The organism is Actinokineospora iranica (genome assembly GCF_900101685.1).
GTDB lineage: Bacteria > Actinomycetota > Actinomycetes > Mycobacteriales > Pseudonocardiaceae > Actinokineospora > Actinokineospora iranica.
Genome location: NZ_FMZZ01000016.1, coordinates 1 through 56,748, shown reverse-complemented (window position 1 = coordinate 56,748; position 56,748 = coordinate 1). Strand labels below are relative to the sequence as shown.

General features: G+C 70.7%; 51 protein-coding genes and 2 pseudogenes (1 of these 53 only partly in view). 23 read left to right on the top strand and 30 right to left on the bottom strand.

Annotation, left to right across the window (positions count from 1 at the left end; all coding sequences use genetic code 11):
- On the top strand, window positions 1-64 hold the 3' portion of the coding sequence (locus tag BLS56_RS25650; RefSeq protein WP_091455878.1) for a cold-shock protein. Its footprint begins 140 nt before the window's first position; 64 of the gene's 204 nt are visible here — the last part of the coding sequence; its start codon lies off the left edge, out of view; it ends in the stop codon at window positions 62-64.
- Between the two features lie 585 nt (window positions 65-649).
- On the opposite strand, the gene BLS56_RS25645 is transcribed toward BLS56_RS25650, so the two are convergent.
- The 3 genes from BLS56_RS25645 to BLS56_RS25635 form a co-directional block, all read right to left on the bottom strand.
- Window positions 650-1,264 carry a LutC/YkgG family protein gene (locus BLS56_RS25645; protein ID WP_091455875.1) on the bottom strand — a complete coding sequence of 205 codons (615 nt, stop codon included), beginning with the start codon at window positions 1,262-1,264 and terminating at the stop codon, window positions 650-652.
- Entirely contained in the window at window positions 1,261-2,682 is a 1,422-nt protein-coding gene (locus BLS56_RS25640) for a LutB/LldF family L-lactate oxidation iron-sulfur protein (RefSeq protein ID WP_091456049.1), read from the bottom strand. Before BLS56_RS25640 ends, BLS56_RS25645 begins: the two co-directional genes overlap by 4 nt.
- Window positions 2,683-2,767: 85 nt before the next feature.
- Complete coding sequence (locus tag BLS56_RS25635) at window positions 2,768-3,502, bottom strand: (Fe-S)-binding protein (protein ID WP_091455872.1); 735 nt, start codon at window positions 3,500-3,502, stop codon at window positions 2,768-2,770.
- Window positions 3,503-3,695: 193 nt separating this feature from the next.
- On the opposite strand from BLS56_RS25635, the gene BLS56_RS25630 reads away from it, so the two are divergent.
- Window positions 3,696-6,101: a Tex family protein gene (locus BLS56_RS25630; protein WP_091455869.1), complete on the top strand. Its 2,406-nt coding sequence runs from the start codon at window positions 3,696-3,698 to the stop codon at window positions 6,099-6,101.
- Between the two features lie 463 nt (window positions 6,102-6,564).
- On the opposite strand, the gene BLS56_RS25625 is transcribed toward BLS56_RS25630, so the two are convergent.
- On the bottom strand, window positions 6,565-8,004 hold the full coding sequence (locus BLS56_RS25625; protein WP_091455867.1) for an ankyrin repeat domain-containing protein: 1,440 nt from the start codon (window positions 8,002-8,004) through the stop codon (window positions 6,565-6,567).
- Window positions 8,005-8,065: 61 nt separating this feature from the next.
- Between BLS56_RS25625 and BLS56_RS25620 the strand changes: the two genes are divergently transcribed.
- Both BLS56_RS25620 and BLS56_RS25615 read left to right on the top strand, forming a co-directional pair.
- The gene (locus BLS56_RS25620; protein WP_228771930.1) at window positions 8,066-8,800 is read left to right on the top strand and encodes an arginase family protein; all 735 of its coding nucleotides are present in this window, start codon (window positions 8,066-8,068) and stop codon (window positions 8,798-8,800) included.
- Between the two features lie 184 nt (window positions 8,801-8,984).
- Complete coding sequence (locus tag BLS56_RS25615) at window positions 8,985-9,482, top strand: tetratricopeptide repeat protein (RefSeq protein ID WP_091456044.1); 498 nt, start codon at window positions 8,985-8,987, stop codon at window positions 9,480-9,482.
- A gap of 79 nt (window positions 9,483-9,561) precedes the next feature.
- On the opposite strand, the gene BLS56_RS25610 is transcribed toward BLS56_RS25615, so the two are convergent.
- From BLS56_RS25610 to BLS56_RS25595, 4 genes are all read right to left on the bottom strand, one after another.
- Entirely contained in the window at window positions 9,562-9,897 is a 336-nt protein-coding gene (locus BLS56_RS25610; RefSeq protein ID WP_091455864.1) for an STAS domain-containing protein, read from the bottom strand.
- A 449-nt stretch (window positions 9,898-10,346) separates the two neighbouring features.
- A complete protein-coding gene (locus BLS56_RS25605) occupies window positions 10,347-10,835 on the bottom strand; it encodes a helix-turn-helix domain-containing protein (RefSeq protein ID WP_091455861.1) in 489 nt (162 codons plus the stop codon).
- 221 nt (window positions 10,836-11,056) lie between these two features.
- Window positions 11,057-11,353, bottom strand: a complete 297-nt coding sequence (locus tag BLS56_RS25600) for a DUF202 domain-containing protein (RefSeq protein ID WP_175483045.1) — start codon at window positions 11,351-11,353, stop codon at window positions 11,057-11,059.
- 25 nt (window positions 11,354-11,378) lie between these two features.
- Complete coding sequence (locus tag BLS56_RS25595; RefSeq protein WP_091455855.1) at window positions 11,379-11,735, bottom strand: YidH family protein; 357 nt, start codon at window positions 11,733-11,735, stop codon at window positions 11,379-11,381.
- A gap of 310 nt (window positions 11,736-12,045) precedes the next feature.
- Between BLS56_RS25595 and BLS56_RS25590 the strand changes: the two genes are divergently transcribed.
- The 3 genes from BLS56_RS25590 to eda all read left to right on the top strand — a co-directional run bounded on the left by BLS56_RS25590 (window position 12,046) and on the right by eda (window position 15,864).
- Complete coding sequence (locus BLS56_RS25590) at window positions 12,046-13,146, top strand: S1 family peptidase (protein WP_091455852.1); 1,101 nt, start codon at window positions 12,046-12,048, stop codon at window positions 13,144-13,146.
- 188 nt (window positions 13,147-13,334) lie between these two features.
- On the top strand, window positions 13,335-15,203 hold the full coding sequence (gene edd / locus BLS56_RS25585; RefSeq protein WP_407640551.1) for a phosphogluconate dehydratase: 1,869 nt from the start codon (window positions 13,335-13,337) through the stop codon (window positions 15,201-15,203).
- Between the two features lie 52 nt (window positions 15,204-15,255).
- Window positions 15,256-15,864, top strand: a complete 609-nt coding sequence (gene eda, locus BLS56_RS25580; RefSeq protein ID WP_091455851.1) for a bifunctional 4-hydroxy-2-oxoglutarate aldolase/2-dehydro-3-deoxy-phosphogluconate aldolase — start codon at window positions 15,256-15,258, stop codon at window positions 15,862-15,864.
- A gap of 113 nt (window positions 15,865-15,977) precedes the next feature.
- Here the strand turns inward: eda and BLS56_RS31790 are convergent, their stop codons facing one another.
- Window positions 15,978-17,516, bottom strand: a complete 1,539-nt coding sequence (locus BLS56_RS31790) for a DUF6923 family protein (protein ID WP_175483043.1) — start codon at window positions 17,514-17,516, stop codon at window positions 15,978-15,980.
- Window positions 17,513-18,277, bottom strand: coding sequence for a bestrophin-like domain (locus tag BLS56_RS25570; RefSeq protein WP_091455848.1), 765 nt, complete (start codon window positions 18,275-18,277; stop codon window positions 17,513-17,515). The genes BLS56_RS31790 and BLS56_RS25570 overlap by 4 nt, the downstream gene beginning before the upstream one ends.
- Before the next feature lie 379 nt (window positions 18,278-18,656).
- Here BLS56_RS25570 and BLS56_RS30945 point away from each other — a divergent pair.
- The 3 genes and pseudogenes from BLS56_RS30945 to BLS56_RS25560 all read left to right on the top strand — a co-directional run.
- Window positions 18,657-18,799: pseudogene (locus BLS56_RS30945) on the top strand (DUF2252 family protein); the annotation flags it as partial.
- Window positions 18,800-18,974: 175 nt separating this feature from the next.
- The gene (locus BLS56_RS25565) at window positions 18,975-20,021 is read left to right on the top strand and encodes a hypothetical protein (protein WP_091455845.1); all 1,047 of its coding nucleotides are present in this window, start codon (window positions 18,975-18,977) and stop codon (window positions 20,019-20,021) included.
- 144 nt (window positions 20,022-20,165) lie between these two features.
- A complete protein-coding gene (locus tag BLS56_RS25560) occupies window positions 20,166-20,660 on the top strand; it encodes a winged helix-turn-helix domain-containing protein (protein WP_091455842.1) in 495 nt (164 codons plus the stop codon).
- Here BLS56_RS25560 and BLS56_RS25555 read toward each other — a convergent pair whose 3' ends face one another.
- Window positions 20,661-21,608: a helix-turn-helix domain-containing protein gene (locus BLS56_RS25555; protein ID WP_407640552.1), complete on the bottom strand. Its 948-nt coding sequence runs from the start codon at window positions 21,606-21,608 to the stop codon at window positions 20,661-20,663.
- A 71-nt stretch (window positions 21,609-21,679) separates the two neighbouring features.
- On the opposite strand from BLS56_RS25555, the gene BLS56_RS25550 reads away from it, so the two are divergent.
- The 4 genes from BLS56_RS25550 to BLS56_RS25535 all read left to right on the top strand — a co-directional run bounded on the left by BLS56_RS25550 (window position 21,680) and on the right by BLS56_RS25535 (window position 23,754).
- A complete protein-coding gene (locus tag BLS56_RS25550; RefSeq protein WP_091455840.1) occupies window positions 21,680-22,096 on the top strand; it encodes a rhodanese-like domain-containing protein in 417 nt (138 codons plus the stop codon).
- Between the two features lie 108 nt (window positions 22,097-22,204).
- Window positions 22,205-22,756, top strand: a complete 552-nt coding sequence (locus tag BLS56_RS25545) for a hypothetical protein (protein WP_091455837.1) — start codon at window positions 22,205-22,207, stop codon at window positions 22,754-22,756.
- A 13-nt stretch (window positions 22,757-22,769) separates the two neighbouring features.
- Complete coding sequence (locus BLS56_RS25540; protein WP_228771929.1) at window positions 22,770-23,159, top strand: hypothetical protein; 390 nt, start codon at window positions 22,770-22,772, stop codon at window positions 23,157-23,159.
- 55 nt (window positions 23,160-23,214) lie between these two features.
- Window positions 23,215-23,754, top strand: a complete 540-nt coding sequence (locus tag BLS56_RS25535; protein WP_091455834.1) for a methylated-DNA--[protein]-cysteine S-methyltransferase — start codon at window positions 23,215-23,217, stop codon at window positions 23,752-23,754.
- Window positions 23,755-24,069: 315 nt separating this feature from the next.
- Here BLS56_RS25535 and BLS56_RS25530 read toward each other — a convergent pair whose 3' ends face one another.
- Window positions 24,070-25,107 (bottom strand): MBL fold metallo-hydrolase, encoded by a 1,038-nt coding sequence (locus BLS56_RS25530; RefSeq protein ID WP_091455831.1) that lies wholly within the window; start codon window positions 25,105-25,107, stop codon window positions 24,070-24,072.
- A gap of 311 nt (window positions 25,108-25,418) precedes the next feature.
- Here BLS56_RS25530 and BLS56_RS25525 point away from each other — a divergent pair.
- Window positions 25,419-25,793 (top strand): annotated as a pseudogene (locus BLS56_RS25525) (class I SAM-dependent methyltransferase); the annotation flags it as partial.
- 93 nt (window positions 25,794-25,886) lie between these two features.
- Here BLS56_RS25525 and BLS56_RS25520 read toward each other — a convergent pair.
- From BLS56_RS25520 to BLS56_RS25475, 9 genes are all read right to left on the bottom strand, one after another.
- On the bottom strand, window positions 25,887-26,540 hold the full coding sequence (locus BLS56_RS25520) for a 4'-phosphopantetheinyl transferase family protein (RefSeq protein WP_091455827.1): 654 nt from the start codon (window positions 26,538-26,540) through the stop codon (window positions 25,887-25,889).
- A 130-nt stretch (window positions 26,541-26,670) separates the two neighbouring features.
- A complete protein-coding gene (locus BLS56_RS25515) occupies window positions 26,671-27,387 on the bottom strand; it encodes a class I SAM-dependent methyltransferase (protein WP_091455825.1) in 717 nt (238 codons plus the stop codon).
- Between the two features lie 195 nt (window positions 27,388-27,582).
- Complete coding sequence (locus BLS56_RS25510; protein ID WP_091455823.1) at window positions 27,583-29,895, bottom strand: ATP-binding protein; 2,313 nt, start codon at window positions 29,893-29,895, stop codon at window positions 27,583-27,585.
- Between the two features lie 64 nt (window positions 29,896-29,959).
- A complete protein-coding gene (locus BLS56_RS32555; RefSeq protein ID WP_228771928.1) occupies window positions 29,960-32,518 on the bottom strand; it encodes a class E sortase in 2,559 nt (852 codons plus the stop codon).
- 117 nt (window positions 32,519-32,635) lie between these two features.
- Complete coding sequence (locus BLS56_RS25495; protein ID WP_091455818.1) at window positions 32,636-33,382, bottom strand: FadR/GntR family transcriptional regulator; 747 nt, start codon at window positions 33,380-33,382, stop codon at window positions 32,636-32,638.
- Window positions 33,366-34,133 carry a 3-oxoacyl-ACP reductase gene (locus BLS56_RS25490; protein ID WP_091455815.1) on the bottom strand — a complete coding sequence of 256 codons (768 nt, stop codon included), beginning with the start codon at window positions 34,131-34,133 and terminating at the stop codon, window positions 33,366-33,368. The genes BLS56_RS25495 and BLS56_RS25490 overlap by 17 nt, the downstream gene beginning before the upstream one ends.
- Before the next feature lie 29 nt (window positions 34,134-34,162).
- On the bottom strand, window positions 34,163-35,524 hold the full coding sequence (locus tag BLS56_RS25485; protein WP_091455812.1) for an aldehyde dehydrogenase family protein: 1,362 nt from the start codon (window positions 35,522-35,524) through the stop codon (window positions 34,163-34,165).
- 546 nt (window positions 35,525-36,070) lie between these two features.
- Window positions 36,071-36,802: a gamma-glutamyl-gamma-aminobutyrate hydrolase family protein gene (locus BLS56_RS25480; protein ID WP_091455809.1), complete on the bottom strand. Its 732-nt coding sequence runs from the start codon at window positions 36,800-36,802 to the stop codon at window positions 36,071-36,073.
- Window positions 36,783-38,162, bottom strand: coding sequence for a glutamine synthetase family protein (locus tag BLS56_RS25475; RefSeq protein ID WP_175483041.1), 1,380 nt, complete (start codon window positions 38,160-38,162; stop codon window positions 36,783-36,785). The genes BLS56_RS25480 and BLS56_RS25475 overlap by 20 nt, the downstream gene beginning before the upstream one ends.
- A 204-nt stretch (window positions 38,163-38,366) precedes the next feature.
- Between BLS56_RS25475 and BLS56_RS25470 the strand changes: the two genes are divergently transcribed.
- Entirely contained in the window at window positions 38,367-39,902 is a 1,536-nt protein-coding gene (locus tag BLS56_RS25470) for an amino acid permease (protein ID WP_091455807.1), read from the top strand.
- A 54-nt stretch (window positions 39,903-39,956) separates the two neighbouring features.
- On the opposite strand, the gene BLS56_RS25465 is transcribed toward BLS56_RS25470, so the two are convergent.
- Complete coding sequence (locus tag BLS56_RS25465) at window positions 39,957-40,628, bottom strand: response regulator (protein ID WP_091455804.1); 672 nt, start codon at window positions 40,626-40,628, stop codon at window positions 39,957-39,959.
- A 41-nt stretch (window positions 40,629-40,669) separates the two neighbouring features.
- Window positions 40,670-41,755: a sensor histidine kinase gene (locus tag BLS56_RS25460; protein ID WP_091455803.1), complete on the bottom strand. Its 1,086-nt coding sequence runs from the start codon at window positions 41,753-41,755 to the stop codon at window positions 40,670-40,672.
- Window positions 41,756-41,984: 229 nt separating this feature from the next.
- Between BLS56_RS25460 and BLS56_RS25455 the strand changes: the two genes are divergently transcribed.
- The 5 genes from BLS56_RS25455 (at window position 41,985) to BLS56_RS25435 (ending at window position 48,109) form a co-directional block, all read left to right on the top strand.
- Window positions 41,985-42,911 carry an alpha/beta hydrolase family esterase gene (locus BLS56_RS25455; RefSeq protein WP_091455800.1) on the top strand — a complete coding sequence of 309 codons (927 nt, stop codon included), beginning with the start codon at window positions 41,985-41,987 and terminating at the stop codon, window positions 42,909-42,911.
- A gap of 112 nt (window positions 42,912-43,023) precedes the next feature.
- Entirely contained in the window at window positions 43,024-44,247 is a 1,224-nt protein-coding gene (locus tag BLS56_RS25450; RefSeq protein ID WP_091455798.1) for a lipase family protein, read from the top strand.
- Between the two features lie 98 nt (window positions 44,248-44,345).
- On the top strand, window positions 44,346-46,082 hold the full coding sequence (gene argS / locus BLS56_RS25445; protein WP_091455795.1) for an arginine--tRNA ligase: 1,737 nt from the start codon (window positions 44,346-44,348) through the stop codon (window positions 46,080-46,082).
- A gap of 87 nt (window positions 46,083-46,169) precedes the next feature.
- Window positions 46,170-46,754, top strand: a complete 585-nt coding sequence (idi, locus tag BLS56_RS25440) for an isopentenyl-diphosphate Delta-isomerase (protein ID WP_091456030.1) — start codon at window positions 46,170-46,172, stop codon at window positions 46,752-46,754.
- A 176-nt stretch (window positions 46,755-46,930) separates the two neighbouring features.
- Entirely contained in the window at window positions 46,931-48,109 is a 1,179-nt protein-coding gene (locus BLS56_RS25435) for a glycosyltransferase (RefSeq protein ID WP_091455794.1), read from the top strand.
- A 129-nt stretch (window positions 48,110-48,238) separates the two neighbouring features.
- Here BLS56_RS25435 and BLS56_RS25430 read toward each other — a convergent pair whose 3' ends face one another.
- Together BLS56_RS25430 and BLS56_RS25425 are read right to left on the bottom strand one after the other, a co-directional pair.
- Window positions 48,239-49,522 carry a DUF6801 domain-containing protein gene (locus BLS56_RS25430; protein WP_091455791.1) on the bottom strand — a complete coding sequence of 428 codons (1,284 nt, stop codon included), beginning with the start codon at window positions 49,520-49,522 and terminating at the stop codon, window positions 48,239-48,241.
- A gap of 736 nt (window positions 49,523-50,258) precedes the next feature.
- Complete coding sequence (locus tag BLS56_RS25425; RefSeq protein ID WP_228771927.1) at window positions 50,259-50,906, bottom strand: DUF6801 domain-containing protein; 648 nt, start codon at window positions 50,904-50,906, stop codon at window positions 50,259-50,261.
- Window positions 50,907-51,502: 596 nt separating this feature from the next.
- Between BLS56_RS25425 and BLS56_RS25420 the strand changes: the two genes are divergently transcribed.
- Together BLS56_RS25420 and BLS56_RS25415 are read left to right on the top strand one after the other, a co-directional pair.
- Window positions 51,503-52,390, top strand: coding sequence for an SDR family NAD(P)-dependent oxidoreductase (locus tag BLS56_RS25420; RefSeq protein ID WP_091455788.1), 888 nt, complete (start codon window positions 51,503-51,505; stop codon window positions 52,388-52,390).
- A gap of 334 nt (window positions 52,391-52,724) precedes the next feature.
- Window positions 52,725-53,417 carry a tectonin domain-containing protein gene (locus BLS56_RS25415; protein ID WP_091455787.1) on the top strand — a complete coding sequence of 231 codons (693 nt, stop codon included), beginning with the start codon at window positions 52,725-52,727 and terminating at the stop codon, window positions 53,415-53,417.
- 97 nt (window positions 53,418-53,514) lie between these two features.
- Here the strand turns inward: BLS56_RS25415 and BLS56_RS25410 are convergent, their stop codons facing one another.
- From BLS56_RS25410 to BLS56_RS31785, 5 genes are all read right to left on the bottom strand, one after another.
- Window positions 53,515-54,354, bottom strand: a complete 840-nt coding sequence (locus tag BLS56_RS25410; RefSeq protein WP_228771943.1) for an ADP-ribosylglycohydrolase family protein — start codon at window positions 54,352-54,354, stop codon at window positions 53,515-53,517.
- Window positions 54,355-54,409: 55 nt separating this feature from the next.
- Window positions 54,410-55,201 (bottom strand): SDR family NAD(P)-dependent oxidoreductase, encoded by a 792-nt coding sequence (locus BLS56_RS25405; protein WP_407640550.1) that lies wholly within the window; start codon window positions 55,199-55,201, stop codon window positions 54,410-54,412.
- 397 nt (window positions 55,202-55,598) lie between these two features.
- On the bottom strand, window positions 55,599-56,201 hold the full coding sequence (locus tag BLS56_RS25400) for a DUF6461 domain-containing protein (protein ID WP_091455782.1): 603 nt from the start codon (window positions 56,199-56,201) through the stop codon (window positions 55,599-55,601).
- The gene (locus tag BLS56_RS30940; protein ID WP_139190996.1) at window positions 56,189-56,494 is read right to left on the bottom strand and encodes a hypothetical protein; all 306 of its coding nucleotides are present in this window, start codon (window positions 56,492-56,494) and stop codon (window positions 56,189-56,191) included. The genes BLS56_RS25400 and BLS56_RS30940 overlap by 13 nt, the downstream gene beginning before the upstream one ends.
- A 14-nt stretch (window positions 56,495-56,508) precedes the next feature.
- Window positions 56,509-56,748: hypothetical protein (locus BLS56_RS31785; RefSeq protein ID WP_228771926.1), on the bottom strand; the 240-nt coding region annotated here is incomplete at its 5' end.

Below are 56,748 nucleotides of genomic sequence, written 5' to 3'. Positions count from 1 at the left end.
GGTGCGCTACGAGGTCGGCCAGGGCACCAAGGGCCCGCAGGCCACCGGTGTGACCGTAATCTGAAGCCTGACCCTGTCTTTGCCGAACGGGCCTCGTTCCACTCGGAGCGGGGCCCGTTCCGCGCACAGCACGAAGCCCCGCAAGGAAAGCGCGACGCCCTCGCCCCCACGGCATGAAGCGCCCCCGTAAGGCAACCACCCTCACCGGGGGTGGCTGGCGTGGCGAACCGCGGCAGGCCCGCGGTGGGACGCGGCAGGGCCGTGGTTCGCGCGCCCCGGGTGTGACGAGGTCACGTTCGTCCGCCTGGCCGCGGCTCTCCGGGGACCGATGAGCCAGGGCAACCTGCGGCAGCGCAGCCGATTCCGAACGCGCGGCTTCCCGTGCTGGCCCGAAACCCCGGCACGCCAACAACATGCGCACTGGGCGGCCACAGCGCGGCGGCGGTCTCGGATGCCACGGGTATGTCGCCACCGGAACAGCGTCGCCGCGACCGTCCCCGCACCCGACATCGCCGATCGGAACGGCTCCGTCGGAAAACCCAAGGGTGCGACGGTGTTTCGCGAGGCTGGTCCTGCCGTTTCCTCTGGCTCTTAGCCTTCTGGTGTGCTGTCCCCTCCTTGCGGTGGCGCGAAGCGCGGCGGAGCGCTGTCATTCGGCGATGAGGATCACGAGGTTTCGTGGACCATGCACCCCCTCCACCCGATGCAGTTCGATGTCGCTGGTGGCCGACGGGCCGCTGATCCAGGTCAGCGGCCGGGCGCCGTCGACGGCTTCGACGGCTTGCGGCACTGTGCCGACGATCTGGGCCGCGCGGACCACGCACAGGTGGACGTCCGGGACGAGGGTGAGCGCCCGCCGTCCCTGTCCCGGACCCGCGTCGAGGATGACGGTGCCCGTCTCCGCGATGGCGACGGCGCATCCGGTGAGCACGGCGTCCACGCTGTCGAGGTCGGCCACCGACAGCGCCGGCTCGTCGCGCCGGGTTTCTCCCTCCACTTCGGACACCCAGGCGGCTGGGAGGTCCGGCGGGACGACGACGGCGCGCGCCTTCGCCGTGCGTAACGCGTCGGATATCGCGGCGGGAAGCTCGACCTCCGCGACCCTGCGCACGACCGCGCGGTAGTCCGCCGCGCGCTCCTGGAACAGGGCCACCACGTCGATGTCGCCCGCGTCACGGTGGTAATCCCGGGGAACGGCAACGGGTTCCCGTGTCTCACCCAGGGCAGTGCGGATGCGGGCGAGGATCTCGGCTCGGGCGCTCATCGGCTTTCCCCTCGGTTCTTCAGCCACCACTCGCGGAAGGTTTCCTCGGCGGGCACGGGAGCGTCGCGGGCGTCGGACCACCCGGCGAGCGGACCCGGAAGCCTGCCTATGCGCCCCTTCCGCGCGAGGACGCGGCCGCCCAGGGCGGCAAGCCGTTGCGCGGCGGCGAATCTGCCCGCGCGGGCGAACACCCACGCGGCCAGCCCCATGCCGAGGCGTTCCGCGGAAGGCTTGCCGCGGTGGGCGTCCACGACCTGGCCACGCAGGTGCGTGAGCGCCTTCGGGATGTCGATCAGCACCGGGCAGACCTCGTAGCACGCGCCGCACAAGGTCGACGCGTACGGCAGGCTCGCGGAAACGGGGTCGGCGTCGACCCCGCGCAACTGCGGCGTCAAGATCGCGCCGATCGGCCCCGGGTACACCGACCCGTACGCGTGCCCGCCCGTGCGCTCGTAGACCGGGCAGACGTTGAGGCAGGCCGAGCAACGGATGCAGCGCAACGCGTCCCGCCCGATGTCGTCGGCGAGCGCGGCGGTGCGCCCGTTGTCCAACAGCACCAGGTGGAACTCGCGGGGACCGTCGCCAGGGGTGACGCCGCGCCAGGTGGAGGTGTAGGGGTTCATCCGCTCGCCGGTGGACGAGCGCGGCAGCAGTTGCAGCATCACCTCCAGATCGGCCCAGGTCGGCACCACTTTCTCGATGCCGACCACGCTGATCAGGACCTCGGGCAGGGTCAGGCACATCCGGCCGTTGCCCTCGGACTCGACCACCACGAGCGACCCGGTCTCGGCGACGGCGAAGTTGGCCCCGGACACCGCCACCTTGGCGGAGAGGAACTTGCGGCGCAGGTGTTCCCGAGCCGCGGCGGCCAGGGCCACCGGATCGTCGGTCAGGTCCGCGGGCGCTCCGGGCATCGCGCGGCGGAACAGATCGCGAATCTGCGACCGGTTGCGGTGAATCGCCGGGACCAGGATGTGCGAGGGCCGGTCTTGTCCCAGTTGGACGATCAGCTCGGCCAGGTCGGTCTCGTGGGCGGTGATCCCGGCATCGGCCAACGCCTCGTTCAACTCGATCTCCTGGGTGGCCATCGACTTGACCTTGACCACCTCGTCGGAACCGGCGGCCCGCACCAACTCGATCACGACTCGGTTGGCCTCGGCGGCGTCGCGGGCCCAGTGGACCACTCCCCCGGCCTCGGTCACCCGTTCCTCCAACCGCACGAGGTAGGTGTCCAAATCGCGCAGTGCCCGGTCTTTGATCGCGCGACCCGCCAGCCGCAACCGCTCCCAGTCCGCCCGCTCGCCGACGACCGCCGCCCGCTTCGCCCGGATCGTGCCCGTGGCGGTGCGCAGGTTCGCCCGGAGTTGCCCGTCCGCCAACGCTTCCCGAGCGGCTTCGGGGAACGCGGGCATCCCCATCCACACCCCGCTCACCGGGCCACCTCACAAGTTCGGTGGCCTCGCGGGCCTACGCACTGCGTCGATGATTCGCTCGCAAGCTCGCTCATGGGCCCTCCCCGCTCGCCAGGATCTCCGCCACATGCATCACCCGAACGCCTGAACGTTGGCGGGAGAGCAGGCCGCCGACGTGCATCAGGCACGAATTGTCCACCGCAGCCAGCACCTCCGCCCCGGTCTCCCGGACGTGCCGGGACTTGTCCGCGCCCATGGCGACCGATGTGTCCGCGTTCTTCAGCGCGAACGTGCCGCCGAACCCGCAACACTGCTCGGCTTCCGGCAAATCGACCAGGCGCAGACCGCGGACCGCCCGAAGCAGCCTGGTCGGGCGATCGGCCAGGCCCAGCGTCCGCAAGCCGTGGCAGGTCGGGTGATAAGTCACCCGATGGGGGAAAGCGGCGCCGACATCGGTCACACCAAGCACGTCGACCAGGAACTCGGTGAACTCGCGCACCCGCGGCGAGGTGTCGGCCACGGCTCGGGCAAGCCCGGCGTCCCGGGCGATCTCGGCGACCCTCGGGTGGAACTCGCGCACCATCGCCACGCACGACGCCGAGGGCGACACGACATGGTCGATGCCCGCGAAGTCGTCCACGAACTTGCGCACCAGGGGAACGCATTCCCGCTGGTAGCCGGTGTTGAAGTGCATCTGGCCGCAGCACGTCTGCGTGACCGGGAACACCACATCGTGCCCCAGCCTTTCCAGCACGCGCACGACCGCGCGTGCCGACGCGGGGAACAAGGTGTCGTTGAAGCAGGTCACGAACAGCCCTACGCGCATCGGTCCTCCCTTCCAGTCCAGTCTCGTGCCGTCGTGGCGTGTCGCTGTCCTTTATTGCACGTCCGGCGATGGGCCGGACGAAGTTATCCACAGGCCGAAGTTATCCACAGGCCCGTGCCCCCTGGCTCCCACGACGCCGCGGAGTCCGACACAATGCGGGTCAGGGACGTGCCAAGGAGCGGAAGCGGGAGCGATGACAGCGCCAGCGCAGGGGATCCATCAGCGCATCGCCGAGGAACTCGGCGTGCGGGAGCGGCAGGTGACCGCCGCGGTCGAGTTGCTCGACGGCGGCGCCACGGTGCCGTTCATCGCGCGTTACCGCAAGGAGGTCACCGGCACTCTGGACGACGCGCAGCTGCGTCAGCTCGAAGAGCGGCTGCGGTACCTGCGCGAGCTGGAGGACCGGCGCACGGCCGTGCTCGACTCCATTCGGGAGCAGGGCAAGCTGGACGACGCGCTGACCGCGCAGATCATGGCGGCGGACTCCAAAGCCCGGCTGGAAGACATCTACCTCCCGTACAAGCCCAAGCGGCGCACGAAGGCGCAGATCGCCCGGGAGGCCGGGCTGGAGCCGCTGGCCGACCGGCTGCTCGACGACCCGTCACAGGACCCGCGCGAGGTCGCGGCCGGGTTCGTCGACGCGGAGAAGGGCGTCGCGGACGCCACGGCCGCGCTCGACGGGGCGCGGTCCATTCTGGTCGAGCGGTTCGCCGAGGACGCCGACCTGATTGGCGAGCTGCGCGAGCGCATGTGGACCAAGGGCGTGCTGGCATCGAAGGTGCGCGAGGGCAAGGAAGAGGACGGCGCGAAGTTCGCCGACTACTTCGATTTCTCCGAGCCGTTCGGCAAGCTGCCCTCGCACCGCATCCTGGCGATGTTCCGGGGCGAGAAGGAGGAGGTCCTCGAACTCTCCCTTGAGCCGGACCCGGATGTCGACCCGACCGTGATCCCCCCGGTGCGCAGCGAATACGAGGTGCGGATCGCGCAGCGGTTCGGCGTTGCCGACCAGGGCCGTCCCGGTGACAAGTGGCTGTCGGACACCGTGCGGTGGGCGTGGCGGACCCGCATCCTGGTCCACCTCGGCATCGATCTGCGCGCCCGGCTGCGCCAGGCGGCCGAGGACGAGGCCGTGCGCGTGTTCGCGGCGAACCTGCGCGACCTGCTGCTGGCCGCGCCCGCGGGGTCACGCACGACGATGGGCCTCGACCCGGGCTTCCGGACAGGGGTGAAGGTCGCGGTCGTGGACGCGACGGGCAAGGTCGTGGCCACCGAGACGATCTACCCGCACGTCCCCCAGCAGCGGTGGGACGAGGCGCTGGTGACCCTGGGCAGGCTGGCGGCCCGGCACAAGGTCGACCTCATCGCGATCGGCAACGGCACGGCCTCCCGGGAGACCGACAAGCTGGCGGGCGAGCTGATCAAGAAGTTCCCCGAGCTGGCGCTGACGAAGATCGTGGTGTCCGAGGCGGGCGCGTCGGTGTACTCGGCCTCGGCGTACGCCTCGCAGGAACTGCCCGGCCTGGACGTGTCGCTGCGCGGCGCGGTGTCGATCGCGCGGCGCCTGCAGGACCCGCTGGCCGAGCTGGTCAAGATCGACCCGAAGTCGATCGGGGTCGGCCAGTACCAGCACGACCTGTCCGAGGTGAAGCTGTCGCGCTCGCTGGACGCGGTGGTCGAAGACTGTGTGAACGGCGTCGGGGTGGACGTCAACACCGCGTCGGCGCCGCTGCTGACCAGGGTGTCCGGCATCGGCGCCGGTCTCGCGGAGAACATCGTGGCCCACCGGGACGCCAACGGGCCGTTCCGCTCGCGCACGGGCTTGAAGGACGTGCCGCGACTGGGCGCCAAGGCGTTCGAGCAGTGCGCGGGCTTCCTGCGGATTCCGTCCGGCGACGACCCGCTGGACTCGTCCAGCGTGCACCCCGAGGCCTACCCGGTGGTGCGGCGCATCCTGGCCAAGACCGGCGGCGACCTGCCGTCCTTGATCGGGAACACCGGCAAGCTGCGCGCCCTGCGGCCGCAGGAGTTCGTCGACGAAAAGTTCGGTCTGCCGACGGTCACCGACATCCTGGCCGAACTGGAGAAGCCGGGGCGCGACCCGCGACCCGCGTTCAAGACGGCGACCTTCGCCGACGGCGTGGAGAAGCTGGGCGACCTCAAGCCGGGGATGACGCTGGAGGGCGTGGTCACCAACGTCGCGGCCTTCGGGGCGTTCGTGGACATCGGCGTGCACCAGGACGGCTTGGTCCACGTCTCCGCGCTGTCGAGGACGTTCGTGAAGGACCCCCGCGACGTGGTCAAGTCGGGCGACGTGGTCAAGGTGAAGGTCCTCGACGTCGACATCCCCCGCAAGCGCATCTCGCTGACACTGCGCCTGGACGACGAGATCCCCGCCCCGGGCACCGCGACCTCCGGCGGACAACGACGGAACGACGGCGGCCGGGGGAACCGGGGCCAGGGCAACGGCTCCGGCGGCAACGGCTCCGGCAACGGCGGCCGGGGGCAGGGCGCGGCGCGCGGCCAGCGGCGGAACGAGGCACCTGCGGCGGGGGGTGGCGCTTTGGCAGACGCGTTGCGGAGGGCGGGCTACAAGGGCTGACCCGCGAGCCGTGCCCAGACGGGGATTGGCCGCCTAGCCGCGATCAGCGGGTCGGCCCACGGTGGGTGCTGCCTGCTGATCAGGCGGTCCCGGGCGTCTGTGGGCGGCTTGACTGAGCCTGCCGCTGGTCGGGCTTGTGCGTTGACCGGCGCGGTTCGCCTGCCTTCTGCGGCGGCGGGTCGGTGATGCGTTGCCCGCCTGCCGCAGGGTGAACATGGTGACGAGGGCGTGCCTTTGCGGGCCTTCGGGGACGCCTGCGGTGGCAGGCTCCCGAGGCATGGCTGGCATCCGGACGGCGGTGTGCCCCTGCTTGGCGGGGGCGTGTCCGAGTAGCGGCGCTGGCGACCTGGCCGCGCGGGAGCGTGCCTAGGCGGCACGGTCGCGAAGCGGCACGGTCGCGTGTGCACTGGCGTGCGGAACACTTGCGTCGTTTTGCTCGGTGGCGCGTTCGGCGGTTGTTCGGTCAGGAAGTGGGGCTATACGACCGCAGGAAGGCCGCCACCTCGTGCTGGTGGTTGTGTTCGGCCCAGTCCAGGGGTGTGGAGCCGAACTCGAAGTCCTCTGTGGACGGATCGGCTCCAAGGTTCAGGAGCAAGCGCACCAAGGGCAGGTTTCCGGTGAACGCCGCCTGGTGCAGGGCGGTTTCCCTGGCCGCGGCGTTGATGTCCCAGCCTGCTTCGGTGAGCACACGGATCGCGGTGGGGCGGGCCTGTATGGCCGCTTGGACGACGGCGTGGGGGTGTTCGTTCTTGGCGCGAGCCAGCAGGTCGGGGGGTGCGGCGTGGACCGCGGTGGCGTCGCCGCGGAGGGCGGCGGCGACCAGGAGGGCCACCTCGTCCAGGGTGACCGGGTGGGCGCCCGCCGCTGTCAGCCGGTCGGCGATTTCGGTGTTGCCCGCGCGGATGGCCAACTCCAGTGGGCCGCGGCCGTGGTGGGCCGGGTGACCGGGGAAGTCGGCGTTCGGGTCGACACCGTGTGACAGGAGGAGGGCGACGCGGTCGGGGTGGTTGTTCGCGGCGGCCCAGAGAAGTTGGTCGTGCAGCATCTCGGCGGGCGTGGGGTGGCGAGGGGCAAGGCGGGCGTGCCACGGTCCGCCGTCGCCGGTGCCCAGGCCGAACTCGAAGAGCAGGCGCAGGTGGGAGTCGTCGCGGCCGAACATGCGGTTGTAGAGGGCCTGGCTGTCGTTGGGGTCGGCGCCCGCGGTCAATAGGAGGCGGGCAAGGGGGATGGCCAGGCGGTGTTGTGGCTGGTTCGCGGCGTCCTCGCCTTCGCCGAGGACGCCGGTGAGGGCGGTGAACGGGGAAGGCAGACCTTCCCAGAGGTAACCCGCGTTGGGGTCGGCTCCCGCGTCCAAGAGCCGGCTCGCGGTGGCGAGTGGGTCGCCGCCGTCCAACCGGGAGTAGGCGAGGTAGAGCAGCGGCTCCCAGTCGTGCGGGCCGCCGGGGCGGGTGGCCAGGGTCGGGTCGTGGGCGAGCAGCGCGCGGGTGCGGTCGGCGTCGCCGAGGGCGGCGGCGGTGTGGATATCGGAGTCGGCGATCGCGGGGTGCTCGGCCAGCAGGGCGGCGGCGCGTTCGACCCGTTGTGGGCTGTCCACGCCGTAGGTGAGGCAGGCGTGGGCCAGGAACTCGTCGGCCGGGTCGGCGAAGTCGGTGGCCCGGTGCGGGAAGCGGGTGTGCCGCTCGATCAGGCGCAGGTGGTCGACCAGGCTTTGCCACTCGGGGAAGTCGTACTGGCGGGCCACCACCAGGCGGGCGGACTCGACAGTCGGCGGGGCTGACGGGAGGAACTTCTCGACCAGGGCGGTTGCCCACGCCCCGCCAGCGGCGTGTTGGTCGAGCAGGTCTCGCGCCTGCTTCTCAAGGTCTTCCAGCTTGGCGTTGTCAGGCAAGTCGCGGGCGGCCACGCGTTCGACGCTACTGGGAAATCCCCAGCGCTCCCACCGGATCGCGCAATACAGTCCGGCAGTGACCACGATCCTCGTGCCCTACCACCAAGACGAACCGCTGCCGCCGGACACGATCCCGCTGCGCGAGCCGACTGTCACCGTCCGGCCGGATCTTCCGGAGGGCGCGCTGTGGCCGCGCCTCAACGCTTTGCACGCCGCGGTGGCCGACGCCGTCGCCGCCCATGATCAGCCGACCGTGCTGTCCGGCGACTGCCTGGTCACCCTGGGGGTCCTCGCCGGACTCCAGCGGGCCGGGATCGACGCGGCCGTCATCTGGTTCGACGCCCACGGCGATGTGCACACCCTTGAGTCCTCGACCTCCGGCTACCTCGGCGGCATGGCGCTGCGCCTCGTGCTCGGCGCGCACGCCGACCTGGCCGCCGAGCCGCTCGGCCTGCGACCGCTGCCCGAGGGCCGCGCGGTGCTCGTGGACGCCCGCGACCTCGACCCCGCCGAAGCCGACTTCCTCGCGGGCGCCCGCGTGCGGCGGGTCGGGGTCGGCGATCTGGCCGACCTGCCGGACGGCCCGCTGCTGCTGCACATAGACGTGGACGTGATCGACGCGGCCGAGTTGCCGGGGCTGCTGTTCCCGGTGCCGAACGGCCCCTCGACCGACGCCGTGCTCACCGCCGCGCGACAGGTGGCGGCGACCGGCCGCGTGGCGGCCACGCATCTGTCCCTGCCCTGGCACCCGCCCACCGAGAACGACGGCCCGATCCGGGCGCGCCTGATCTCCGCGTTGCTGGGTGCATGACCACACGCGACAGCGGGCTCCAACGTCGGTCCTCAGTGGATTCAAGTTTCCCGGTAGGGATACCTCCCGCGGGTGCGCGGCTTGGCGGAGTTCGCCTCGCCTGATGCGAGTTCGCCGCGCTGCTGGTTGCAGGAGCGAGGGGTGATTCGCGGGGCGGGGAGAGTGGGTGTGCGAGGCTGGGATCGTGACCGAAGACGAGTGGGAACGGCGGTTGGCGGCGGCTTGGGCTTCCCTTGGCGAGCGGGAGGAGTCGGAGTTTCGCGGGGTGATCGAGGGGCTGGTGGCCGAGTTGCCGGAAGGCAGTGCGGTGGCCGCGTTCGAGCGGGCCTGTTCGTTCGACTCGACCGGGGACTCCGGGCGGGCGGTGCCGCTGAATCGGCAGGCGCTTGAGCGGGGCCTGGTCGGGGAGCGGCGGCGGCGGGCCGTGATCCAGTTGGCCAGTTCGCTGCGGAATGTCGGGCGGTCGAGGGAAAGCGTCGAATTGCTCACCGACGAGTTGGGACGGGGGTCCGATCACCTGGATGACGCGGTGGCGACGGTGCTCGCGTTGGCGCTCACCGACGTCGGGCGGGAGCGGGAGGCGGTTTCGGTGGCGGTGGGGGCTTTGGCCAGGCATCTGCCCCGGTATCAGCGGTCGATGGCGAACTACGCCCGGGCGCTGGTCGAGCCGGACCAGGGCTGATGCTGTGGCCGGAAACGGAAAGACACGCGTACTGGACGGTCGCGCCGTCAGACGAGTCGAGCGTTTCCGGTCGACAGCACTAGAGGTCGTCCATAGACGATGTGACGCGCAGGCGGGTGTTCATGCCGTTCGCGTTGAGGACTCGGGAGACTGCTGGGGAGACGTCGACCAGGCGGAGCCAGCCGCCGGAGCGTTCCAGGCGGCGTTGGGCGGCGATGAGGGCGTTGACGCCCGCGCAGCCGAAGAACTCGGCGTCGGAGAGGTCGACGATGAGGCCGGGGCGGGGGCTGCGCTGTTCGGCCACCGCGCCCAAGAGGAAGCGTTCCAGGACCCCCGCGGCGACCAAGTCGACCTCGCCGCCGATGGCGACGAGGACGACGCCCGGCGCGGGCGGGTCGTCCAAGCGAAGGTCCACGAAGCCCCCAGGCCATGAATCGGTGCGGCTACATCTCTCCCCACGTTACCCGCCGCGGCCCGCCATGACGTCCCACGATCGGGTTACTCAGCCGAAGCGGCCGTGCACGTGGTCCGAGGTGCGCTGGCGAGGAAGAACGCGAGACCCCGCGCCTGCCTGAATCACGCTGACCCCGTCGCGGCCTGTCCGAGGCCCCGGTGTCGGTGGAGAGGAACCGCCAGGTCACCCGCGAGTCGCCGCATCAGTGAACCTGGAAGCGGGCCATCGGGATTTGTCCCGTCCACGAAACACCCGGTGTGCTGCCGCATCGTCTGGTTCGCGGGTCGACAGGAGAAAGGATCGGCCTCGCCGCTCATGACGGATGGCTGCCCGCGCATGGTCACGCGGCGGAAACCACTGGTCACGATCAGACGCGCGCCACCGGGGCACGGTGGAAATCCACTATCTCGTTATCGGTGACGGCTGTCAGGTCCGAGTGGACTCGCGGGCTCAGGATCGCGCAGCAACCGGATCAGCTCGACGGTCGGCTGGCCGCACAGCGACGCCAGCGACTCCAGGGCGCTCAGGTCGAGGTCGCGGGTGGCTCCCGCGTGCCGTCCGACCTCCGCGGCCGCCCAGCGGTGGGCAGGCGCGAGTTCGGGCCGCTCGTCGGCGGCGAGCTGGTTGAGGTCCACTTTGAGCGACGCCGGGTACTCGTGGTTGTTGACCTGATGGTGGACACGTTCGAGTAGGTCGTGCGGCGAGGTCTCCAGGGCGGTGCACAGCTCGACGAACCGGACCACGGTGCATGATCGGGTGCCGGTCTCATAGGAGGCGAGCGCCTGCGCCGACAGCTCGTGTGGCAGCCGCTCGACCAGTTGCGCTCTGGTCCATCTGCGTCGGACCCGCAACTGCTGCAGTTCGCGTCCCAGTGCTCGCTGGTAGGCCGCTCCGTCCACGCCGTACCCCCGTCCAGTAGTCCGCGCCGCCGTTAGGCAACTCGCTGACCTGCGGTTTCCCCGATTGTTGTCACGTTACGCACATTTACTTTCGTTGCACCCATCTCGTGCCGCCTGCCCCCCTATCGAGTGATGCCCGGCGGGTGACTCATACCGTCGGTAGAGGCGAAGATGGTCCTTCGGTGACCGCTGGGGCCGGCGGACCCGGGGTATCCACGGCCTCAGCGGGCAAGCACCGCCACCAGCGCCGCGACCCCCGGCAGCACCGCCAGGACACCCACCCACCAGGACAGTGGGCCCGCCCCGCGCCGGTACCGCGCCGTTCCACACCGGACGAACCCGACCGCGCAGCCCAGGACGACCCCCGCGCACGCGAACCCGAGCGCGCTCTCCGCGCCGTGCGCGAGCAGCGCCCCGACCGCCGCCGCCGACAGCGCGGTCCGCGTCCAGGCGAGCCGGGTCCGCTCGGCCTGCAAGCCGGGCGGGCCGCCTTCCGCGTCCGGCGCGTCAGTGTCCATTGGCGCGTCAGTGTCCATTGGCGCGTCAGTGTCCATTGGTGAGGACCAAGACGAGGACTCCGATCGCGACAGCGGTCACGCCGAAGGCCAGCAGCGGAATCTGCGGGGTCGCGGGGAGCGGGCGGCCCAGGCGCATCGCGCGCTGGGTGCGCCGCCAGCGGCGGTGGCTCAGCGCGGCCAGGACGGCGCCGAGCGCGATCAGGGCGACGCCGATGACCGAGCGCGGCAGCGGGGCGCCCAGGTCAGGCAGGTACTGCGCGACCGCGACGCCGCCCGCGACCAGCGCGAGGGCGGTGCGCACCCACGCCAGGAAAGTGCGTTCGTTGGCGAGGGTGAACCGGTAATCCGGCTCCTCGCCCTCCTCGGTCTTCGTTTCGCGCATCGTCGCCTCCTGGGCGCATCGTAAGTCGGCCCGCGGCATTCAGGGGATTCGACTACCGCGAGGTTGTGGGAATACTGGTAAGAGCACAATGCGTGCGCGGCGCGCGGGAACCGCCCGCACTTGCCTTCTCTCTTTCGCCACCCGGTTGCCGGAATCGCGCACAGTAGGTGACTGACCGACCCTTGGCACTTGACCAGTAGGGGCGCTCAAACGGCCGCTATCGAATGCGAAAACTCTGCCGTAGCGTCGTTCGCCAGGTGTACACCGTCGTTTTCCCGGCCCGTTTCTTTCCCTGTCTTGGAGGCCGTTCGTGAGTCGACGTTCACTCTGTGCTCTGCTCGCCGCGGCCAGCGCCGCCGTCACCGCGGTCGCGCTGGCCGCCCCCGCCTCGGCGGACGTGCCGTCCGTACTGGACGCGTCGTCCGACGTGGCCGCCATCGCCGCCGCCCAGCGGTCGCTCACCCAGCGACTCGGCGGCGATTACGCCGACTCGTGGCTGGACTCCGCGACCGGAAAGCTCGTCGTCGGCGTCACCGACGCGTCCAGGGCGAGCGAGGTCCGCGCCGCGGGCGCGGTCGCCAAAGTGGTGCGACACAGCGCGATGCGGCTTGACAGCGTCAAGTCCAGTTTGGACAGTCGGGCCGTTCGGGCTGTGCCTGCCTCGGTCACCGGCTGGTATGTCGACCCGGTCGCCAACCAGGTCGTGGTGTCGGTGCTCGGTGACGACGCGGCCGGACTCGCGTGGGCCACGGCGGCGGGCAGCGACGCCGTGCGCACCGAGCGGGCCACCGAGGCTCCGCGTCCGATGTGGAACATCATCGGCGGGCAGGCGATCCACTTCAGCGGCGGCGGCCGCTGCTCGGTCGGCTTCAACGCCCGCAACTCCGCAGGCGCCCGCTACGTGATCACCGCCGGGCACTGCACCGATCTCGGCGGCACCGTCTCCGGTGTCGGCGGGACCATCGGCCCGGTCGCCGGATCGTCCTTCCCCGGCAACGACTACGGCATCATCCGGGTCAGCAGCAGCACGGCGGTCTCCACGCCGCTGGTGGACCGCTACAGCGGCGGCTCGGACGTCACGGTCGCGGGCTCGGCGGTCACGCCGATCGGCGGCGGGGTCTGCCGCTCCGGCTCCACCACCGGCTGGCGCTGCGGCACCGTCCAGTCCTACAACCAGACGGTGAACTACGGCGCCAGCGGCATCGTCTCCGGCCTGACCCGCACCACCGCCTGCGCCGAGCCGGGCGACTCCGGCGGCTCGTTCGTCAGCAACCCGGGCACCGGCACCCGGGTGCAGGCCCAGGGCGTCACCTCCGGCGGCTCGGGCAACTGCTCGGTCGGCGGCACGACGTTCTTCCAGCCGGTGAACGAAGTCCTGTCCGTGTACGGCTTGGTCCTCCACACCGGCTGAGTCCTCCTACACCGGCTGAGTCAGCACCCCGCCCGCCCGTCCAGGCACTCTGGGCGGGCGCACGGCTAATTCTCTGAATCGATTTTGACAGCCCCGCTCGGCGATAGGTACCGTCGGACGCGGCAACCGCCCGACCCAGTCCGACACCAGCCGCCAGACGAGTTCGGAGAAGACTCGACATGACGACGATGAGCGTGCCCCTGAACCCGGTGGTCGCCGAGGTGACCGACCGGATCGCCGCCCGCAGCGCCGCGAGCCGCTCTGCCTACCTGGCCAGGATGGCCGCCGCCGCCAGCCCCCGGCCGATGCGCGCCGGGCTCGGTTGCAGCAACCTCGCGCACGGCTTCGCCGCCTGCGCGGGCCCCGACCGGGTCGCCGTCAAGGGCGTCGCCACGCCCGGGGTCGCGATCGTCTCGGCGTACAACGACATGCTGTCCGCGCACCAGCCGCTGCACGAGTTCCCGGCGTGGATCAAGGACGCGGTGCGCGAGGCGGGCGGCGTCGCCCAGTTCGCCGGGGGCGTGCCCGCCATGTGCGACGGCATCACCCAGGGCCGCGCGGGCATGGAGCTGTCGCTGTTCAGCCGCGAGGTCATCGCCATGGCCACCGGCGTCGCGCTCGCCCACGACATGTTCGACGCGACGCTGCTGCTCGGCGTCTGCGACAAGATCGTCCCCGGGCTGCTGATCGGCGCCCTCGCCTTCGGGCAGCTCCCGGCGATCCTGGTCCCCGCGGGCCCGATGGCCTCCGGCCTGCCCAACAGCGAGAAGGCGCGCGTGCGGCAGGCCTTCGCCGAGGGCAACGCGACCCGCGACGACCTGCTGGCCGCGGAGTCCGCGTCCTACCACTCGCCGGGCACGTGCACGTTCTACGGCACCGCGAACTCCAACCAGCTCGTGGTCGAGGTCATGGGCCTGCACCTGCCGGGCGCGAGTTTCATCCCACCGGGCACTCCACTGCGCAAGGCCCTCACCGAGGCAGCGGGCCGCCGCGCCGTCCAGATCACCGCCCAGGGCGAGGAGTACACGCCCATTTCCCAGGTGGTCGACGAGCGGGCCGTGGTCAACGGCGTCATCGCGCTGCTGGCGACCGGCGGCTCGACCAACCACACCCTGCACCTGGTCGCGATCGCCGCCGCGGCGGGCATCCAGCTCACCTGGGACGACTTCTCCGACCTGTCCGCGGTGGTCCCGCTGCTCGCCCGGGTCTACCCCAACGGCAGCGCCGACATCAACCACTTCGCCGCGGCCGGCGGTATCCAGTTCCTCATCGGCGAACTGCTCGACGCGGGCCTGCTGCACGAGAACGTGTCCACTGTGGCCGGTCCGGGGCTGTCCCGATACCGTCAGGAACCCGTGCTGGACAACGGAATCCTCACCTGGCGCGACGGCCTGACCCGCTCGGCCGACCCGGACGTGCTGCGGCCGGTGTCCGAGCCCTTCGCCGCAGACGGCGGCCTGCGGATGCTCTCGGGCAACCTCGGCCGCGCGGTGATCAAGGTGTCCGCCGTCGCCGAGCAGCACCGCGTCGTGGCGGCCCCGGCCCGGGTGTTCACCACCCAGGAAGACGTGAACGCCGCGTTCCAGGCGGGCGAACTGAACCAGGACGTCGTGGTCGTGCTGCGCCAACAAGGCCCACGCGCCAACGGGATGCCCGAACTGCACGGCCTCACCCCCGCGTTGAGCGCGGTGATGAGCCGCGGATTCAAGGTCGCCCTCGTCACCGACGGCCGCATGTCCGGCGCGTCCGGCAAGATCCCCGCCGCCATCCACTGCACCCCCGAAGCCGCGGCGGGCGGCCCCATCGCCCTCGTCCGCGACGGCGACCCCATCCGCCTCGACGCCGAAACCGGCCGGGTGGACGTCCTGGTCGAGCCCGACGTCCTAGCCGCCCGCGTCCCCGTGGACGCCCCCCACGACGACACCGCGTGGACCGGCACCGGCCGCGAACTGTTCGCCGCCCTGCGCCGCTCCGTCGGCCCAGCCGACCACGGCGCCAGCGTCTTCGGCCCCGCCTTCACCGACGCCGACCTGGACGAGTTGGAGTTCTCCGCATGAGCGAGCCGTTCACTGGCCCGGTGCACCGGGCGCCGACTCGGAAGGCGACCGCATGAGCCTGCTTGACCTGTCCCCCGTCGTGCCCGTGGTCGTCATCGATGACGCCGACCAGGCTGTCCCCCTGGCCGAGGCCCTGCTGCGCGGCGGCATCGGAATCGTCGAGGTCACCCTGCGCACCCCCGCTGCCCTGGAAGCCATCCGCCGCATCGCCGCCGAAGTCCCTGACACCGTCGTCGGCGCGGGCACCGTCACCACCCCCGACCACGCCGAGGCAGCGGCCAAGGCAGGCGCCCGATTCCTGGTGACCCCCGGCAGCACGGACAAGGTCCTCGACGCGGCCACCGCCACCGGCCTCCCCCTCCTCCCCGGCGCCGCCACCGTCACCGAAGCCATGCGCCTGGCAGAACGCGGCCACACCGAACTGAAGTTCTTCCCCGCCGAGGCCGCGGGCGGCGTGGGATACCTCAAGTCCATCGGCGGCCCCTTGCCCGGCCTGCGCTTCTGTCCGACCGGCGGCATAACCCCGGCAACCGCCCCTGCTTACCTGGCCCTGCCCAACGTCGCCTGCATCGGCGGAAGCTGGCTCACCGCCACGCTGGCTAACGGCGACTACACCGAGATCGAACGCTTGGCCAAGGAAGCTTCCGCCCTGCGTCCCTGACCTTCGGTAAGCAGGTTGGTGGGGAGGGTTACTCAGAATAACCCTCCCCATCGAGCCAACCCCGAAGCCAACCACCGGTGTATCGGGGGGCAGAGCACACCCCCCCGATCTCCTCACCGATGCCGAGAGCGAATCCCAGCAGAGGCAGCACTCGCCCCCATGATCAGAATCAGCGCCGTCAACCCCCAGCGCCGCTTCTCCTGAGTGCCATTCTTCGCCTTCGGCTTGTCGACAACCTTCGCCGGAAGCGGCCGGAACGTGGCCGGAGCCACCAGCGGCTCAGGCACGACCCGCTGCGGCGCCGGAGTACCAGGCGACCGCGCAGGCGGAACCACCGGCGGCGGCGCGTTGACCGCAGGCGGCGACCCAGCCGTCGTCCGAACCGGAACCGGCGGAACCACCGGCGCAGGCAAAGCCACCGGCGGCCGCGCGGTCGGCTGCACAGGCGGAGGCTGCTCGACAGGCGGTGGCGGCTCCACCGGCGGCGGTGGCGGCTCGACAGGCGGCGGAGGCGGCTCCACCGGCGGTGGCGGCTCCACCGGCGGCGGTGGCGGCGGTGGCGGCGGCTCCACCGGCGGCGGTGGTGGCGAAGGCGGCGGTGGCGGCGGTGGCGGCGGTGGCGGCGGCTCCACCGGCGGCGGTGGTGGCGAAGGCGGCGGCTCCGGCGGCGGCGGCGAAGGCGGCGGCTCCACCGGCGGCGGCGAAGGCGGCGGTTCCACCGGTGGTGGCGGCGGAGGTGGTGGGGGTGGCGGGGGAGGTGGGGGAGGCGGCTCAGGTGGAGGTGCCGACGCGGGAACGCACCCCGTGGCATCTGCCGAACCAACGGCAGGCCAGACCGCGATCTCTTGGGCCGTGCCGTGCGACGCCAGGCTCACCCGGAACAGTCGACTCCGCCCCGCCGACCGGTTGGCCGCCGCGTAGAGCGCGTCATCCGGCCCGATGAGCGCCGCGCCATACGGGTTCCCACTGGGCAGCCAGGCCAGGTGGACCAGTGAGACGAGCCCGGTGGCCGGGTTGATCCGCACCACCCAGCCGAACGGCGTCAGATGGGTGGACACCCCGTAGAGCAAGCCGTCAGACGGCCGCACGTCAAAGTCGTCGACCGACGCCGACAGCAGGGCGGGCCACAGCGGGACAACCTTGACCAGCCCGCGGTAAGTCCCGCTGCCCGGATTGACGTCGATCCCGTAGAGCACCTTGCCGGAGCGGACATACAGAATGCCGCCCTTGACCGCGCCCGCTGTCGCGCCGCGGAACTTGTCCGCGGGCAACGGGTGGCTGATCCGCCGCACCGGGCCGAGGTCCTGCGTCTGCCCGGTGTAGGCGACCGTGACCAGGTGAGCGCCGTCGCCGAACGCGCCGCCCGCGTGTCTGTTGGCCAAGCCGTATGAGAGTTTCGCCGCAGGCGCGTACCCGAGGGCGTTGACCTGGTACTCCAGGGTCCGGACCCGCTCTGTCGCACCGTTGGACAACCGGACGCGGCTCAGCACCGACAGGCTTGACTGGCCGTTGCTGTGCACGCGCAGGAAAGTGCACTCGACGGCGCGTGTCGCGACGGGTGCCGCGCGGCCCTCTCCACCGGACAACGCGACGCTGCTCGCCAGGATCAGGCAGGCGACCCCCGCGCCCGATATGGCGGCGCGGAGGTTCATCGCAACCGTTCCAGGACGTTCTCGAAGGCGGTCGGTTCCACTTTCGCGCCTCCCGCGTAGGGGTTCTGCAACTGGTAGGTGGCGAACAGCAGCAGCGTCAGGGTCCCGGCGAGGATGGAGACGATGATGATGTGCGTGGTGGGCCGGGGGCCGACGAACAGCATCGGCATGGCCACGGACATGACGGTGCCCGCGATCAGCGCGAACCACATGACGTTGCTGACGCCGTCGCTGCCCGCGGTGCTCAGCCGCGCCTGCCGGGCCTGGTAGACCTCCAACAGCTTGTCCGCGGCGGTGGTCTTCTGGCTGTTCTGCCAGTCGTCGGTGACCGCGGTCTGGCTGACGGTCTTGCGCAGCTGGTCCAGTTTCTCCGCGCCGTCGCCCGCGACGGCGCTGGTGCCGCGGACCATGTCGGGCCACTCCTGGTCGACGACGGTGCCCGCGTAGGAGACCACGAGGTCCCGCACGTCGGTCCGCGCGGGCTCGGGCAACGCGTCCGCCGACCAGTAGGCAGCGACGAGATTGTCCGCCTCACGGGAAGCGCCGTCTTCCGCGCCGTTCACCGCGTCGAAGAGAGAGATCAGGACGAACGCCAGCAGCACCGCGTGCAGACCGCCGACGATCGTGAACACCTGCCCCGCGGCCTCGTTGTTCTCCACCGAGCCGTCCGTCGCGCCGATGCGGCGAGCGAAGTAGGCGACGGCGCCTGTCACGAGGCCCGCTCCCAGGACCCAGAGGAGCCCCATGAGGTAGATGCTCATTCCCTTGCTACTTCCTTTCCCGGACAGGGCAGACGACACGGACACTGTGACTCACAACTCACCGGGAAAAGACCTGCGAATGATCGAAATACTCGATTGGATGAACCGCTCTACCCAGTCCGACCAGCCGAGAACCACCCAAACGGCTACTTCTTCTCTACTCAGTCACGAATATGAGGTTCTACTGTGACCCGATAATCCAGTTAGCGTCAGCCCCGTGAGGGAGGCTTCCGTGACCGATGGGCGCCGCACACGCATCGTGGCCGTGCTGCGGGACGCGTTCGCCGACCTGATGCGCGCGGACCCGGTCGCGTTCCGGCACGTGCCTGGGCTGCTTCACCGCCGGACGTCGAGCAGCAGCCTGAGCTACCGGGTGAAGGACGTGGTGCTGTCGATGAAGCAGGCGAACGTCGCCGCGCCGAGCCGGATCGTGCACGACGAGAAGATCCGGGCGCACTTCCGCCACCGTCGCAGCGGGCCATGCAGGCGCACGCCGACCCGTGGCTGGGCTACACCGACCTATCGAACGACTCACCGGCCGAGTGGGGCGGCTGAGCGCGACCGGATACACCGGTGAGCGAGCTTGCGAGCGGACAATCGACACAGTGCGTAGGCGCGCGCGGCCACCGACCTCGCGAGGTGGCCGCATGAGCCAGCCCGCGCTACCGACCCGCCGACACGCCCTAGACTGCCGGACGTGGAATACCAGCTCACCGCAGACGTCTCCCCCGCAGCCGACGCTCCGGAGCTCGACCCGCTGCAACGGCACGGGGTCGCCGCGCTGCTCGACGAGCAGCTCGACCTGCTCGCGGGCATCGAGGGCCCGGAGGGCGTCGAGGTGGAGCCGCTCGACCACCGGGTCGCGGTCCACCCGAGCGGCGCGGTCATCACCTGGCTGCTCGACGCGCCCGCGCTCGCGTTCGCCGAGGAGGCGGCCCGGCACGTGCTGACCGAGCTGCTGGCGCAGACGGAGCTGCTGTCCACCTGGTCGGTGGGGCGGTGCGAGGTCATCGCCACCGACGACGACCTGGCCGCGGCGCTGAACGACGCCGTGGAGGACCCCGAGGACGACGAGGCCGAGCTCACCGAGGAGGAGATCGCCGCCCTGCGCGACGAGCTGAGGTCCTCCGCGGACGCGCTGCGCGCCTTCGGCCTCGACGTGTTCGGCCACCGGCCCGACGACCCGGACTCCCCGGTCTCCGAGGAAGCCGCGCGGCTGGTCGCGGGCGCGCTGGTGCAGGGCATGGAGATCCTGACCGACGAGCTGTTCGCCGACGTGCAGGAACTCGAGGACGCGGAAAGCTCGGCCAGCGAGGTCGAGGCGCTCAGCGTCCTCAACCAGCTCCCGCAGCGCTACGCGGAGCACTACGGCGCCCTCTTCGCGAAGCAGTTCCTGGTCGTCACCGCCATCTTGGGCTACCGGCTCTCACAGCCGGAGTGGACGCCGCCGCTGTGCACGGCCGAGGCTCTTGCCCTGCACGTGCTCAAGACCGAGGCGAGCGTCCAACTCGACCTCGCGGGCCTGCTTGACGAGCTGCCCCTGAAAGAGATCTTCGCCGCATTCGACGAGCGCGTCTTCGCCGATCTCGATCACGAGCGCCTCTACGACCTGGAGGGGGAAGAGGGCGGCGAGGACGAGATCGACCTGCTCGGCACCCCTGGCCTGGACTTTGACGAGTGGTTCCTGCCGCGCGGCGCGGATGTCCTGCACCCGTACCTGGCTATAGAGCACTATCCGGAGTAGTCCCACCTTCCGGAACGGGCGTTGACCGCGCGCGGTCTCCCTGGTCGACTGGACTGGTGCGTCCCGAAGTGATTACCGGAAAGCGATGTCGACTCTGACGTCGTCCGCTCCCACCATCACCTTCGAAACCACCAGGACTCTCTTATGGCCGCGCCGCTTCAGCATGTCCAGAATCAGCCCACCCGGTTGTCGCTGACCGTCAACGTCACCGCGGACGCCGACCGCATTCCCACTCTCACCGCGGACCTTCTCCGCGCTCTCAACGCGTTCGGCGACCAGCAGGTGACGGTCACCGAGACCCCGACCCGCTCCGGTGTGCTCGTCGCCCTGCCCGGCACCCGGGCGCCGCTGCGCGTGCTGGTGGACGCCCGCCGCGTGCTGTGGCACGGCGAGGAGATCGCGCTGACCCGCCTGGAGTTCGACCTGCTGCTGTTCCTGGCCGCCAACCCCGGCCGGGTGCACCGCAGGCGCGGCCTGATGACCGAGGTGTGGCACACCTCCTACGTCAGCGAGCGCACGGTCGACGTCCACATCCGCAGACTGCGCGGCAAGTTGGGCCCCGCCCTGGTCCGCACGGTGCGCGGCGTCGGCTACCAGTTCGGCGACCCCAGCCTGGTCTCTATAGAGCAAGGCGAGTGATCAGATTCGGCGTGCCCGGAACGCGCGCCGGTAAGCCGAGGGCGAGGTCCGCATCGCGCGGGTGAAGTGGTGCCGGTAGGTGACCGGGCTGTCGAAGCCGACGGCTGCGGCGACCTCGGCGACCGACTCGTCCCCGGATTCCAGCAGGGCCAGGCTGGCCTGCACCCGTCGCGCGATCAGCCACCGGATCGGACTCGTGCCGCTGGCTCGCTTGAACCTGCGCAGGTAAGTGCGCGGTGACAGGTGCGCGTGGTGGGCTAACGCCTCGACGGTAAGCGGGGTGGCGAGGTTGGCCAGGGCCCACGCCATGCTCGCGCTGACCGGGTCGTCGGCCGGGGCGGGGACGGGCGTCTCGATGAACTGCGCCTGCCCGCCCTCGCGGTGCGGCGGGACGACCAGGCGGCGGGCCACCGCGTTGGCGACGGTCGCGCCGTGGTCCGCGCGTACCAGGTGCACGCACAGGTCGATTCCGGCAGCACTACCGGCGCTGGTCAGGACGTCGCCGTCGTCCACGTAGAGGACGTCCGGGTCGACCAGCACTTCCGGGTGCCGGGCGGCGAGCAGGTCGGCGTAGCGCCAGTGGGTGGTCGCGCGCCTGCCGTCGAGCAGGCCTGCGGCGGCCAGGGCGAACGCGCCCGAGCAGATCGAGACCAGGCGCGCTCCCCGGGCGTGCGCGGCGCGCAGGGCCGCGACCAGGGCCGGGGCGACCTCGGCGCGCACGTCCGGGACCCCGGGGACGATCACGGTGTCGGCATCGGCGAGCGCGGCCAGGCCCGCGTCGGCGTGCAGGGTGGCTCCGCCGACCACGCGGACCGGCCCGTCCGCGCAGAGGGTGAGCCGGTACCAGTCGACGTCCAGCTCAGGACGGGGCAGGCCGAAGACCTCGGTCACGATGCCGAGTTCAAAGGCGGACATGCCCTCGTAGGCGAGGACGCTCACGGTTCTGATGGCGAGATCTTAGCGAAGGGCGGCGTTCCCGCCACTGTCGTCGCCTGCGCGTTCAGCGCAGGATCTTGGGCATGACAGCCGACGCCATCGCCCACTTCGCCGCCCGCCTCGCCTTCGAGACCGACGTCAGCGACGTCCAGGCCGCCATCGCCGCCGCCGCGCCCGGACTGGTCGTGGTGGACGCGCGCTCGGCCGAGGCTTGGGAGCAGGGGCACATCCCCGGCGCGCTGCACCTGCCGACCCGGGAGATCGCCGCGCGGGCGGCCGAGGCCGTGCCCGCTTCCGCCGACGTGGTGACCTACTGCTGGGGGCCAGGCTGCAACGGCGCGACGCGGGCGGCGCTGGAGTTCGCCCGGCTCGGCTACCGCGTGCGGGAAATGCTCGGCGGGTTCGAGTACTGGGCGCGGGAGGGGTTCGCCGTCGCGGGAACGCTGGCACAGCGGGATATCGACCCGCTCACCGCTGTCGCGGCGGGCTGCGGATGCTGACCGCCGGAACTAGGCCGAATGGCCCAACGTGCGGCCCCACCCGTTTCGCGACCTGCGGCGTCGGGTACCCCGAGCAGCAAGATTCCCTTGTCCGGAAAGGAGATTCCGATGTCGACAGCCGCGATCATCGGTATCGCCGTCGCGGTCGTCGTGGTGCTTGTCGTGATCGCGTTCGCGGTTCGGCGGCAGTCTTACCGCAAACACCTGCGGGAGCGATTCGGCCCTGAGTACGACCGGACCGTGCGCGCGCGACCCAGGCGCGCGGCAGAACAGGAACTCGCCGATCGCGAGAAGCGCCATGAGCGGTTGGAGATCAAACCGCTGTCCTCTTCCGCGCGAGAGCGCTACCTACAGCAGTGGGCATTGGTGCAAGAGCAGTTCGTCGACCATCCCAGCGAAGCCGTCAAGGACGCAGACCGTCTCGTGGCAGCGGTGATGGCCGAACGCGGCTACCCCGCCGACAGCGAGCCGGAACAGCGGTTCGCGGACCTGTCCGTGCGGCACTCGCACACCGTGGAGCAATACCGGATCGCGCACCAGGTCAAGTGCAGGCAGGACCGCAGCCAGGTGTCCACAGAGGAGCTTCGCGAGGCGATCGTGCGCTACCGGTCGCTATTCGAGGAACTGGTGAACGAGGACGCCGGACACGCCGTCGGCTGACAGGAGGCTTTCCGTGCGAGACCACCCCGGTTTGGCCGACCCCCGGGCCACCGACCCGAGGGCTGCCGACCCCCGCCTGTCCGACGGCACGCCCGCCCACGACCCCAGCCCGCCCGTCGACCAGGACACCGCGCGTCCCGCCGACGTCGAAGGCGCCCCACTGTTTTCCGAGGACGAGGTAGCCCGCTTCCGCGAACGCTGGCAGGCGATCCAGACCGGCTTCGTGGACGACCCCCGGGAAGCCGTGCGCGCGGCGGACAAGTTGGTCGAGCAGGTATTGCAAGCGCTTGCGACCACGTTCACCGAGCACCGGCGCGGCCTGGAGGCGCAGGCGCAGACCGAGGATCTGCGAGTGGCGCTACGCCGGTACCGGTCGCTTTTCCAGCGCCTGCTCACGGCTTGAGGAAATTGTCGTACCCCACTGGCACACTGTTTTGCGCCAGGAGGGAGGACGGCACATGAGCAAGTCCGCGAGCGGGCACACCCTGTTCGACACGGCGATCGGCCGCTGCGGCATAGCGTGGGGCGAGCACGGCATCACCGCCGTGCAACTACCCGAGCGCGATGACGCGGCGACGGCCGCGCGGCTGCGTGCGTATGCGAACGAGGCAGACCCACCGGTGGCGGTGCGGTCGGCCATCGACCGGATAACGGCGCTGCTGCGCGGCGAGGCGGACGACTTAGCCGACATCGCCTTGGACCCGGCGGGCGTGCCGGAGTTCCACCGGCGCGTCTACGGGGTCGCCCGCGCCATCCCGGTCGGCCAAACCCTCACCTACGGCGAGGTCGCCGCCCGTTTGGGCGCACCCGGGTCGGCCCAGGCGGTCGGCCAGGCATTGGGGCGCAACCCGTACCCGATCGTCGTGCCCTGCCACCGAGTCCTGGCCGCGGGCGGCAAGGTCGGCGGCTTCTCCGCGGGCAACGGCGCGACGACCAAGCTCCGCATCCTGGCCATCGAAGGCGCGGCCCCGAACGGCCAACCGTCCCTTTTCGACTGACCACCCGATATGAACCGAACTTGGAACACCGCCCAGCACGGGAATCCTGATTGAGAGGTGAAACCACGAAGAACAGTCGACAACGACACCGAATCATCCGGGAGCCCAGTGGAATCCGCTACCCCGCGATTCCCGTTCGCGGAACCGGCACGCACACAGGTGCGGCGGCAAGCTTCGGTCGCAAGCTTCCGTGCCGCCCATCTCGACGCCGCTCGGGGACGGCGGGTCCGCAGGGGCGGTTCGCGGGCGGGGTTCCCGGGTCGGTTGGGGGCAGCGGAACGTTCCCGCATCGGTAAAGGGCAGCGGAGCGCGGAGTCAGCTGGGGCCGGTGGTGTGGGGCATGGGCAGGTACTCGACCACGCCGTCCGCGGTTGACGACTTGAGGTCGCAGCGGGCCACCAAGACGTCGAGGTGGGCGGCGGTCTCGCCGACGGCGAGGACCTGGTTGAACAGGTCCAGGGTGTCGAAGTGGCGGGCGCGGCGGGTCCAGCCCAGCAGCCTGGCCACGGCGAAAGCCGTCCCGGCGCCGTCGCGGACGGCGGCGGCGGTTTCGGCCAACCGGTCCTCGTGGTGGGCCAGCAGTTCGTCGACGCGGGTATGGACGCTGTCGGCGACCGGGCCGTGGGCGGGGAGCAGCCGCAGGTCGGGGAAGGTCCGCATGAGCCGCAGGGAGTCCAGGTAGTCCCCCAGCGGCAGCTCAGCCCGCGCGGGCTCGAACCCGATGGACGGGGTGATGTGCGGCAGCACGTGGTCCCCGGCGAACAACAGCCGCGCCGCCTCGTCGACGAACACCACGTGCCCTCGGGTGTGCCCCGGCGTCGGCACGGCCCGCAGCACGCGGTCGCCGACCTGGATGTCCTGCGCGCCCGGAATCCACTCGTCTGGCGTCTCGTAGCGGGGGCGGCCGGGGTCCCGGGCGTCGTAGAGCGCGCGCAGGGGGTCCACCAGCGTGTCCGCGCCCCACTGGACCAGCGCCCGGAACTGGCTCTCGGTCTCCCCCGCGATGGCCGCCTCGATGTTGGGCTGCTCGCCGAGCCCGAGGGCGATCTTCGTCCCGAACATCCGCCGCAGCTCCACGGCCATCGTGTAGTGGTCGCGGTGCATGTGCGTGACCAGGAACCGCTGGACGTCCCCCAGTTCGTACCCCACCGCCCCCAGCGACGATTCCAGCAGGTCACGCGCCTCCCGCAACCCCCACCCCGAGTCGACGAGCACCACCCCGCCACCGGTCTCGATGGCGTAGACGTTGACCGCGTGCAGACCGTCGTTCGGCAGCGGCAACGGAATGCGGTGCACCCCCGGGGCCACCTCGAACGCGCCCGGCTCGGTCCACGGCCCGGAACCGGCTCCCATCGTCGCCTCCTGTTGGTTGCGGTACGCAACATCCGCATCTCGCCCGCACAGTAGCAACGCGCGATCCGAAATGTCCCGAAGGCACTACTCGACGAGCAGCACCGGCGCGGTAGGTCCGGCTCTTCGCAGGCCACCGCGCTCGAATCCGGCGGCCGGTGTCGACCTGAGCACGACTCGGGAGGCGAGTCGCGTCCAGAAGCCGGGAAGGAAACGAGCAGGATTCGGCCTGCCAGCCAACGTCGTGGGGCGGGCGGGGCGCGGGGAGTCGGCGCTTCGCGGCCTCGGTGGGTGCGGGTGGGTAGGGTGGCCGGGTGTCACAGCGACCGCTGCACGCCTCGTTCGGCGCCGCGGCGGCCGCGTACGCCGAGCACCGGCCGGACTACGCGCGGGCCGCGGTGCGCTGGGCGCTGGAGTTCGCGCCCGGCCCTCGGGTGCTCGACCTCGGGGCGGGCACCGGCAAACTCACCGCCACGCTGGCCGCGCTGGACGCGGACGTCGTCGCGGTCGAACCTGACCCGGCGATGCTGGCCGAACTGCGCCGCGCGCTGCCCGCTGTCCGCGCGCTGCCGGGCAGCGCCGAGGCGATACCGCTGCCGGACGCGTCCGTCGACGCCGTGCTGGCCGGAAACGCCCTGCACTGGTTCGACATGGCCGTCGCGGGACCGGAGATCGCCAGGGTCCTCGCCGGTGTGCTGCGCGTCCGGCGACTCTGACACCAGCCACGATGTCCCGCACGGCCAGGGAGAACAGGCGGCCGGGAAAACAGTCCGCGGGAACGGTCAGGCGGTGATGGTGATGGCCGCGACGACCAAGCCGTTGGCGGTGAGCCAGCGGCCGTCGAAACCGGTGATCTCCCTGCCGTCGACCACCGGGCCGGGAACGAGGAGGTCCGCGGTGAAGGTGCCCTTCGGGTTCATGCGGATGCGGGCCTCGGAGAAGCCCAGCCACTTGCGCGTCAGCGGGAACCAGGACTTGTAGACGCTTTCCTTCGCGGCGAAGAGCAGTTTGTCCCAGTGCACGTCCGCGTGGTTCTTGGCCAGCACCGTGAGGTGGATGCGCTCGTCAGGCAGCGTTACCGCGTCCAAGACGCCCTCGGGCAGGGGGACGTGGGGTTCTGCGTCGATTCCCACGGTCACCACGTCCGCGGCCTCGGCGAGGACCGCGGCCCGGTAACCGGCGCAGTGGGTCATGCTGCCGACGACGCCTCCCGGCCACTGGGGGGCGCCGCGTTCGCCGGGGAGGATGGCGGCGGGTGGCCTGCCCAGCCGCGCGAGGGCCTGGCGGGCGCAGTGGCGCGCGGTGGTGAACTCGCGGCGGCGTTTGTCCACCGACTTCGCCACCACCGCCTCTTCCTCCGGCAACAGGGTCGCCTCGGGCGGGTCGTCATAGGCCTCCACCGCCACGACGGCGGTGGGCAGGATTTTCTCGATCACCGGACCACCACAGGCTCGACACTAACCGGACCGCGGCGTCCTTGGGGGGCCGCGTGTTCTGCGTCATCGCACTCTGGGAGAGGGCGCGCGCAAGCGACCGCCCCGGGTAGGGCGGTCACCGGAGCCGGGCTCAGCGGCCCACGCGGGCGACCACATAGTTCATCGGCAGGTCCAGCCGGTCGCCGTTGGGCAAGGTGTCGGTGCCCTGCAGAACGGTCGACCCGCTGTCGACGATCTCGATGCCCGCCGCGGCCAGCACGGCTTCGAGCTTGCCGTCCTCCCAGGCCGCCGGGGTCAGGCCGTGCTTGAACACCTGCCGCATCTTCGGCACGGCGTCCGGGCTCTGCTCGATCGCCGACTTGATCGTCAGCCCGGCCGCGGGCGCCAGCTCGACGGCGAACAGGTGACCGGTCTCGCCCAGCAGCGCCGCGAGTGAAGCCGCCGCGTCGGCCCGCCGCTCGTCGGGCATCTGGTGCAGGACGCCGCGCAGGTAGATGTTCACGTCGCCGAGTTCGCCGTGCAGGGCGCGCGCGGCCGCCGGGTCGGCGAGGTCGAACGTGCGGAACTCGACCGGCGACCCCGCCTGGAGCTTGCGGGCGTGCTCGATCGCCGCCGGGGCGAAGTCCAGTCCCAGGACGCGCGAGTAGCGCTCGGCGAGCGCCGCGGACTGGGTGCCGTTGCCGCAGCCGACGTCGAGCACCGGCAGCGCCTCGGCGAAGTGCGGCTCGAACAAGGGAAGCTGCGCGGTCGCGGTGACGCTGGGCGAGCTGTCCCAGATCGCGACGCCGCTCTCCTGGGGGATGTCCGCCCAAAAACTCTGCCAGTTGGTGTTCACCGAATCGGCCATTTTTCCTCCACCGCTCACCCACCAGTGGTGTTGGTCTACGTCTCCGTAGCGGTGTACGACAAGTCCTTGATCCACAATTGCGCTATCCGAGTGAAATTGCGTAACGCCGCACCACCCGATACGGGCGGGTAACACAGCGTTACGTCACCGCCGGTCACCGAGGGTCGCGGGTCCTCAGTCGACCCGGTCGCCTGCTCACGCCCCCGCGGCCGTCACCCAGGCGGCGATCTGCGCTCGGCTGTGGAAGTCCAGTTTGGTGAGGATGTGCTCCACATGAGTCTCCACCGTGCGGGTGGAGATCACCAGGTGGTCGGCGATTTCCCGGTTCGTCATCCCCTGCGCGACCAGCTTGGCGATCTGGGCCTGGCGTCTGGTCAGGACGGTGTCCACCGCGGAGCGCTCCGGGGCCCGCTCGACGGCGTAGCGCAGAGCGTCCTCCGACGGCAGGGTCCGGCCGGTGTCGAAGGCCTTGGCGAACGCCGCGTCTCCCAGCGCCTTCCGGGTGCGCGCCAGGTACTCCTCGCGAAGCTCGTTGAGCGGGACGTAGGCGGCCGTGGACGAGCCCATCGCGGTCCAGCCCGCGTCGGCGACGCCCAGCAGGGTCGCCGAGCGGACGAAGTCGCCCTGGTGGCTGGCGATGGCGGCCAAGAGTTCGGTGGTGAAGGCCTCGACCTCGACCGTGCCGACCGCGTGCGCCATGCGCAGCGCCTCGACGGCGAGGGGGTCAGCGCGCTCGGCGTCGTGGGCGGCCTTCATGTCCAGGAAGGCCAGCACGCACAGCGTCCACGAGCGCCAGTGGGTCTCGCCGCTCTCGGCGCAGCGGGCGATGGCCGCGTTGAGGATCTCCCGGCCCTGCTCGTAGTCCTCGGCGAGGCCGACCGCGAGGCCGTAGCCGGGCGGGGTCGACAGCAGGCCCCTGGCCACCCCGGTCGCCTCGAAACCCGCCATCGCGACGCGGAACTGGGGCACCGCGGCCTCCGGGTGGCCGCTGAACACCCCGGCCACGCCCCAGCCGTTGGCGATGTAGGCCGCCTCCACCTCGTCCGGCCGCAGCGCCAGCAGGTCGGCTGCGGCGGCGAACGAGTTCACGACCGTCTCCGCGTCACCCTGGAACAGCGCCGTCCAGCCGAGAATCCGCAGGGCCGTCACCCGCTCGGGGGCGTCCTCGGGCAGCGCGGCCAGCGCCCGGTCCATCCAGACCCGCAACTCGGTGAACCGGCCGCTGATGGACCAGAAGTCGATGATGTCGGCGATCATCCGCACCCCGACGGCCGCCTCGCCCGGCTCGGTGAAGCAGAAGTCCAGGGCGAGCCGGATGTTCGGGTAGTCCCGCCGCAGCGCGGCCGTTGTCGCCACCTGGTCCGGGCCGATCCACTCGTCCTGGAACCGGGCGGCCCGCTCGGCGTGCCAGTCCCGGTGCCGCCGGGCGACCCGCGGCCGGTCGCCGGACTCGGTGAGCCGGGCCAGGCCGAACTGCCGCAGCGTCTCCAGCATCCGGTAGCGGACCTCGCCGTCGTGCTCTTCGCGAACCAGCACGGACTTGTCCAGCAACCCGTCGACCAGGTCGAGCACCTCGGCCGGGTCGACGCCCGCGCCGCCGCAGACCTGCTCCACCGCGGCGAGGCTGACGGTGCCGGAGAACACCGACGCCCGCGCCCACATCAGCTGCTCGACCGCCGAGCACAGCCCGTAGCTCCACTCGATGGTCGCGAGCAGCGTCTGCTGCCGCCTTGGCGCGGTCCGCTTGCCGCCGGTCAGCAGAGACAGCCGGTCGGTGAGCCGCTCGGCAAGCTGCTTCACCGACAGCGACCGCACCCGCACCGCCGCGAGTTCGATCGCCAGCGGCAGCCCCTCCAACTCATGGCACAGCCGGGCCAGGTGGACGTAGTTCTCCTCGGTCACCGCGAACGAGGAACGCACCGCCCGCGCGCGGTCGACGAACAGCCGCACGGCGTCGTAGCGCTCCAGGTCGGCGGGCGAGTGGACGTCCTCGGGATTCGGGACCGCCAGCGGCGGCACCGGGAACACCTGCTCCCCGGGCACCCCGATCGACTGCCTGCTGGTGACCAGGACCGACACCCGGGGGCAGTTCCGCAGCACCGCGGCGACGAACCGGGCGCACGCGTCGACCAGGTGCTCGCAGTTGTCCAGCACCAGCAGCGCCCGCCGGTCCCGCAGGTGGTTGACCACCAGGTCGGTGGACGTGCGGCCGGACTGGTCGCGCAGCCCCATCGTCTCGGCGACCGTGTCCGCCACCAGGTCGGGGTCGCGCAGCTCGGCCAGCCGGACGAACACGACCTCGCCCCGATACTGCTCGCCGACCTCGGCGGCCACCCGCCCCGCCAGCCGCGTCTTGCCGACGCCGCCGGTGCCGCTGAGCGTCAGCAGGTGCCCAGCGCCGAGCAGCCTGCGCGCGTCGGCGGTCTCCCGCAGCCTGCCCACATAGCTGGTGCCCTCGATCGGGAGTTCGCCGCCGCGCTCGAACACCGCCGACGTCACCGTGTCCACGCTCAACCAGCCGCCCTCCGAGCCAGGGCCGACGAGTCTAGCGGGACGACACGGCGGGCAGCCGCTAGCGGGTCTCCCGCAGCTCAGGAGGGACCGCGCTGGGGTCGGCCGGGTTCTTCTGCTGCTCGCGGACCAGGATGCCGTGCAGGATCATCCGCTGCTTGTTGGAGAACTTCGGGTGGCAGGTGGTCAGCGTGATGAGCTTGCGGCGCTCGGCCTCCGGCAGGGTCGACCCCGGGTTCGTCGGCACCGGGGCGACCACCTCGCTGTCCTTCGGGGTGACGATCTGACGGCCGACCGCGGCCGCGTACGGGCCGGTCAGGGGTTCGACGCCGGAGCAGAGCGGGTCGGCGCCCCGGGTGGCCCAGTCGCGCGCGTCGGCCTCGGTGGGCAGCATCCGGTAGACGAACCAGCCCGTCTGGGTCTCCACGACGATCGCGTCGCAGGCCTGCAGCAGGTCGAGGTCGTTGAACGGGGCGCCCTTGCCCACCCGGTGCCCCGCGACGGCGAAGTTGCCCGGCTCCCCGGGAAGCGCGGAGTGCTTGTAGTGGCCGGGGCCGACTTCGAGGTTCTCGTTCGAGGTGCCCTCCACGATGGTGAAGCGGTAGTCCTCGCCGAGCGCGGGGATGTAGAGCTTGGCCATGCCCTCGCCGTCGGCGAAGGAGAACTTCTGGGTGCGCTCGTTGGGCCCCTGCCACTGCTGGTCGAGGGCGGAGGTGACGTCCCGCTGCTTGCCCGCGGACACCAGGTCGGTGACCCACACCTCGTAGAGCACGAACAGCAGCACGACCACGCCCAGGGTGACCATGAGCTCGCCGACGCCCTGCACCACGGTGCTGCCGACAGTCGCCCGCGGCGGCTTCGGCTTGGCGCGGTCGTCGGGTTCGTCCTCGTAGTCCTGGTCGTCGTCCTGGTCGTCGTCCTGGTCGGCGTAGTCGTCTTCGTAGCTGTCGGCGTAGTCGTCGGCCGGGTAGTCGACGGCCGGGACCACGGCCGGGACAGCCGGGATCAGCTCCGTCGGGTCCTCGACGACGGCGGGCACCGGCGGCATGACCTCGGTGGGCGCCTCACCCGGGTGCATCGGCCGGGGCGCGCCCGCCGGAAACGGCCGCGGCCGAGTCGGGAACGGCGGCGGAGCCTGACGGCCCCGCGCAGGCGGCGGCACCGGTCGCACCCGCTCGGTCGGCGGCGCCGGGTGGACCCGCCCGGGGGGCGGCACCGGCTGGACGCGCTCGGTCGGCGGCAGCGGCTGGCCGCGCTCGACCGGTGGCTGGGCCGCGGGCCGCACGCGCTCGGTGGGCACGTCCAGGCGGGGCAGCCCGATCTGGGCGGCGTCGCCGAGCACGCCGGAAATCGGGACGTCCTGCTCGGGCAGCGGGACCTCGCGGGCGGGCGGGAGGTCGCGGCGGTGGCCGTTCGGCGGTGTGTGGTGGGAGCGTGGCGGGGCCGGTGGAGCGTGGCCGCTCAGCGGGGCTTCGGCGGCCGCACCGGGGCGGGGAACTCCGGGCGCGGACTCGCTCGGCGGCTCGAAAGCGGGGGCGGGCGCACGACGACGGCCAGCCGAGGGAACCTCTCCGCCGCCGTCACCCGACGAAGCCTCGAAAACAGGGCCGCTCGGCGCGGGCGCACGACGACGGCCAGCCGAGGGAAGCTCTCCGACGTGGCCGTCCACGGGAGCCTCGAAAGCAGGGCTGCCGGGCGCGGCCGCACGACGACGACCGGTCAGCGGGACCTCACGGACGTCATCACCCGGCGGAACCTCGAAAGCAGCGCCGCTCGGCGCGGGCGCACGACGACGACCAGCCGGCGAAACCTCACGGGCATCACCATCAGACGGAACCTCGAAAGCAGCGCCGCTCGGCGCGGGCGCACGACGACGACCAGTCGGCCGAACCTCGCGGACGTCACCATTCAGCGGCGGCTCGTAGGCGTGGACGTCGGGCGCGGCCTCGTGCGGGTGGCCGTTGGGCGGGAGGTCGCCGAGGTGGCCGCTCAGCGGGACGGCACGGGTCGGGCCGGGCGGGATCTCGCGCGCGAGGCCGCCTGCCTGCGCCTCGCGGAGGTGGCCGTTTGCCGGGACACCGCGCGGGGAGCCGTTCTGCGGAACCTCGCGCGGGAAGCCGTCGGGCGCGGCGGCGCGGGCGTGGCCGTTGGCCTGCTCGCGGACGTGGCCGTTGGCCGCGACGTCATACGCGTGGTCGTGGGACGGTTCTTCCCAGCCGTGGCCGTCGCGCGGAGCACCATGCGCGCGTCCGTTGGGTGGCGTCTCGCGGGGCTGGCCGTTCAGCGGAGGGCCAGGGGCCGGGGTGTGCGGCGGGAGGTCGCCCAGGTGGCCGCTCAGCGGGACAGCGCGCGTCGGACCTGGCGCGATCTCGCGAGCGTGGCCGTTCCGAGGGGGCTCGACGCCGACAGGTGGGGGGGTCTGGCGGGGGTAGTCGGTTCGCGGGGCCTCGCGGACGTCGCCGTTCAGGTGAGCCTCATAGGGGTGGCCGTCGGGCACGGCCTCGCGGACCTGGCCGGGTGGCCGGGGGGCGCGGGCGTGGTCGGTCGGTGGGGTGTCGCGGGGGTGGCCCGCGGGGGGACGGGCCGCTGAGGGCAGCGGCGGACGCCGGTCGTCCCGCATGTGCTCACCCCCTCGTCGTCCTATGGCATCACGATAGGTCAACCCGCCGTTCGGAGGGCGTCAATCCGGCACAGCCCACAGCGCTGCTCACCCACAGCGCTGGTCACCGCCCGTCCCTCAGGCGAGGAAGCCGCGCAGCAGCGATGCCGTGCCCGCGAGGTGCTCGGCCATGGCCCGGCGCGCGGCGGGCGGGTCGCCGTCGAGGATAGCGTCCACGATGATCCGGTGTTGCTCGTCGGAGTGCTCGATGTTGGGCGGGATCAGCGGGATCGCGTCCAGCAGGGCGTTGACGCGGGTGCGCACGTCGGCGACGGCTCCGGTCAGCGACGGGGCGGCGGTGGCCTCGGCTATCGCCAGGTGCAGGCGCGAGTCGGTGCGGCGGTAGTCGGCCAGGTCCGCGCGGGCGCAGTCGGCCAGGCGGGCGCGCAGGTGCCTGCGGACCTCAGGGGTCAGCGCCCGCGCCGCCGCGGTCTCGGCCGCGCCGGTCTCCAGGACGAACCGCAGGGTCAGCGCGTCCTCCAACTCCCCCGGCGGGGCCGGGAGCGGGTCGGCCGCGCCCCGGGGCGGTGGGACGGAGCGGACGAACGTGCCGCCGTAGCGGCCCCGGCGGGACTCGACGTGGCCGGACTCCTGCAGGGCCCGCAGCGCCTCGCGCAGGGTGACCCGGCTGACGCCCAGCCGCGCGGACAGCTCGCGCTCCGGGGGCAGCCGCCCGCCGGGCGGGACGACGCCGAGGCGGATGGCGGCGAGCATCCGCTCCATCGTCTCCTCGAACGCGTTGCCCGTGCGGACCGGGCGGAACAGCGCGTCCGCGAGCACGTCGTCCAGCCCGCGACCGGAATCGGGATCAGAGGGGAGTGACATACGCGCCGGAGATGCCGCCGTCGACCAGGAACGACGACGCGGTCATGAACGAGGAGTCGTCGCTGGCCAGGAACGCGACCGCGGCGGCGATCTCCTCCGGCTCGGCGAATCGGCCGATCGGGATGTGCACGAGCCGCCGCGCGGCCCGCTCGGGGTCCTTGGCGAACAGCTCGCGCAGCAGCGGGGTGTTCACCGGGCCGGGGCACAGGGCGTTGACCCGGATGCCCTCGCGGGCGAACTGCACGCCCAGCTCGCGGCTCATCGCCAGCACGCCGCCCTTGGACGCGGTGTAGGAGATCTGCGAGGTGGCCGCGCCCATGACCGCGACGAACGAGGCGGTGTTGATCACCGAGCCGCGGCCCTGGCGGCGCATGTGGCCGATGGCGTGCTTGCAGCACAGGTACACCGAGGTCAGGTTGACCTCCTGCACGCGCAGCCAGGCGTCGAGCCCGGTGGTGAGGATCGAGTCGTCCTCGGGCGGGGAGATGCCCGCGTTGTTGAACGCGACGTCGAGCGAGCCGTAGGTGTCGACGGCGGCCTGGAACAGGGCCTCGACCTCGGTTTCGCTGGTGACGTCGACCCGCACGAACAGCCCGTCGACCTCGTCGGCGGCGGCTTTCCCGCCGTCGGGGTCGACGTCGCCGATCACGACCCGCGCGCCCTCGGCGGCGAGCCTGCGGGCCGAGGCGAGCCCGATGCCGCTGGCCCCGCCGGTGATGACGGCGACGCGGCCGTCGAGACGCTTGGCCATCTCCAGTCCTCCTAGTCGTCTGTGTCGATCTAGTCGTCTGTGTCGATGAAGACGTTCTTGACGTCGGTGAACGCCGCGACCGCGTCCGGCCCAAGCTCACGCCCGAGACCGGACTGCTTGAAGCCGCCGAAGGGCGCCCAGTAGCGGACCGACGAGTTCGAGTTGATCGACAGGTTGCCCGCGTCGACGCCCCGGGCCACCCGCAGCGCCCGGCCGACGTCGCGGGTCCAGATGGAGCCGGACAGCCCGTATTCGGTGTCGTTGGCCAGCCGCACGGCCTCGGCCTCGTCGTCGAAGGGCAGCACGGCCACCACCGGCCCGAACACCTCGTCGGTGACCGCCCTGTGGTCGGTCGCGACCGGACCGAGCACGGTGGGCGGGAACCAGAACCCCGGCCCTTCCGGCGCGCCACCACGGAAAGCGACCGGCGCACCGTCTATATAGGACGCCACCCGGTCACGGTGAGCCGCCGAGATCAGCGGCCCCATCTCGGTGGCCTCGTCGCCCGGGGCGCCGACCACGACCTGCCGAACGGCCTGCTCGAACAACTCCATGAACCGGTCGTAAACCGGACGCTGGACAAGGACGCGCGACCGCGCGCAGCAATCCTGCCCCGCGTTGTCGAACACGGCGGCGGGCGCCTTCGCGGCGGCCTTCGCGAGGTCGGCGTCGGCGAAGACGATATTGGCGTTGTTGCCACCGAGTTCGAGCGTCACCCGCTTCACCTGGTCGGCGCACCCGGCCATGATCTGCTTACCGACCTCAGTGGACCCGGTGAACACGACCTTGCGCACCAACGGGTGCGTCACAAACCGCTCCCCCACCACCGGCCCCCGGCCGGGCAACACCTGGAAGACGTCCTCAGGAATACCGGCCTGCTTAGCCAATTCGGCCAACCGCAACGCGGTAAGCGGAGTGAGCTCAGCGGGCTTGAGTACAACGGTGTTCCCACCGGCAAGCGCGGGCGCGAACCCCCACCCCGCGATCGGCATCGGAAAGTTCCACGGCACGATCACCCCGACCACGCCCAGCGGCTCGTGGAAGGTGACGTTCACCCCGCCCGGCACCGGAATCTGCCTGCCGAACAACCGCTCCGGCATCCCGGCGAAGTAATGCAGGACATCACGGACATTCCCCGCCTCCCACCGCGCGTTCCCGATGGTGTGCCCGGAGTTCGCCACCTCCAACCGCGCCAGATTCTCCAGATCCCCGTCAACGGCATCAGCGAACCGCCGCAACAACCGCGCCCGATCCCCCGGCGCCACCGCCCGCCACCCGGGCAACGCGGCATACGCCCGGGCGATGGCGGCATCGGTCTCGTCAACCGTCGCCAGGGCAACGGTATCCACCACCTCTTCAGTGGCCGGATTGATGATCTCGAGACTGCTCACCGCTCTCCTTCCCTAGCGCCCCTCGAATCCGTCAAGCCGTCTGTCCACATGCGCCGAAGTTGTCCACAGGTTCCGACAACCCCTCCCACCGGCCCGAACACCTGACAGACTGGAGCAGTGCCCCGGCCCAGGGCGCGGTCGTCTTGTCGTTGTGGTGGATGAGTCCCAAGAAAGGTGGTGGCCGAGTGATGCTGTGATCCCGTGCCGGTGCGCGGCGATGATCGTGGTGGTGCGGCTTGCTTGGCAGCCGCACGGATGACGAAGTGGACGAGCAGGCCGCACGCGGGCTCGCCAAGCCTGCCTGCCCGACCACCCCTGCTCGCGGGACACCCGCCCCGCACAAAGCCGTGCCCGGCCCTGCCAGGTGCTCGACGGGAGCGGAGCAGGACACCCGTCCTCCTGCCAGCCGCACCCGAAGCTGCCAGGTGCTCGATGGGGTGGAGTGGTTTCTTTGGGGGTGAAGGAAGATCCCAACAGCCCCAGGAGAGTCGCTATCGAGCAGACCACCGAACGCGGCCACGCCAGCCCGAACGCAGGCCGCCCCGTTCATGACCGTTGCCTGCGGCGGCACGCGGCCTGAACCAAGGCGGCGAACAACCGCACATCAGCCGGGTCCTGCTCCGGATGCGACTGGACGCCCAGAACAAAAGTGGCGGCAGGAAGCTCGACCGCCTCAATAGTGCCGTCCGGCGCGGTCGCGGCCACCGTCAGACCGGCCCCGAGCCGGTCGATCGACTGGTGATGGTGGCAGTGCGTCTGAGCGGACGAACCCAAGATCGTCGCCAACGTCGAAGCGGGGCGGATCGACAGTTCCGTCTTGCCGAAGCGGGCCACTTCCGGCTGGTGGTCGGTGTTTCCGACGACCTCGGGGGTGTGCTGGTGCAGCGTGCCGCCCCGGGCGATGTTGAGCACCTGCATTCCCCGGCACACCGCCAGCAGCGGCAGGTCAAGCCGGATGGCCGCGTCGAGCAGGGCGAACTCGGCCGCGTCGCGGGTGGGTTGCGGGGTGCCGGTGGTGGGGTGGGGTTCCTGGCCGTAGCGGCGGGGGTCGATGTCGGCGCCGCCCGCGAGGACCAGGCCGTCGAGCCAGTCGACGGTGTCGGCGCGCCAGTCGCCGATGGGGGGCAGGAGGACCGCGTTGCCGCCCGCCGCGCACACGGAGTCGACGTAAACCCGGTGCAGGACGGCGGCTTCGGCTTCCCAGATGCCGAAGGTCGAGTGCTCCAGGTATGTGGTGACCCCGATGACGGGGGGCCGGTCAGAGGCGTTCGAAGCCACGCACGCGCTCCCAGTCGGTGACGGCCGCGTCGAAGGCGGCCTGTTCCACCCGCGCGGCGTTGCCGTAGTGCTCGACGACGTCCGCGCCGAACGCCGCGCGGGCGACGGCGCTCTCGGCGAGCAGGTCGGCGGCCTCGCGCAGGGTGGTGGGGACGCGCGGCTTCTGGGAGTTGTAGGCGTTTCCGGTGAACGGCGGCTCCAGCGGCAGCTCGTTCTCGATGCCGTGCAGGCCCGCGGCGATCAGCGCGGCGACCGCGAGGTACTGGTTGACGTCGCCGCCGGGCACCCGGTTCTCCACCCGCAGCGAGGGGCCGTGGCCCACGACGCGCAGGGCGCAGGTGCGATTGTCCACGCCCCAGGCCACCGCGGTCGGGGCGAACGAGCCGGGGGCGAAGCGCTTGTAGGAGTTGACGTTCGGGGCGAAGAAGTAGGTCAGCTCGCGCAGGCAGGCGAGTTGACCGGCGAGGAACTTCGACATCAGCGGGGAGAACCCGCCCGGCCGGTCACCGGCGAGGGCGGGCCTGCCCTCGGTGTCGCGCAGGCTGATGTGGATGTGGCAGGAGTTGCCCTCGCGCTCGTTGTACTTCGCCATGAACGTCAGGCTGCGCCCGTGCTTGGCCGCGATCTCCTTGGCGCCGGTCTTGTAGACGCCGTGGTTGTCGCAGGTGGTGAGCGCGTCGGCGAAGCGGAACGCGATCTCGTGCTGGCCAGGGTTGCACTCGCCCTTGGCCGACTCGACGTACAGGCCCGCGCCCGCCATGCCGGTGCGGATGGCGCGCAGCAGCGGCTCGACGCGGCCGGTGCCCAGCAGCGAGTAGTCCACGTTGTACTGGTTCGCGGGCCTCAGGTCGCGGTAGCCGCGGTCCCACGCCTGCTCGTAGGTGTCGTCGAAGACGAGGAACTCCAGCTCCGTGCCCACGAACGCGGTCAGGCCGTGCTCGGCGAGCCGGTCGAGCTGGCGGCGCAGCACCTGGCGCGGGGAGACCGTAACCGGGCCGCCGGTGACCAGCTCGACGTCGGCGAGGACCAGCGCGGTGCCCTCGTGCCAGGGCAGCAGGCGCAGCGTGTCCAGGTCGGGGCGCAGCACCAAGTCGCCGTAGCCGCTGTCCCAGGACGAGGTGCGGTAGCCGTCGACGGTGTTCATCTCGACGTCGACGGCGAGCAGGTAGTCGCACGCCTCGGTGGCGTGGTCGACGACCTCGTTGAGGAAGTACCGCGCCGCGCACCGCTTGCCCTGCAACCGGCCCTGCATGTCGGTCATCGCGACCAGCACGGTGTCGACGGCGCCCGCGGCCACCAGCTCGCGCAGCCGGGCCACCGAGATCAGGCCCTCGTCGCGCGGTCGGTCGGTGTCGCGCATCAGCCGGGCCCCCAAAGGTTCAGCTTCGCTCCATTGATGCGGTGTCACTCGAATGCTGGCAGCGTCCGGACACTGGCGCAACCACTTCCCCGGCGCGATCCCCTGTTCGGTTCGTTACCTCTTCCGGACCTTGACCACGAGAACAAGCGACCGCACACTGGATCTTCCGGTAATGGACCACCCGCGATCCATTGGGGAGTGAAGATGGCCGACATCGCCCCCGCCCGCCCGGCTGACGAGGACGATGACGAGACCAGGCTGCACCGGCTGGGATACGCCCAGGAACTGCGCCGCTCGATGTCGGGCTTCAACAACTTCGCGGTGTCGTTCACCATCATCTCGATCCTGTCCGGCTGCCTGACCCTCTACGGGTTCGGCATGAGGACCGGCGGGCCGGTCGCGATGATCTGGGGCTGGCCGCTGGTCGGGTTCTTCGTGGTCCTGGTGGGGCTGGGCATGGCCGAGGTCTGCTCCAGCTACCCCACCGCGGGCGGTCTGTACTACTGGGCGGCGAAACTCGCCCCGCGCAACGGGCCCGCGTGGTCGTGGTTCACCGGCTGGTTCAACCTCATCGGCCAGATCGCGGTCACCGCGGGCGTCGACTTCGGCGCGGCGCTGTTCCTCAACGCGTTCCTCGACCTCCAGTTCGGCTTCGCCGCCACCCCAGCGCACACGATCACCCTGCTCGCGGTCATCCTCGCCGCGCACGGCCTGCTGAACACCTTCGGCGTGAGAGTCGTCGCGGTCCTCAACAGCGTCAGCGTGTGGTGGCACCTGGCGGGCGTGCTGGTGATCGTCGGCGTGCTGATCGTCGTGCCGGACAACCACCAAGACGCGTCGTTCGTGTTCGGGGAGTTCGTCAACAACACGGGCTGGGCCTCACCGGTGTACGTGTTCCTGCTTGGGCTCCTGCTCGCCCAGTACACGCTGACCGGCTACGACGCTTCCGCCCACATGACCGAGGAGACCCGCGGCGCGGCGGTGGCGGGCCCGCGCGGGATCGTCAACTCGATCCTGGTGTCCCTGGCCGCCGGGTGGGTGCTGCTGATCGGACTCACCTTCGCCATCCAGGATTATGACGGCGCGGTGGGCTCGGCGACCGGTGTGCCTCCGGCCCAGGTCTTCATCGACGCGGCAGGCGTGACCATCGGCAAACTGCTGCTGCTGATCTGCGTCGGCGCGCAGTTGTTCTGCGGGATGGCTGCGGTCACCGGGAACTCTCGGATGATCTACGCCTTCGCCCGGGACGGCGCGATTCCCGGGTCCGGATTCTGGCACCGGATCAACAAGCGCACCCGGACGCCGACGAACTCGGTGTGGCTGGCGGCGGTGGGGGCGTTTCTGCTTGCCGTGCCGTATCTGTGGAGCGCGACGGCGTACACGGCGGTCACGTCGATCGCTGTGGTGGGGCTCTACACGGCGTATGTGATTCCGGTTTACCTGCGGGTGCGCAAGGGAGCGGACTTCGAGCGCGGGCCCTGGCATCTGGGGCGGTGGGGGCGGGCGATCGGGATCGTGGCCACCGGGTGGGTGGTGTTCATCTTCGTGCTGTTCATGCTGCCGCAGGTTTATCCGGTGACTTGGGAGACGTTCAATTACGCGCCGGTCGCGTTCTTGGTGGTTCTCGGGGGTGCGGGGCTGTGGTGGGCGGTGTCGGCGCGGAAGTGGTTCACCGGGCCTAAGGTGCAGGGGACGCCTGAAGAGTTGGCCGCTGTGGAGCGGGATCTCGATCTGGGGTGAGTCGGCTGGGGGCTGGCTTCCGCGGGGTCTGGTTGCGTTGTTCGCTCGATGGGGTCAGGAGAAGGAGCCGGGGCTGACCAAGCCCTGTTCGTAGGCGAAGACGACCGCTTGGACGCGGTCCCGTAGGCCTAGTTTCATCAGGACTCGGCCTACGTGGGTTTTGACGGTGGTGGCGCCCAGGAAGAGGTCGTCGGCTATTTCCGCGTTGGAGAGGCCCCGGGCGATCAGTTCCAGGACTTCTCGTTCGCGGGGGGTGAGGGTGGCTATCGCTTCCGGGCGGATGTTGGCGGGTGAGTGGCGGGTGAACTCGCGGATCAGGCGGCGGGTGACGGCGGGGGCCAGGAGGGCGTCGCCCGCCGCGACGATTCGGACTCCGTCGATGAGGCGTTCGCAGGGGACGTCTTTGAGGAGGAAGCCGCTGGCGCCTGCGCGGAGGGCGCCGAAGACGTACTCGTCCAGGTCGAAGGTGGTGAGGATGAGGACTGGGACGGCGTCCACGACGCCGGGGCCCGCCAGGGCGCGGGTGGCGGCTATGCCGTCCATTTTGGGCATCCGCACGTCCATGAGGACGATGTCCGGGCGGTGCTGCCTGGCCAGGGCGACCGCCTCTTCCCCGTCGCCTGCTTCTGCGACGACCTCGATGTCGGGCTCGGCTTCCAGGATCAGGCGGAACCCGGTCCGCATCAGGGGCTGGTCGTCGGCGATGACGACGGTGAGCGTTCCCATATCCGCCGCAGCCTAGTGCCACATTCGGCGGTCGGCCCGATTTACCCCCGGTAGGGCAGGGTGGCGACCACTTGGAACTCGTCCGGGTCGTGGCGGACGTGCAGGCGGCCGCCGACCAGGGCGGCGCGTTCGCGCATACCGATCAGGCCGTGGCCGGGGGTCCCGCACGGGCGTGGCCCGTCGTTGCGGATGTCGATGCGCAGGTCGTTGCGGCCGTAGTGGAGGTCGACGGTGACGCGGGTCGGGTCGGCGTGTTTGGCGGCGTTGGTCAGGGCCTCTTGCACTATCCGGTACGCGCATAGCTCGACCCCGGCAGGCAGTTCCCTGCGGTGACCGTGGACGGCGACGGTGACCGGGAGGCCAGCGGTGACGCACCGGCTCACCAGGTCGTCCAGGTCGGCGAGGCTGGCTTGGGGGGCGAGGTCGCCCGGCTCGGTGCGCAGCACCCCGAGCAGGCGGCGCAGCTCGGTCAGGCTCTGCCTGCCCGACTCCTCGACCTGGGCGAGCGCGGTGTCCGCCGCGGCGGGGTCGCGGGCGACGGCGCGGCGGGCCACGGAGGTGTAGAGGACCATGACGCTGACCGTGTGGGCCACCACGTCGTGCAGTTCCCGGGCGATCCGGCCGCGTTCGGCCTCGGTGGCCAGGCGGACCCGGGCCTCCCGCTCGTGCTCGACCAGGACCCGGTTGGTGCGCTGCTGGTCGCCGAGGACGAACGCGGTGCAGTAGAGCACCAGCAGCATCGGGAGCCAGGCCAGGGAGTCGTGCTCGACGAGTTCGGCGGCGGTCTTGAGGACCGCGAACCCGATCAGGCAGCGCAGCGCGGTCCGCTTCGGCCGCCACGCCGCCACGGTGTAGAGCGCGATCAGCACGCCGACCTCGCTGATGCCGAAGTGCAGAACGGTCCCCACCACCGTGACGCCGCCGATGACCGCGAGCACCGCCGTCGGCGCCTGCCGCCGCCAGCCCAGCGGGAAGGTGCTGCTCGCCAGGAACACCAGCGTCCACCCCAGCGGGACGCCCGCCAGGCGGAAGAACACGTTGAACCAGATGTCCGCGGTCAGGAGGACGACCGCCCCGAGAAGGTCGTTGCGGTTGGGCGCGGAAAGGTCAAGCGCAGGAACCCGCATAACAGCCCACACTAACGAGCGGACCCGGCCCCAGCGTCATCCTCGATGGGGATTGGGCGTCCTACTCGGAGGGGACTGTCGCGAAGGCACAATCCGAAGAGCGAAACCCTGCCGCCAGTGACGATATGCGCGGCTGGACCTGACCCCGGGGAAGGCCGAACCCACACTGACGGGCGAAACCGATCACAAGACCATCCCCGACGCCGGGCATCGGGTCGATACTCTCCGGATGCACAGGCTCATCGTCGCGCTAGTGATGCTGTCACTGTTGGTCGTTCCGGCTCCCGTCAGCGCGGCCGAACCCTGCGCCCCGCCGGGGGACCACACGGAACAAGAGTGGCCCGTGGTGCAGCGCAAGGCCGACGGGACACTGGTGTCCCGCGCGTACCGCGCGCACGTCCCACCTCACCAGACCGGCGCGCTCGTCCTGGACTTGCACGGCGCCATGAGCAACAAGGACGAGCAGGACCGCCGCAGCCAGATGCGCGCGAAGTCCGACGCCGAGGGGTTCGTGGTCATCCAGCCGAACTCGCTGCCGAACTGGATCACCTCACCCCAGGAAGAGGCCAAGCGCGGGGTCAGCGACTTCGAGTTCGTGCGGACGCTGCTGGAGTTCGCCGTGCGCAGGATGTGCGTGTCCCCGGACGCCATCTACTCCGTCGGGTTCTCCAGTGGCGGGCTGATGTCGACGATGCTGGCCTGCGCGGGCGCGGAGGGCCGCCTCGGCGGGTTCCGGCTGGCGGGGGTGGGCGCGGTCGCCTCCGCGCCGCTGCCCATGCCAACCGGCAGGATCTGCCCGGCGCTGGCCGAGCACCCGGTCCCCCTGCGCATCGTGTTCTCCGACAACGACAGCCTGCTCGCGCACTGCTGCCGGAACAACCTCGCCAAGATGGTCACCGCCGTGCACGACGCCGCCCGGCTGTGGGCGGCGGACAACGGCTGCATTCCATTCTCGACAGTCGCCGAGACCGGCAAGACCGGCCCGGGAGTCCGCAAGCGCACCACTCGGCACCACTGCCTGTTGCGGCGCGGCGAGGTGCTTGTCGACGTGGTCGACTCCGGCTCGGTGTTCCGCGACGGCCACTTCTGGCCCGGGCCGCCGAACCGCGACGACTACGACGCCACCGCAGCGCTGTGGTGGTTCCTGCGCCCGTGACCTGGGCGGACGTCTGGACCGAAACAGACAGTGTGACCCCGGGCACTTTCGCCGACGGCCAGGTAGCTTGCATCCGACGTGGTTCGACGGCGCACCGCTCGGAGGAAGATCCATGCGTGCCAACAGGATTCGGCTTGGGCTGGCGGCCGCGCTGCTGAGCCTGGCCGCCGCGGCTGTGGTCGCGGTGCCCGCGGCCACCGCCCAGGAAGGCGACTTCTACACCCCGCCGGACACGCTTCCGGCCGCGAACGGCGCGGTCATCCGCTCCGAGCCTGCCGAGTTCTTCATCGACCCCGCGCGACTTGTCCGCGCGGACGGCACGGTCAACCGGATCATGTACAAGTCGACCGACCGCACCGGGGCCGCCATCGCGGTGACCGGCACCGTCATCACCCCGACCAAGGCGTGGACCGGGCCGGGGCCGCGGCCGGTCGTGGGCTACGCGGTCGGCACCCAGGGCCTGGGCGACCAGTGCGCCCCGTCCCGGCAGCTTTCGGTCGGCACCGAGTACGAGGGCCCGTTCATCGCGGGCCTGCTCGCCCGCGGCTACGGCGTGGCCATCAGCGACTACCAGGGCCTGGGCACGCCGGGTGTGCACACCTACATGAGCCGCGCCGTGCAGGGCCACGCCGTGCTCGACGTCGTCCGCGCCGCGCGGCGCCTGCCCGAGGCGGGCCTGCCCGACAGCGGCCCGGTCGCGATCACCGGCTACTCCCAGGGCGGCGGCGCGGCGGCCGCCGCTGCCGAATTGGCCCCGGCCTACGCGCCCGAACTCAAGCTCTCCGGCGTCGTCGCGGGCGCGGTCCCGGCCGACCTCGCCGCGGTCGGCCGCTTCATCGACGGCGGACCGTATGTGGCGTTTCTCGGTTACGCGGTAGCGGGTCTGGAGGCCTCTTACGGCATCGACGCCGACCAGTACCTCAACGCCAAGGGCAGGCAGTTCCTCGCCGAGATCAAGACCCAGTGCCAGCTCGAATCGATCCCCAGGTACGCCTTCACCCGGACCTCGTCGCTCACCGCCGACGGCCGCCCGCTCGATGACCACCTCGCCGAGGAGCCGTTCCGGAGCATCGTCGCCGAGCAGGTCATCGGCCAGGGCCGCAAGCCCGCGGTCCCGGTCCTGCTCACCCACTCGACCCTGGACGACGTCATCCCCTACGCCGTCGGCAGGCAGCTCGCCCAGCGCTGGTGCGACCAGCGCGCCAACGTCCGGTTCTCCACCTACGCCAGCCCCACCCACGTCGCGACGGCCATCGCGGCCTACCCGGAGGCGTTCGCGTTCCTGGCAGCGCGGTTCGCGGGCTCGCCGCAGGTCTCCAACTGCCTGCTGCTCTAGCCCAAGGGCCGCCTCGCGCGGCGGCCGTAACCGATTCGACGGCTTTGGGATACTGAGCCGGTCGTAAGAGGTCACAGGAGTCGTAGAGGAGTGCCAGGGTGGCGCACGGAGATGTCGGACTCGAACTGGGCGCGCGGGTGGCGGCGGCGCTGCGCCGCGGGCTGGGCGTGGCGATCACGCCCGATGAGGCCGTCATCCGACCGTCGACCCGAGCCGGGGCCGACTACCAGTGCAACGCGGCGATGAGCCTGGCCAAGCGGGTGGGCAGGCCGCCGCGCGAGGTCGCCCAGGCCATTGTGGACAACCTGGACTCCGACGACCTGGTCGACGAGCCGGAGATCGCCGGGCCGGGGTTCGTCAACCTGCGGCTGCGCGACGACTGGCTGGCGGCGCGGGCGGGTGAGCTGCTGGGCGACGAGCGGCTGGGCGTGCCGGTCGCCGAGCGGCCGCGGCGGTTCGCGCTGGACTACTCCAGCCCCAACGTGGCCAAGGAGATGCACGTCGGGCACCTGCGGTCCTCGATCATCGGGGACGCGGTCCTGCGGCTGCTGCGCTTCACCGGGCACGAGGTCACCCCGCACAACCACCTCGGCGACTGGGGCACCCCGTTCGGGATGCTGATCGAGCACCTGGTGGACGAGGGCTGGGCCGCGGGCGGCGAGCACACCATCAGCGACCTCAACGGCTTCTACCAGGAGGCGCGCAAGAAGTTCGACGCCGATCCCGGCTTCGCCGACCGGTCCCGGGCGCGGGTGGTGGCGCTGCAGGGCGGCGACGAGCCGACGCTGGCGCTGTGGCGCGAGCTGGTCGATGAGTCCACCCGGCACTTCCAGAAGGTGTACGAGCTGCTGGGCGTCGAGCTGACCCCGGCGGACACCTACGGCGAGAGCTTCTACAACCCGTACCTGGACGAGGTCATCGCCGACCTGGAGGCCAAGGGGCTCACCGAGGTCAGCGGCGGCGCGGTGTGCGTGTTCCCGCCCGGGTTCACCAACCGCGACGGCGAGCCGCTGCCGCTCATCGTGCGCAAGAGCGACGGCGGCTACGGCTACCACGCCACGGACCTGGCCACCGTCCGCTACTGGACGGGCGAGCGCGGTATGACCGACCTGCTCTATGTCGTGGGGACCCCGCAGGCGCAGCACTTCCAGATGGTCTTCGCCGCGTCCCGGCAGGCGGGCTACCTCACCGACGACCACACCGCGGTCCACATCGGATTCGGCTCGATCCTCGGCGAGGACGGCAAGACGATCCGCACCCGCGCTGGCGGCTCGGTGAAGCTGGCCGACCTGCTCGCCGAGGCGGTCGAGCACGCCGCGGAGACGGTGGCCGAGCGGTCGTCGCTGCCCGCCGGCGCGCAGGCCGATGTGGCGCGGGCGGTGGGCATCGGCGCGGTGAAGTACGCCGACCTGTCCAACGACCGGGAGAAGGACTACGTGTTCACCTGGGCCAGGATGCTGGCCAAGGAGGGCAACACCTCGGTCTACCTCCAGTATGCGAACGCCCGCTGCCAGTCGGTGCTGCGGAAGGCGGACGAGGCTCCCGACGGGCCGGTGACCGTCGCCGAGCCCGCCGAGCGGGCGCTGGCGCTCAAGCTGGTGCAGCTGCCCGCCGCGCTGGCCGCGGCCACCGAGTCCTACGCCCCGCACAAGCTGTGCGCCTACCTCTACGACACGGCGTCCACTTTCACCACGTTCTACGACACGTGCCCGATCCTCAAACCGGGGGTCGAGCCCGCGACCCGGCGGTCCCGGCTCGTGCTCACCGCGCTCACCTCGGCCGTGCTGACCCTGGGCCTGGGACTGCTCGGCATCGCCGCGCCGCCGGAACTGTAGCCGGGCGCAGGTGGCCCGCTCGAAAATGTGAACGAACAGCGGTTGCCCTGAGTGGACACCAGACGGCAGAGTGTGACCGTGATGATCATCGAGCGGGTAGTGCTGCTGGACGAGGCTGGCAACGACGTCGGCGTCGCGGACAAGGCGGGTGTCCACCACGCGGACACACCTCTGCACCTGGCGTTCTCCAGCTACGTGTTCGACCGGGACGGCCGTTTCCTGCTGACCCGCAGGGCCACGCACAAGAAGACCTGGCCCGGGGTGTGGACGAACTCGTGCTGCGGACATCCGGCTCCGGGCGAGGCGATCGCGGACGGCGTGTCGCGCCGCCTCGCCGACGAGCTTGGATTGCCGGGACCGCACAAGGTGGAGCTGGTGCTGCCCCGGTTCCGTTACCGGGCGGAGATGGGCAACGGCGTGGTGGAGAACGAGATGTGCCCGGTATACCGGGTGGTCGTGGACAGTGGGGCCGAACCCGCGCCGAACCCGGACGAGGTCGACTCCGCGGTATGGGTGCCGTGGGGCGAGTTCGCCGAGTCGGTGCTGTCCGGCACGCGCGAGGTGTCTCCGTGGTGCGTGCTGCAGGTGCGCGAGCTCAGCGCGCTTGGCGACGATCCGGTGAGCTGGCCGCTGGGCGACCCGGCGGACCTGCCCGCCGCGGTCGTCGGCTGAACCGACGCGAACCGGGGTGGCGGCGGCCCGGCGAGCCCCTGATGTCAAGGGGGTTGTGGCGGCCGCCACCCCATCTCCGGCACAGAACTCCACAAGCATTGAAAAAATCTGGACAATAGGCCAATTGGGGGTAAATCCGACACCTTCGGGTGACGTTTTTCCCTACATTGGATCTAGTGGAACTACTGTTTAGCAGCCTGCCCGCACACGGGCACACGTACCCGCTCCTGCCCCTCGCCATCGCGGCCCGCGCCCAGGGACACCACGTCACCTACGCGATCGCGGAGAGCTTCCATCCCGTCCTCACCGCGCTCGGCTTCGACGTCGTCGCGGCGGGCCCGGAGATGATGGCCGCCTTCGCCGAAGCGGCGGGCCGCCCGCTGGACGCGGGCCCGATCAAGCCACACGAACTCGGCGAAGACGAACTGCACCAGGTGGCGAGCCGCGCCTTCACCGAGATCATGCCGCGCGGGTTCGCCCGCGACCTGAAACCGATCCTGGCCGAGACGAAACCCGACCTGGTGGTCTACGAAGTGGCCAACCCCGGCGCGGCGATCGCGGCCAAGGCCGTGGGCGTCCCGGCGCTCGCGCACGGCTTCGGCCGGGCGGGCTTCGCAGGCGACGACGACGACGACAGCCTGCGGGATTGGGGCAAGGGGCTCGTCGCGATCGCCGCGGAACACGGCGTGTCGCTGGACGCGGACCGGATCTTCGAGTTCGGCGACCCGTATGTCGACATCTACCCGTCGTCCATCCAGCACCCTGACCACCGCGACACCGAGAACCGGGTCCCGCTGCGCCCGGTGCCCTTCGCCGAGCCCGGCGAACTGCCCGAGTGGGTGACCGAGCATCGCGAGCCGCTGATCTACCTGACCCTGGGCACCGCGTTCGGGCAGGCGGAGGTGCTGCGCACGGCCATCGCGGGCCTCGCGGCGACCGGAGCCAGGGTGCTGGTCGCGGCGGGCCCGACCGTCGACATCGCCGCGCTGGGCGAGGTGCCCCCGTCGGTGACGGTCGAGTCCTGGGTGCCGCAGGCCGACCTGCTCCCGCACCTGGACCTGATCGTGCACCACGGCGGCAGCGGCACCACCCTCGGCGCCCTCGGCGCGGGCGTGCCGCAGCTTTTCCTGCCGCAGGGGGCCGACCAGTTCATCAACGCCGACGCCGTCGTCGGCGCGGGCGCGGGCAAGAAGCTGCTGGCGGGTGAGATCACCGGGGAGTCGGTCTCCACCGCGGCGAAGGCGCTGCTGTCCGACTCCGCCACCGCGGCGGCGGTGCGCGCGCTGGCCGAGGAGATCGCCGCGATGCCCACCCCGGACGAGGTCGCCAAGCGCCTGCCGGAGTTCGCGGGCTGAGCCCCGGGCCGGTCGCTCCCCTCCCCGACGGGAGTGACCGGCCCGCTCTGGTGGGGGAATGCGACAGGCCCCTGACACCGGTGGTGTCAGGGGCCTGTCGGTCGATCGGTGACGCCGGATCGAGACTGGTTACTTCTTGATCGCGAGGTCGAGGTCGATCGGGTTGTTCGGGCTCGCGGCCAGCGGGCCGATGAAGTCGTTGAGCTGACCGCAGTTGGCGGGGGAGGCCAGGTCGAAGGTGCCCTGGATCTTGCCGCCCTTGAGGACGTCGAAGTTGCCGACGGACTTGAGCTTGAGGTCGGTCGGGTTCGGCGCCTTGCAGGTGTCGCCCTGGTAGATCGGGAATCCGAAGACCGAGATCTTGGTCAGGACGATGTCGAGCTTGCTCTCGTAGGTGATGGCGCCGGTGGCGACGGTGCCGGTGGACTTGCCGACCGGGACCAGGCTGACGTTGGCGTCGACCGGGAGGAAGCCCACGATCTTGAACTTGCCGGAGGTCGGGGCCAGCTTGAGGTCACCGACGTACTTGCCCGCGGCCAGGTCGGCCACCGCGTTGAAGGTGCCGTTGATCGCGACCGAGCCGTTGAGGGCCGTGAGGTTCGCCGAACCCTTGAGGTCGTAGTTGACGTTCACGCCGTTGCCGTTGCCCGGAGGCGGGGTGGTGCTGGACGGCGGCGGCGTCGTGCTCGACGGCGGCGGCGTGGTGCTGCTCGGCGGCGGGGTGGTGCTGCTCGGCGGGGTGGTGCTGCTGGGCGGCGGGGTGGTGCTCGACGGCGGCGGGGTGGTGCTGCCGCCACCGCCACCGGTGATCTCGAACTGGTGCAGGAGGTTGTCCTGGCCCGGGTTGAGCGTGCAGGCCGAGTCGAAGGTGCCCAGGCCGGTCTCGGTGCCGTCGGCCTTGCGCGGGGTCAGGTTCAGGCTCAGCTCGCTGACCGTGATCTTCGCGGTGCCCGGCTGGGTGAACGACAGCGACGGGGTCTGGCCGGTGGCCACCACGTCGAACGCGCCCGAGGCCGGGACCGGGGTCTTGGCGATCGTCACCGGCACGTTCACCGGAAGGGAGATGCCGGGGGCGTCGACCTTGGCGCCCGAGACGGCCTTGCCCTCGATCGTGGTCGCGCCGACCAGGGTCAGACCCTGGGTCGCGGTCTCCGGAACCGTGGAGACGGCCTTGATGTCGAACACGCCGGTCTGCTGCCCCACACCGATGGAGGCGGGCATGTCGCTCTGGATCACGACCTTGATCGGCTGGTCGCCGATCAGCGGGAACGGACACGTGTAGTTCAGCGTCAGCGAGACCGGGTCGGCGGAACTCGTGCCCGAGCCGAGCAACAGGCCGGTGGCGACCAGCCCGGCCGCGCTGGTCGCGGCGACACCCGCCACCAGCTTCTTGGAAACCTTGCGAGGAGTCACTATCTTCCTTCCAGGGTATCAACGGTGATACAGACAGGGCTGAGAGACCGCCCCGTCAAGGGGAGGCGAGTATTCCCTGTTGGAAAATCTTCGGGTTCGTGGAAAACCGCTATGACGGAGGTTAGCCATCACACACAGCGCGCGCAAGCACCTGGCGAAGCCGCGGCGGAGCTACCGAGAACTTGTCATAGAAGGACACCAAAGGACCATCCGGTTTAGCCTTATCGGATAGTGCCGACCAGGCTGACCAGGTAGGACGTCGCTGACGAGCACTCCCCAAGGAATGCCAGGAAGATCCGTGTGGCGCAAAAGTTTCCACGCCTTGGAGCGATCGGAACAAAAACTTCGAAAGCCGCCCACAAGCATGGTAACCGACCGGGAAACCGGCCGAGCCGCAGCCCGCGGGCAATCCCGGGGAGCTCACCCCGGCGGGGGGCGGCCCGACCTCCCCCCTACCCGAAGGCCCGGCGCGCCGATGGCCGACGCATTGCGCACCCGACACCGGGGATCGTCTCATAGCCATCCGCTAATGCCACGGCAGTCATCAAAGCGAGATTGTTGTCCGAATCCAACAGAACAATCTTCTCTTTTACTCACTGCCCAACAGTGGGCGCGTCCGCGGGGTGGACATGAAACAGGCCCCTGGCACCGACACGGTGCCAGGGGCCTGGCGGCAGGGGTTCCGGGCGGACAAGTCAGCCACCGCGCCGAACCCTCGCCGAGGTCCAGTCGAAGGTCACTGCCTAGTCTGCGGCGCGACGGCGGCCGCGCCGCCGGTGATCTCGAAGGTGTGCAGGGTGTTCTCCTGGCCCGGGTTGAGCGTGCAGACCGAGTCGAAGGTCCCCAGGCCGGTCTCCGCGCCGTCCGCGGTGCGCGGGGTCAGGTTCAGGCTCAGCTCGCTGACCGTGATCTTCGCGGTGCCCGGCTGGGTGAACGACAGCGACGGGGTCTGGCCGGTCGCCACCACGTCGAACGCGCCGGAAGCCGGAACCTCGGTCTTGGCGATGGCCACCGGCACGTTCACCGGAAGCGAGATGCCGGGAGCGTCGACCTTGGCGCCCGACACGGCCTTGCCCTCGATGCTCTTCGCGCCGACCAGGGCCAGACCCTGGGTCGCGGTCTCCGGAACCGTGGAGACGGCCTTGATGTCGAACACGCCGGTCTGCTCGCCAACGCCGACCGATGCGGGCATGTCGCTGTTGATGACGACCTTGATCGGCTGGTCGCCGATCAGCGGGAACGGACACGTGTAGTTCAGCGTCAGCGAGACCGGGTCGGCGGAACTCGTGCCGGAGCCGAGCAAAAGGCCGGTCGCGACCAGGCCCGCCGCACCGGTCGCGGCGATAGCCGTCATCAGCTTCTTGGAAACCTTGCGAGATTCCATATGTCTTCCTTCCAGAAGTATCGACGATGATACAAACAGGCTTGGGAAAGCTTGCGGTTTCACCGGAAAGCCGCTGCGCCATCACGTTAGCCAGGACACACAGCAGACGCAAGCGGCCAGAGTCGGCCCTATCAAGATTGCCGAAAACTTGTCACAAGAGAACACCGTCAGAACATTTCTTTAGCCGCCCACGAGGCGCTGACCAGCCAAAATACCCACATCAGGGCACGACTAAACCGCGAGCGAAGGTGTGTTCAAACACCGTTTCACCCGCGTCGGACAGGGGCTTTCTCCGTCTTCGGATCAGCCAATAAAACGATCCGGAGTTCGCGGCCGACCTCTCGGGCGTACCCACCGAGAACCGAGGCGGTCTCTCCGCGACCCGACTACTCGCGGTCGCGGCGACCGACCCTCGCGCCGCTGTCACCATCCACCCTCTCCGCACTTCGCACTTCCGAGACTATGCGCGCAAGCCCGCACGCCAATGTGCGTATCAGAGACTCGGCGAGAAACGCAATATAAGAACACTAAAAAATCCGACCGCTCGCCACGCGTACGGTGGGGGCAGAACGCGCCGACGGCAGGGAGGACCGGACATGCGCACCGCGCTGATCACCGGGGGCACCGGCAGCCTCGGGCGGGAGACCGCCGGGGCCATCGCGGCGGCGGGCGGCTGGCGGGTCGTGGTCACGGGGCGCGATCAGGCCGCTGTGGCGGCGACCGCCGACGAGATCGGCGCCGTGGGGATGCCCCTCGACCTCGGCTCGCTGGCCGGGGTGCGGCGGTTCGCCGCCGAACTGGCCGGAGCGGGGCTGCCGCCGTTGCACGCGGTGGTGTGCAACGCGGGCGTGCAGGTCGTGTCCGGGACGGCGGTCACCGCGGACGGGATCGAGCGGACGTTCGGGGTCAACCACCTCGCGCACTTCGCGCTGGTGCGGGAACTCATGCCGCGCCTGGCGAAACCGGCGCGGGTCGTGTTCGTCGCCAGCGACACCCACGACCCGGCCCGGCCCACCGGGATGCCCGCGCCGGTCTACACCGACGCCCGGTCCCTCGCCTACCCCAGGGACACCGGCGAGAGCCCGAGCCTGGTCGGGCGGCGGCGCTACACCACGTCCAAGCTGTGCAACGTCCTGGCCGCCTACGAGTTCGCGCGGCGGGCGGAGCCCGGGATCGCGGTCAACGCCTTCGACCCCGGCCTGATGCCCGGGACCGGCCTGGCCCGCGACTACCGCGGCGTCGCGGCCCTGGCCTGGCGCTACCTGCTGCCCGCGCTCACCGTGGTCCCCGGCCTGAACGCGCACACCCCGCGCCGGTCCGCCGCCGCCCTGGCCCGGCTGGTCCTCGACCAGGACCTCACGGCCACCGGGCGGTACTTCTCCGGCTTCCGCGAGGTCCGGTCCTCGGCCGAGTCCTACGACCGCGCGAAGGCGGCCGACCTGTGGGAGACCAGCGTCGAGCTGACCGCGGCCCTGATCGCCTAGCGCGGCACCAGGTCCTGTCGGCGCCCGAGCAGGCACCGCGGCGGGCGCCGTCCGCGGGCACGCGGTCAGTTCGAGGTCGGAACGAACCGGTGTTCACGCCACGGGAAGAAACGTGCACCCGGGTACAGCAAGATCATCACCCGAATGCGGCAGCCACGCCCCGCGCGGTGTACGCAGACAATTCTCCCGCGGCTCCCGTTGGCCCATTGGGCTGCCTTCCCGTGTCATTGGTGTGAGCGCGCCGGGATACGCCCAACACGACTTCGTTTCACGCTAGGGTCGCACACGGTTGATCCGTATGTTCCCCTTCTCTTCGGTGACGAAAGAGGAAAGAATGGCGCATTGGAAGAACATCTCCGGCGGTTTGTCCGCCATCGCGGTCGGGGCCAAGACAGCGGTGTGGGGAGTGAACTCGAACAACCAGATCTACCACTACACCAACCATGACACGAACCCGTGGGTCGGCATCCCGGGCGGGCTTTCCGATATCGGAGTCGGGGCCGACGGCACCGTATGGGGTGTCAACTCCTCGGGCAACATCTACAGATACACCGGCGACACCGAGGACGACCCGTGGCTGCACATCCCCGGCGGCCTGACCCGCATCTCGGTGGGGTCGCGGACCAACGTCTGGGGGGTCAACCGGGAGGGCCGGATCTACCGGTACACCGGCGATGACGCGGCGCCCTGGGTGAACATCCCGGGCGGCCTGACCGACATCGGGGCCGCCGCGGACGGCACTGTCTGGGGCGTCAACGCGAACGCGAAGATCTACCGCTACTCGTGGACGGCCAACCACTGGATCAACATCCCCGGGGGCCTGGCCAGAATCGACGCCGGGTCCAGGACGAATGTGTGGGGCGTCAACTCGGCAGGACAGATCTACCGCTACAGCGGCGACGACGCGAACCCGTGGGTGAACATCCCGGGCGGGCTTTCCGACATCGGCGCAGGCGCCGACGGAACGGTCTGGGGCGTCAACTCCGCGGGCAACATCTACCGGTACACCGGCGACGCGCCGAACTGATTCCGCTCCAACAGCAAGCTGTGCCTGAGAGGCGCTCCCGGTCGCGGCGACCTATTCTCCGGACCAGCACCGGGAGCGCTTTTCGGGTATTCCCCGCTCAGTGCGGCAAGCGGGCGTCGAGTTCGGCGAGGTAATCGAATCCGTACGGCCCGCGTTCCAGGCCGTCCAGGAGCGCGGGCGGCAGGTCGCGGGCGAACTCCGCGGAGCGGGACGCGGCGGCGATGGCGATGGTGGCGACGGTGTCGACGTCGCCGGTGAAGGCGACGCAGGCGCGCAGGAGGCCGCTGAGGGTGTCGTTGGCCGCGAGCGCGGTGAGGGCGGCGCGGACGCTCATCCGGCCCTGAGCCCCCACCTTCCCCTGCCACGGCCGCGCCCAGCCGCCCGCGCCGTCGGTCAGCCTGCTGTCGATCCAGCGGCCGACCTCGGCCACCGGGCCCAGCCCGAAGTGGCAATAGTGCACGGCCAGCGCGGCGGCCTGCGCCGACTCGACCCCGTCGGGGGTGTCGTGGGTGACGCGCGCCTGGATCTCGGTGTGCCGCAACACCTCCGGCACGGTCGGCAGCAGGCCGAGCGGGGCGGAGCGCATGGCCGCGCCGCTCTTGTCGCTGGCCGGGCGGAGCCTGCGCAGCAGTTCTTCGCCGTCGCGCACCTGGCACAGCAGGCCGTGGAAGCCCGCCGCGTAGCCCTCGCGGCGGTCGCGGTGGAAGACGCGCACGAACGCGTCGGCCAGCGTCGGCGCGGTCCACGGGTCGCCGGACACCAGCACCTCGGCGACGGCGATGCTCATCTGCGTGTCGTCGGTGTAGGACCCCGGCCGCAGGCTCCGGTGCCTCGGGTGCGGCACGTAGCCGCGCAGGGTGTTGCGCTCGGCGACGAAGGCTGCGTCCGCGTACTCGAATCCGGCGCCGTAGGCGTCGCCGACCGCCAACTCGACCATCACCCGCCCATAGTGGCAGAGCGTCGGCGACCCCCGACTGTCCACAGTGGAGCATTCACCAGGTGGGACGGGCGCCGACGCCGCCGTCGACCACCAGGTCGTGGCCGGTGATCCAGGCCGCCATGGGAGAGGCGAGGAAGACGCAGGCGTCGCCGACGTCCTCGGGGCGGCCCAAGCGGGTCAGCGGGGCCGCGTGTTGCCAGCGGCGCACGCCCTCGGGCCAGTCGTCCGCGAGACCCGGGCGGTCGACCAGGCCTGGGGACACGGTGTTGACCCGGATGCCCGACGGCCCGTACTCCAGGGCGGCGGCGCGGGCGTGCATGATCAGCGCCGCCTTCGCCGCGCTGTAGTGCGCGTGCCCGTGGGCGGGCCGGCTGCCCTCGATCGAGGCGATGTGGGTGACCGAGCCGCCGCCCGCCGGACCCAGCACGGCCGCGGCAGCCTGCGTGCAGGAGAACGCGCTGGTGAGGTTGGTGTCGACCACCGCGCGCCACTGCGCGGCGGACATCTCCGCCAGCGGCAGCACCGGCTGGATTCCCGCGTTGTTGACCAGCGCGGACAGGCGCCCGCCCCACTCCGCGGCCTGCCGCACCAGTCGGTGGCACTCGGCGTCGTCGGTGAGGTCCGCCGCGAGCGCGACCGCCCGGCCCCCGGCCGCGACGATCCGGCCGACCAGGGCATCGGCGTCCGCGCGATGGTGATGGGCCACCACCGCCGCACCCGCGGCGGCGAAGCGCAGAGCGATGCCACGGCCGATCAGGCCGCTGGCTCCGGTCACCAGCACGACCACACCGCGCAGATCGGGAAGCCCGGGGTCAGGCGCGGGCATCGCCGGAACCAAGCCCATCCGCTCACAACCTCCCGGTGACCAGGCTTCTCGCGACGAACAGCGGTCGCCGCTCACCGGAATGATCTCCGGAAGCAAGGCGCGCGACAACACGGGCCTCTCGATCGGCGATTCCACCCGGGTGGGTCAATGCGGGCCCAGACCAGCCCACCAAGGAACGAGGCCGGCCAGGCGAGCATGTTCGCCAGGGACGCGAGCAGGCGCGCCGAGCGGAGTCACCCTGGAAGTCCTCCTTCGCGCGCGGGGATTGTCAACCACGATGGTGACCACGGCCGCATTGGCCACGCCCTTGCTCCGGCGACTCAGATGTCCATCCATGGGTCGTCGGGCATGTCGGGATCGTCGTAGTCCTCGATCACCACGGTGATGTGACGGGCCTGCGGCTGCGGATCGGCGGTTATGGCAGCCTAGCGTTCGGAACATCGCTGAGCATCGCATCCGGGTCGGGAATCCGGTATGTGGGTAGATTCTCGTCCAGCCATGCACGATCAAACGCTATTCCGGTCTGATCTTCCATCGCGGCCAAGCTGGCTGACTTGTAGTGCTCGGGGTCGAAGTCGTTGCCGTGAAGCCAGTCCGGGTAAACCTCGCCCACCTGTGGCTCTCGGTTGGCAAACAACGGTTCAAGATAGGCAACGATCTTGCCGTCGATTGCCTGGACAATGTGAGATAGACCGTTGACATTCCAGTAGACACTAAAGAACCGTCCACCGTTGTGGGACGCGCGGCGCGCTATTTCGGGGACGCTGCCACTCCATCCGTTGTTCTCGACCGCGATCAGGTGTGAACCCCGCTCACGGACCCGTAGCGTGAAGTAGTGACCGAAATCTTGTTCGGGGACCTCCGACTCCGCGAACGACAGCAGCCCAACAGGTTCGCCTGGCTTGCCGCCGTACACGCTGACTAGTTCGTCGGTAGTGCTACCCTCGATCACCGCAACCGTCAACGCCAGGTCATACGCCGTGTCTACCCACCCGTACTTACTCATCAAATCCCGCATGTCGGTTCCTTCGCGATGTCCACACCCTGGTAAGGTTGCTGTGCGATCTTGTCCGGCCGAACGATGACTACGAGGAATTTTGCCCCCTCTTCGGGATACTGCGGCTTCACGGTTCCGCCTTGGCAGTTGTTTTCCCGTAACGGCACTTCGTCAATTCGGGCACCCGCACCGCCCTCGTCCGTCGAAGCCATGGTGGGTCGGGGCATGGCGCGTTGCCGGAATTGCTTCTGGTACGTTTCCATGCCCCGCCCGCCGAACCGGACGTGCGAGTTTCCCCGCATCCGGCTCTCCACAGCGTCTCGTTGGTTCACGCCGCGTTGCTGCTCCAGGGTGTGGGGATTTTCGCGCCTCGGTACCGGTAGCGCTTGGACGGTATCGAGGTCGGGTCGAACAAGGTGACCTCTCCTGCCCTGATTTCCCACTTGGTCGAGCCGGTGAAGGCCCGTGGGTGCAGTTTTCTCCACGACAGGCCCTTGTGGTGTTTCCGCAGCCATCGGCAGACCCGCAGCCACGAGTAGTAGCGCAGGTAGCCGAACACGGCTTGGGA

Bases quoted from the DNA above. Each gene is read 5' to 3' on its own strand.
- BLS56_RS25645 (WP_091455875.1), bottom strand. From the start codon at position 1,264: ATGAGCGCCCGAGCCGAGATCCTCGCCCGCATCCGCACTGCCCTGGGT.
- BLS56_RS25640 (WP_091456049.1), bottom strand. From the start codon at position 2,682: ATGGGGATGCCCGCGTTCCCCGAAGCCGCTCGGGAAGCGTTGGCGGAC.
- BLS56_RS25635 (WP_091455872.1), bottom strand. From the start codon at position 3,502: ATGCGCGTAGGGCTGTTCGTGACCTGCTTCAACGACACCTTGTTCCCC.
- BLS56_RS25630 (WP_091455869.1), top strand. From the start codon at position 3,696: ATGACAGCGCCAGCGCAGGGGATCCATCAGCGCATCGCCGAGGAACTC.
- BLS56_RS25600 (WP_175483045.1), bottom strand. From the start codon at position 11,353: ATGGACACTGACGCGCCGGACGCGGAAGGCGGCCCGCCCGGCTTGCAG.
- BLS56_RS25595 (WP_091455855.1), bottom strand. From the start codon at position 11,735: ATGCGCGAAACGAAGACCGAGGAGGGCGAGGAGCCGGATTACCGGTTC.
- edd (WP_407640551.1), top strand. From the start codon at position 13,335: ATGAGCGTGCCCCTGAACCCGGTGGTCGCCGAGGTGACCGACCGGATC.
- eda (WP_091455851.1), top strand. From the start codon at position 15,256: ATGAGCCTGCTTGACCTGTCCCCCGTCGTGCCCGTGGTCGTCATCGAT.
- BLS56_RS31790 (WP_175483043.1), bottom strand. From the start codon at position 17,516: ATGAACCTCCGCGCCGCCATATCGGGCGCGGGGGTCGCCTGCCTGATC.
- BLS56_RS25570 (WP_091455848.1), bottom strand. From the start codon at position 18,277: ATGAGCATCTACCTCATGGGGCTCCTCTGGGTCCTGGGAGCGGGCCTC.
- BLS56_RS25560 (WP_091455842.1), top strand. From the start codon at position 20,166: ATGGCCGCGCCGCTTCAGCATGTCCAGAATCAGCCCACCCGGTTGTCG.
- BLS56_RS25550 (WP_091455840.1), top strand. From the start codon at position 21,680: ATGACAGCCGACGCCATCGCCCACTTCGCCGCCCGCCTCGCCTTCGAG.
- BLS56_RS25545 (WP_091455837.1), top strand. From the start codon at position 22,205: ATGTCGACAGCCGCGATCATCGGTATCGCCGTCGCGGTCGTCGTGGTG.
- BLS56_RS25535 (WP_091455834.1), top strand. From the start codon at position 23,215: ATGAGCAAGTCCGCGAGCGGGCACACCCTGTTCGACACGGCGATCGGC.
- BLS56_RS25530 (WP_091455831.1), bottom strand. From the start codon at position 25,107: ATGGGAGCCGGTTCCGGGCCGTGGACCGAGCCGGGCGCGTTCGAGGTG.
- BLS56_RS25515 (WP_091455825.1), bottom strand. From the start codon at position 27,387: ATGGCCGATTCGGTGAACACCAACTGGCAGAGTTTTTGGGCGGACATC.
- BLS56_RS32555 (WP_228771928.1), bottom strand. From the start codon at position 32,518: ATGCGGGACGACCGGCGTCCGCCGCTGCCCTCAGCGGCCCGTCCCCCC.
- BLS56_RS25495 (WP_091455818.1), bottom strand. From the start codon at position 33,382: ATGTCACTCCCCTCTGATCCCGATTCCGGTCGCGGGCTGGACGACGTG.
- BLS56_RS25490 (WP_091455815.1), bottom strand. From the start codon at position 34,133: ATGGCCAAGCGTCTCGACGGCCGCGTCGCCGTCATCACCGGCGGGGCC.
- BLS56_RS25475 (WP_175483041.1), bottom strand. From the start codon at position 38,162: ATGCGCGACACCGACCGACCGCGCGACGAGGGCCTGATCTCGGTGGCC.
- BLS56_RS25470 (WP_091455807.1), top strand. From the start codon at position 38,367: ATGGCCGACATCGCCCCCGCCCGCCCGGCTGACGAGGACGATGACGAG.
- BLS56_RS25465 (WP_091455804.1), bottom strand. From the start codon at position 40,628: ATGGGAACGCTCACCGTCGTCATCGCCGACGACCAGCCCCTGATGCGG.
- BLS56_RS25460 (WP_091455803.1), bottom strand. From the start codon at position 41,755: ATGCGGGTTCCTGCGCTTGACCTTTCCGCGCCCAACCGCAACGACCTT.
- BLS56_RS25455 (WP_091455800.1), top strand. From the start codon at position 41,985: ATGCACAGGCTCATCGTCGCGCTAGTGATGCTGTCACTGTTGGTCGTT.
- BLS56_RS25450 (WP_091455798.1), top strand. From the start codon at position 43,024: ATGCGTGCCAACAGGATTCGGCTTGGGCTGGCGGCCGCGCTGCTGAGC.
- BLS56_RS25425 (WP_228771927.1), bottom strand. From the start codon at position 50,906: ATGGAATCTCGCAAGGTTTCCAAGAAGCTGATGACGGCTATCGCCGCG.
- BLS56_RS25420 (WP_091455788.1), top strand. From the start codon at position 51,503: ATGCGCACCGCGCTGATCACCGGGGGCACCGGCAGCCTCGGGCGGGAG.
- BLS56_RS25415 (WP_091455787.1), top strand. From the start codon at position 52,725: ATGGCGCATTGGAAGAACATCTCCGGCGGTTTGTCCGCCATCGCGGTC.
- BLS56_RS25410 (WP_228771943.1), bottom strand. From the start codon at position 54,354: ATGGTCGAGTTGGCGGTCGGCGACGCCTACGGCGCCGGATTCGAGTAC.
- BLS56_RS25405 (WP_407640550.1), bottom strand. From the start codon at position 55,201: ATGGGCTTGGTTCCGGCGATGCCCGCGCCTGACCCCGGGCTTCCCGAT.
- BLS56_RS25400 (WP_091455782.1), bottom strand. From the start codon at position 56,201: ATGCGGGATTTGATGAGTAAGTACGGGTGGGTAGACACGGCGTATGAC.